The sequence below is a fragment of the Paenibacillus favisporus genome, from assembly GCF_040545415.1.
Lineage (GTDB): Bacteria > Bacillota > Bacilli > Paenibacillales > Paenibacillaceae > Paenibacillus_AQ > Paenibacillus_AQ favisporus.
In genome coordinates, this window is the sequence record NZ_JBEPLV010000001.1 from 1,436,786 (window position 1) to 1,494,456 (window position 57,671).

Below are 57,671 nucleotides of genomic sequence, written 5' to 3' on the forward strand. Positions count from 1 at the left end.
CTTTTTACGATGGTAGGGCATTGGAATAGCTGGTTTGATGGCATGCTCTATATGAATCATCCAGAAAATTACCCGCTGCAAACCTTTTTGCAAACCGTTATTATTAAGATGGATTTTCGATTTATTAAATCAGAAAATGTGGAACTCATGCTCCAGCTGTCTGACCGTACAAGCAGGGCGGCACAAATCTTCGTTGCGGCTTTCCCGATTCTTATTGTCTATCCATTCTTGCAGCGGTTTTTCATCAAAGGCATTGTAATGGGAAGTGTAAAAGAATAGGCAGGAAGGTCGTAGATCTCGGGCACAGGAGAACAAACGATGAAAAGTATATTCTTTTTACAGGATTCCTCTATATTCAAAAAAATAATGGCCGCCTTTTTGGCGGCCTTGCTGCCGCTTATGGCTATTACCTGGATGATGAATGAGCAAGGGGCCAATCATATCCGCAGTGAAATATCCGATTCAATTTTGAATACGACACGGTTTTATCTAGACTCTCTGGATCAGGAAGCAGACCGGATCAGCCGATATTTACCTAACTACGTCATGGACAGGGATTTAATGGAAGTAGCGGCGACAGGTGAGCAGATGAACTTCTATGAGCGGTCTTATAAAATATTGGATATTCAGCACCGCTTGGATTTAATGAAAAATTCCAGTCCGTTTATTCGCGAGTCGAAGGCGTACATTCCGCAGATCGAGCGCACGGTGCTGAGCAACAGCTATGAAACCAGGCTGAATGCGGAAGAATATGAAGCGATGCAGCCAGATAAGAAGCTTTATACGGGGCCTTTTATTTATTGGCAGGACCGGCTGTTTATTACGATGCAGTACCCTGCAGGCAAAAAAGATCCGCTCTATGTGGTAGGCGTAGAGCTCTCAACCGGCAAAATTAAAGAGACCTTAGCGCAAATCGGCAATAGCAGGGGAGGACAGACCGTATTGTTTAATCTGGAGCGCGACTGGGATATCAATAGCGGCTCCGACCTTGAATTGCATGATCTGATGAAGCGGCTGGCTTTTGAAAAGCAGGCAGCGAACGTGGATGAAGGCTATGATACGATCCATTATAAAAGTAAGCGATTTCTAACCGTATTCAAGTATTCCAGCCTCTGGAATTGTTACATGGTAACGAGCATACCGGAAGAGATGATTCTCGGTTCATTGCAGGTATATCAGGCTTTATTTTGGTGGGCCTGCTTGCTTGCCGTTTTTATTGTATTTTTCTTTACCTACTTTTTAATTCGGTTAATATACCGTCCATTGATCAAGCTGGTGCGTTCTTTTCGCCGCATGCAGCAAAACGAGCTGGAGCCGATCCTGATTGACCGCAGGAAGGATGAGTTCGGCTATTTATTCCAGGCCTTTAACGATACGGTGAAATCTTTGAAAACATTGATTGAGGAAAATTATGAGCAGCAAATTCGCACGCAGCGTTCGGAACTGAAAAGATTACAATCGCAAATTAATCCTCATTTTTTATATAATTGCTTTTTCGTGCTTTGCCGTTTGATTAAATCCGATAGCCAGAAGGAAAAAGCCTACCAGTTTTGTTTATACATCGGGCAATATTTTCAGTTCATTACTCGCCATCATGATGACAACATTCCGCTGGAGATGGAGCTTGAGCATTCCCGAACTTATGTGGAGATGCAGTCGATCTGTTACGGGGATCGAATACAAGTGCTATTTGACGTCGAAACCCAGCCGATTGAAGTGCCCCGATTGATTCTACAGCCTATTATTGAGAATGCTTATAAATACGCTCTCGGCAATATGCTGGGCACAGGCGAGCTATGGGTGCACAGCAAACTGCGAAATGATGCCTTTTACATTTATGTAGAAGATAACGGCGAGTTCATTACGGACGAGGAGATCGAAGCGCTTGACAAGAGGCTGCGTTATTCAATGAACCAGATTGAGGAGACAACCGGCCTGCTTAATGTTCATCGTAGAATTCAGCTTCGTTATGGGAAAGAGTTTGGGATTACCGTATCACGCTCTGAGCTTGGCGGGCTTCAAGCTATTATTAAACTGAGCATGAGCTAAGGAGGAATCGCCATGTACAGGCTTTTAATCGTTGATGATCTGCCGATTATTGTAGATGGTCTTCTGGAGTTGTTCGAGAAAACGGAGCATTTGGAGCTTGAAGTCATGAAGGCCTATTCCGGCGATGAGGCATTGGAGGTACTATCTCATCACCGAGTGGATATTGTGATTTCGGATATTAAAATGTCTGGCATAGAGGGAATTGAGCTGCTGCAGGAAATAAAATCTCAGTGGCCGAAAAGCAAAGTAATTTTATTGACAGGGTACAATGATTTTCACTATGCGAAGAGTGCCCTGACGTTTGGGGCTTTTGATTATTTGCTGAAAGTGGAGAGCGACGAGAAGATCATTCATACCGTTGAGCGGGCGATAGAGGAAATTGAAGAGGAACAGGATCAGGTGCAAATGATCTTGCGGGCCCAGTCCAAAATGAGAAAAGCGCTGCCCTCCTTGCAGAAGGAATATATTTGGGGTTTATTTCAAGGCAAGATGATGACGGAGCAGCAGCTTCGGGACGCTTTTGCGGAAATGGACATTCCGCTCGACGCATCGCTGCCGGTCTTTTTACTGCTTGGCAGGATCGATGCCTGGAAGGAAATGTTCACGGCGCCGGACAAGGCTTTGCTCGCTTACGCTCTTCAAAATATCGCCGATGAATATTTATCCGCCCATTTGCGCTGCTTCTCCGTCGTATTTGACATGAACAAAATGGTATGGATCTTTCAGCCCAAAGCCAGTCCGGAGCTAACGGCGGATACCGGTACGATGGTATGGACCCGGGCATACCGCTATGTGAGCGGCAATTTGGAGACGATACAGGCTACCAGCAAAAAGTTGCTGAGTCTCTCCGTATCTTTTTTCATTGGCAGCGAGGCCGTTCCATGGAATCGGCTGTCGGATCGTTTTCATGCGATGAAATACGGTCTTATGCAAGGCCGTGGCTTGTTTCATGAAATCATCATGACAGATCAGGATATTCAGAAGTCCGAAGAAAAAGAGAGGGCAAAAAGCTATCATAACGGCATGTTCCATGCTCGTGTACAACTGCTGATGAGCTGTCTTGAAAATAATCACCGGGAGCAGTTCAATAAACTGTTTGTTGAATTGACAGAAAGCTGGAAAGATCCTGATACTCCGGTTGGGCGAAAGGTTGAGCTGTACCATTCCCTATCTGCGGTATTTCTGGCGCACTTGCACAAAAATAAAGAGATGCGAGATTACATCAATACCCAGATGAATTTGGATCTGCTGTTCCGTCAGGAGAAAACCGCTTCATGGACGGAGCTCATTCCATACTATTGGCAAATTACAGACTGCTTTTTTGAATGGAATGCGATTAGAGGAACAGAGCTGCCCGCAGAGGTCGTCCATAAGGTGCATCGCTATATAGAGGAGCATATTGCGGATGATATATCCCTAACCGCGCTTGGAGATTATGTCAGTTTGAATCCATCCTATTTATCAAGGCTTTACAAGCAGATCACGGGCATCGGACTGTCTAAATACGTAAATGATTACCGCAATGTTATTGCCAAGGACATGCTGCTCAATACTTCCATGAAGGTCAATGAAATTGCCGCCAAGCTCGGCTACAATTCAGCGCTTGCCTTTATCCGCTTCTTTAAGAAGCAAAATGATATGACACCTCAGGATTTTCGTACGGCCCGCGCCGAAACAATGCAGCAAGGTCAATAAATGTATATGGAATGTAATCAATGATCTCTTTTGATGCGCGGAGTCACCCCTTACAATGAAATCATGATCGATGCCATTGTATATGCAGGGGGGAAGAACATTGAAAGCATTAACGGCTGTACTATTAGGCGCAGGCAGTAGAGGAAGATACATCTATGGACCGTATGCGGAAAAATTTCCGAACGAGCTGAAGTTTGTTGCAGTTGCCGAGCCGGATGATGAACGCAGACAACATTTTGCCGAGATTCATCAAATCGCTGAAGAGCATGTTTATCATTCATGGGAACAAGCATTCGAGCAGGGAAAAATAGCCGACGTGATGATCATCTGCACGCTTGATCGGATGCATTATATACCCGCATTGAAAGCGCTGGAGCTTGGCTACCATGTCATGCTGGAGAAACCGATGTCACCGAATGTGCAGGAATGCATCGAACTGGGGCAAGCTTCTCTTAAGAATAAGCGTTTGCTGGCGGTGACGCATGTGCTTCGCTATTCCCCGTTCTGGTCGGGCATCAAGAAATGCATCGAGGATGGGGAGCTGGGGGCAATCGGCACCATTCAGCTGACAGAGAACGTAGGCTATCACCATATGGTTCATAGCTACGTACGCGGCAATTGGCGTAACTCTGAGGAAACAAGCCCGATGATTTTGGCCAAATCCTGCCATGACCTGGACCTCATTTCCTGGTTGATGGATGAGCCGTGCACAGCGGTCAGCTCCTTTGGCTCATTGCTTCATTTTAAAGCCGAGAACGTGCCGGAGGGTGCAGCCGACCGCTGCATCGATGGTTGCGAAGCAGAGAGGGAATGTGCCTTTTCAGCGATTAAAATGTATTTGGAGCAGCCTGCCGATCATTGGGCGCGCTATATGACGCACGATTTATCACAGGAAGGCATTATCCGGGCGCTTAAGGAAGGACCGTTCGGCCGCTGCGTCTATCGCTGCGATAACAATGTTGTCGACCATCAGGTCGTCAATATGGAATTTGCCAGCGGTGCCAACGCTAGCTTTATTATGTCGGGATTAACCAAGAGCGCTACTCGCCGTGTGCAGATGATGGGTACGCAGGGTGAGATCATTGGTGATATGGATAAGGGCTCATTTACGCTGTACCGCTATACGACGGGAGAAGAGATTGAAATTAAATGCAGCGTTCAGGGAGACGGTCACGGCGGAGGGGATGAGCGCATGGTGAGCTCCTTCCTCCAAAATGTACATAAGTTTGATCGCAACATGACCCAAGGCCTTACATCGGCTACAGCTTCCTTGCAAAGCCATTTGATGGCCTTCGCTTCCGAACGATCTCGTCTGCAGCAGGGCAGAAGCATCAAGCTGACAGAGATGTTTCAGAAGGAAGAAGCGGGCGTTTGATTGTTGAAATCTGCGAGACGATGTGGGAAAGCCTAATATTCAACAGAATCACTCGCGGCGAAGTAATCATGGCGGATATCCGCGGCGTCCGGGCTTGGGAAGCGCGTGCCCCGGATGCTGCGTAAGTTCGCGAGTAAAGAAGGAAATAGGGAATGATGATTTTTGTTTATGAAAGCGATTTCATAATAACATTAAACCAAACCATGTATGGAGGGACAAATGAAGAAAACAAAAATGAAAGCCCTTTCAGTACTGCTAGCCGCTGCCGTTATGCTTACCCCTGTCGTTCAACCGACTGCCGCGCTCGCCATTCCCGAGGCTCAGGACATCATGCATGCTTCAGCTGTCGGGCCAAATGTCCTGCCACCCCAACTGCAAGAAGAAAATGGCGAAAAGCCCCCAAATGTCACCGATGCCGTTTACCGCCAGGATTCCGGTACGCCCCCACAGGGGCCCCAGGAGGAAGAAGCCGCTAGTCGGATGGCTGCATCCTCCACGTTCAGCGGAACCAATTTGGCTCTGAATAAACCGGTTTTCGCTTCCGGCAGCGAAGTAGACTATTTGAATCCGGAGCTTGCCGTGGACGGGAAAGGAAACACCAGATGGTCTTCCGCAATAGAAGATGACCAGTGGTTTTACGTTGATCTTGGCGAACCGCAGGATATCGACCGCGTCGTCATTCGCTGGCAAACCCCTGCCGACACTTACAAAATCCTTGTGTCGGCCGACGGTGAGAACTGGGAGAACGTCAGGGATAATGACGGCATTATACAATGCAAAGGTGGTGTCGAAACGATCGACTTCTCTGTGCGAGAGGCAAGGTACGTAAAATTCCAAGGTGTCAAACGGGCGCCTGTCGAAGGCACGCTGTACGGATACTCTTTTTATGAGTTCGAAGTGTACCAATTACATGATTTGCAAACGATTATCGACAATGTCTCTGCGTCATTGAAGGTCCAGCCTGGACAAACGAAACTCGATTGGTCGGATGTGGACGTGCCCGAGGGTTATCAAATCAGCCTGTATGGAAGCGACCGCCAGCCTGTTATCGACCAGGACGGCCAAATCCGTACACCGCTGGTGGATGCCAAAGTCAATCTCATCGTACAAGTGGAAGATGAGAAAGACCCGAACCGGAAGCTGATTTCATGGAACATTCCCGTTGTGGTGCCGGGACAGCATAAGCAAACTCCGGATCGGAACGTCGAACCGGACGTCATTCCTTCCCTGCAGGAATGGTACGGGGATACTGGCAAGTATACACTAAAAAACTCTTCGCGCATCGTCGTGAATCCGCAAGACGAATCCACTCTGCGGAATGCGGCCGAGCTGACACGCCAGGATTTGCTGGATTTGACCGGATATGATCTCAAGATTGTGACCGGCAAACCGAAGGCCGGCGATTTGTACTTGTCCATCGACCCATCCCTGACACGGCTCGGCGAAGAAGGCAACCGGTTCAAGGTCGGCGATTACGTTTCGATCGCTTCCGTGTCCGCCAAAGGAGCGTTTTACGGTACGAGAACCGCGCTGCAAATCATCAAGCAGCATCCGGACCGGACGATTCCGAGAGGCGAAGCCATGGATTATCCGAAATACGCCCAGCGCGGATTGATGATCGACGTCGCGCGCAAGTTTTACACGATCGATTTTCTCCGAAATTACGTGAAACTGTTGTCCTGGTACAAAATGAACACATTTCAAATCCATTTGAACGATGACGTCGGCACACCGTTTGCGGACGGCACGACGGCCGCTTTCCGTCTCGAAAGCACCACCTATCCAGGGCTGGCGAGTCCGAACGGCCATTATACGAAGCAGGAATTTAAGGATCTGCAGCTGCTGGGCAAGAAATACGGCATAAACATCATTCCGGAGATCGATACGCCGGGGCATTCCCGAGCATTCACTTCCTACAATCCGGCGCTTGGAAATGACCGGGGGCTCGATATAACCAAACCGGAAACTGTTCAGTTCGTTAAATCTTTATGGGATGAATATGTGGACGGGAATGATCCGACGTTCATCGGTCCGGACGTCAACATCGGCACAGACGAATACGGTGGAAATACCGAAGTGTTCCGCGGATATATGGATACCCTGATCAAGCATATCAACAGCAAAGGCAAACATCCGCATTTGTGGGGCGAACTTACACAACATAACGGCACGACGCCGATCAGCACCGAAGCTACCATGAACATTTGGCATGAACCTTATGGTTCTCCGCAGCAGGCAGTGGATCTCGGCTATGATGTCGTCAACACCCAAAACGTATTCATGTATATCGTCCCTACTCTATACGGCGACTATTTGAATTCCCAATTCATCTACAATGAGTGGGAGCCGGTGAAGTGGGAAACGACGACACTTCCTTACGGCCATCCGCGCGTCAAAGGCGGCATGTTCTGCTTATGGAATGACGTGTCCGAAGCCAACGGCCTGTCGATGGACGATTCGCATGAACGTCTGCTTCCGGGGATTCAAGCGGTCTCGGAAAAAATGTGGACCGGAACGAGGGATGACCGATCCTACGAGAAATTCGAGCAGCGGGCGAAGGCAATCGCCGATGCGCCAAACGCCGACATGTCCCATAAAATCACCGTAAGCAACAATGAAAACAAAGTCATTTCGTATCTTTTTGAAGACAAATTCAAGGACGAATCCGGCAACCGTTTTGACGGCAAGGGCGTGAACGTCACTATGACGGAAGGAAAATACGGCAATGGTGTTCGACTGAATGGCGGGAAGAGCTATATCCAAACGCCAATCGATGCCTTAGGTTTCGGCTGGACGGTTTCGATGTGGATCAAACCCGACAAAAACAACCCCGATAACGCTGTATTGATGGAATCACCGGCTGGAACGCTAAAATTGAAGCAAGGCAGCAGCGGCAAGCTTGGTTTCACGAAGGAGCATTACGACAGTACGTTTAACTACTCGGTTCCGGAAGGCAAGTGGACGCATATCACGTTGAAGGGCGACAAAAAAGGCGTGACACTGTTCGTTAATCTGGACGAATACGTGGAAAGGCTGGAGGAACAATATCCGAAATTAAATACGTTTGTACTCCCGACCCTCCGGATCGGTAGCGAAACGAATGCGTTTAAGGGCGTGTTGGATAGCGTCATGATCTACAACAAACCGATCGAACTGCTCAGCGGCGAGAATTTGGCGCTCCATCAGGTTACGGAGTCGTCCGAACTCGAATTCCCGTATTACTCTTCCGACAAGGCGGTTGACGGGGATATGTCTCCACTCTCCAGATGGTCTAGCGCTTACGTAGATGACGCTTGGTTTGTCGTCGATCTGGGCGCGCCAAAAGACGTCGGCAAAGTCATCATCAAGTGGCAAGGAGCCTACGCCGAAACATACCAGCTGCTCGTATCCACGGACAAAATGAATTGGACGAATGTGTCCGGCAGTGACGGAGTGATTACGTCTAAGGGTAATCTGCTGGATATCATTACGTTCGATCCGCAGCAGGCGCGTTACGTCAAATTCCAGGGAGTGAAACGCGCCACCGTATTCGGAAATTCCTTCTTTGAATTCGAGGTGTACGGACCCGATCATATTCAGGAGTACAAGCAGCTGATTGCGCAGATGGAAGATCTACTGAAGCAAACGGACGACGGAACGCTACGTAAACTGCTGCAAGTGCTGAATCGTTATCCGTACGACGCGACGGCCGACCTGGGGCCACTGCGAGATTTGGTGAACGGCATGCATTCCAAATGATTTATTGGTAGATCATTTGGAACAAAAAAGCTTGGTCATTTGACCTGGCTTTTTATTTATCTGGTATTTGATGACTTTTTTCTTCTTTTTGTGTATCTGTTAAAGCTCCATCTTTGAATCGGACTGTCCATAGATGTGATTTATCATCGAACTTTATATCTGTTGGAACAAATATTTTGATTTCTGCGGCTTCCTTGCTATCGATAGCTTCACGTATAACCTGCTCTTCAGACAATTTAGCCTTGTCTGGTTTTATGCTCGGTAATACAGTTACCTTCTTAGCTCCCGACAGACCAGGATAAGATGTTGCCATTTCTCCTTTAAAGAGAATCTTAACTTTTTGACCAACTTGTGCATCATCAGGGAAATTCGAAACCCATACAGCATCGTAAAATTCTCGATTCCCACTTGAACCCAAATCTTCTGGTATAGGATTGACCACAAGAACTCTTTGCGGTTCTCTTTTTATTACATACCATTCAATATTTTCAGATGGGTCATTCCCTTTTTTAACTGTTTCCTTAGGAGGGACTGCGGGTTTATTGAAACAGCCTGTCAAAGTAAATAGCATCACAAATATTAGTAGAATGAACCTCAGTTTCATTCGAATCACTCCTTTAGTCTATTCACCGTTTATTTTCCAGAATTAGTTGCAATATCCTTTCTGCCTCTTGAAACTGAAATAGAATAAGGCTAGGCTTTCCCAACGTTATCTAAAGTATATGATATCCTACAACGTAAACTGTCTGTAAAGCCGACGATAAAACGAATGAACGGAAAGGATAGATCGTCGTATGAGCCGGGCGACCCGAGCAAGTTCTACAACAATTCAAAGAGTCCATCCTGCTACTGGGAGTGCTGACCAATGAAAACCGTCAAGCTATTATTATGGTGCTGGCACAGAAGCGATATCAGGCTATATCAACCTCAATCTAACCAAGAGTGAAGACATGTTTGAACTAACGGAAACGATAGTTCAAAATTAAACGCGAAAAAACGACAGCCGGCATAAAGGCTGTCGTTTTTTCCATTTGCCCTACTTATTGCTATTGCGGTACCCGCAGCGGAGCCTGCCGTGCATTCCCGACGAACTCCTGTATGACCTCATTAAACTTGTCGCGTTCGTCGTAGAATGAGCCGTGGCCGCTGTACATGAACGGCACGAGCTGCGAATGAGGGATTAACCGCTGCATCTCCTCCGCCTGGCTGAATGGAATGACCTGGTCGTGAATGCCATGCACGATCAGTGTTGGAACCTGGATGTGTGACAGGTCGGCAGTTAAATCAAAGTCCCGCAGCATGACGATGATCGCGGCCGTCGACCACCCGGCAGCCTGCATGCCCATCTGAATAAACCAGTCCGCGAATGGCTTGCTGATGTACCGGAAGAAAAAAATGTCGGTCACGCCGAGCATCATGTTAGCCCGGTCGTTCAACGACTGCTTCAGCAGCTGCGCTGCTGTCTCTTTGGTGAAGCCGCGCGGCGCCGCCGCGTCGATCAGTACGAGTTTGGATACGCCGCCGCCATTGTAACGCACGACGTATTTGATCGCGATCGCCCCACCGGTCGAATGCCCGGCGAGCACGAAGTCTTTCAATTGCAGCGCATCAACGACGGCCCGAATATCGTCCGCAAGCCGTTCTAAATGATATCCACCGTAGGGTCGGTCCGACTTGCCGAAGCCACGCCAGTCGATGCCGATGCAGCGGTAACCCATACCTGGCAGCACGTTGAACTGATATTCGAACTGGTCATGATTGAGCGGCCAACCATGAAGAAACACAATTGTTTTGCTTCCTGCCGGGTTGATGTCCTCCACATAGAGTTGTACCCCCGGCTCAACTGTCACATAGTATCCCACTGTCAATGCCTCCGTAAATCAAAATCCTTTCCTGATAGGATACGCGCCCAGCGCCCAAACGTGAATGCCCTGTTGTGGCGTATCCGCGTCCCGAAAGACGGCTGGAGTGTGTGACGGTCCTTTTCGTTCAACTCATGACTGGATAGATCAATAGCGAGTAAGGGGCTGCCTCGCAGGAGACGGCCTTTTTTATGGGCAAAAAAAGAAGCCGCTGAGGGCTTCTTATTCTTTATGAAACGTATTCTTGATGAATTCCTGTTCCTCTTTCTCCGTAAGAACGCCTTTCGCTTTCCCAATCGACCCATTTTCGATCATCCAAAAAAAGTTGTGATCCTCATCGACGGTAGAAAAGTCGCCGGCCTCCCATTTCTTCGCGATATCGAGCATCCTTGCGTAATTAATCCAACTCGTCCCCTTGACTTGAATGATCTGTTCCAGCAGCTGCACCCGTTCCGGCGTCATTTCGATTGAGACCCACTTTTCCTTGGCCTTTACCTTTTGATGGGTCATATGGTGCATGATATTGACGACGTCACTCTCCGCAACAACGATCTCGGGTTTTAAAGCGTCTTTCAGCACCAGATCAACTTGGTCGTTGTCATCCGTGCGAAGGTTCCCAAGGTCGGTTCGGGTTTGCCCAGGCTTCGGAGCCGGTGCAGGAGTTAGATTCTCGGCTTGTTTACGATCCTCCGGGTCAGTCACTAAAGCATCTATGAAGTGTTTGACAAAAAGGCCAGTTCCAACAACGACGGCAATGGCTGCCACGACAACAACCGTGATAACCCATCTCTTTTTAGTGGACATTTAGAGATTCTCCCGTTAAGTTTGTGTACTTCGTCATTAAATACACTATAGATTTCGGACTATATTCCGTCAATAGTCTGGGAACTTAGAAAAGAACCTGATGATGTAGCTCTTAATGCCAATGGAGAGCGCTGTAAGAAGGCAGATTTGTTGGGTCAAGCAGGTCAGAATTGTGGGTGTCGTATCGGGCTCTCTAAACAGTATCACATTTTGACATGATTCATCGTTATGATTAACCCATCAAGAAAAACAAATGAATTGATCAAATCAAAAAAAGGAGCTGGGATGATGGCAGCATTTACTATTGAGGAGAAAGACAGCTTTATCGTTGTAGGGATTGGAACGGAACTGAAGAGCGAGTACACGGACTATGCGGGCATGAACAAGGAGAAGGAAAACTTCTCGCGAACCGTGGAGCAGGATGGAAGGCTTGACGCATTAAAGACTGTCGCTGCGAACGACTACATCTTCGCCGTAAACGAACTGGTAAACGGTAAGAGAATGTATTATGTCGGCGTCATGACAGAAGCATCGTTATCGGAAGAACACAGAGTGATCCAATTCCCTAAAGGACCATACCTCGTCATTAAAGGCGAAGGGAAGACGGCAGATGATTTAAGTCGTACGCTTACCGGCATTGCCTTTGGTCAAATTTTACCCGAAGCCGAAAACTTCGCCTATGTCGGCGGGCCCAATGCAACGGTCGAGATGGGCCACCGTGACAACCTTGTATATGGGGAAATGTGGATCCCGGTTGTGAAGAAGTAAATAAAACAAAACCTTAGGAGGAATGAAAATGAATACGATGACCAGTAATGAAAAAATAACGAAGGTTGAATCCCGTCGGATCGGAAAGACGGCCGCTTATTGGACTGTCACCATCATTCTCGCATTCTCTATTGCATTAAGCGGGATCGGGCAATTGATGCGATTGGGTGGCAATGTTGATTTAGTGACTCATATTGGTTACCCGTTATATATTACTTACATTCTCGGGACTTGGAAATTGCTTGGAATCCTTGCGATCGTCATGCCAGGTTTCCCCCGTCTTAAGGAATGGGCTTACAGCGGTATCTTTTTTCTAATGACGGGCGCCACCTTATCTCATGTGTTCGCTCACGATTACGGGGTTGGTGGGTTCAATGTAATTCTTCCGCTTTTCTATGCCGCGCTTGGCATAGCTTCCTGGGCACTGCGTCCAAAAAGCCGCAGACTCTAATTAAGGCGTGACATGACGCCACCTCATTCGTGATCCGATAGACTGCCCTTGCCTAAAATTAGGTAGGGGAGCTGCGGGGGAGGGCAATTGGTTGCCCTCTAAACAGTATCATGTTTTGACATGATTTATGGTTATGATAAGCCTATCAAGTGATCAAACCAATGAATTGATCCATTCAAAAAAAGGAGCTGGAATGATGGCAACGTATACCTTTGAGGAAAAAGACAGCTTTAGCGTTCTTGGTATTGGGACGGAGCTGAAGAGCGATTACACGGATTATGCCGGCATGAACAAGGAGAAGGAAAACTTTTGGCGGTCCGTGGAACAGGATGGAAGACTTGAAACGTTAAAGGCTATTGCTGCGAACGACTATATTTTTGCGGTAAACGAAGCGGTAAATCACAAGATGATGTATTATGCTGGCGTCATGACAGATTCGTCGATCCCGGAAGAACACAGAGTGATCCAATTCCCAAAGGGACAATACCTCGTCGTTAAAGGCGAAGGGAAGTCGGCAGATGAGTTGAGTAATACGCTTACTGGGATTGCCTTTGGTCAAGTCCTGCCAGCAGCCGAACATTACGCTTATGTTGGCGGACCCAATGCAACGGTTGAGATGGGGCAGCGAGACGGCTTTGTATATGGGGAAATGTGGATTCCGGTTGTCGAAAAGTAAACGAGATTAGCAAGAAGCATGAGGAGCTTTCTTATACGCTAAAAACCCCGTTTCTATGTAAAGAAGCGGGGTTAATTTATTTTTCACTTCTATAAATAATCGCACTAAAAGGTCGAGTAATCTGTTCTGTGCCGCTTATCAGTTATCGCCAGCTTCTTTACCGGCCTTGCCGTCGGCCAAATCGTCCTCTGACGTATCTTCCGAAATGGAACCACCCTCCGTGGAGGAGGATGAAGCATCCTGCGATGTCTCGTCATCCTTGACCGGCTTCAGCGTCAGCTGGACGGAACGCTTCCCATTCTTGTCCGTGACGAGCTGCTCACTGACGTATCCTTCCCCTTGGACGGTAACCGAGCATTTCAGCAGGGTCAAAATATCCAGCGCATCGCGCAGCGATTCGCCTTTTAGGTCCGGCACCGTCATTTTATCGGTCTCCTCCGTGAGCAGATAGATGCGCTGACCCGGACTCATCGGCGTCCCCGCTGCCGGGAACTGCCGGATGACCGAGGCCCCCTTGCCAATGGACTCAAAATCGACACCGGCGTTCAGCAGCTTTTGTTTGGCGTCCTTCACCGCCAGCTTCGTCAGCGTCGGAGCCGCAGGACGTTCCACCGTCGTTTTGCCATCGGACGTTTTTTTGGTGTTTGACTTCGGCACACCCATGTACGGCAGGGCCTGGGACACGATTTTTTTGAAAATCGGAGCCGCCACTTTGCCCCCACCGACATCCGGATCATTCGGCTGATCGACAATGACAATAAGGGCGATTTTCGGATCGTTCACCGGTGCAAAACCGATAAAGGAAACGACGGATTTCGAATAATCCGGTTTTTTGTCGGGACCGTATTTGACCGCGGTACCTGTTTTACCGGCCACACGGTAACCTTCGATATATGCGTATTTTCCGGTACCGATCGCCCGGTCTGCCACGACCTGCTCCAGATAGCTGCTCGTTTCCTTTGCGGCTTTCGGGGAAATAACCTGCCGGACGACGTCGGTCTTGGTAGATTTGATAACTTTACCATTATCCGGATCTGTGATTTCTTTTAAAATATGAGGTTTTAAAAGCTTTCCACCGTTTGCTACCGCGCTGATCGCCGCCAGCTGTTGAATCGGCGTCACGGACACGCCGTGGCCGTAAGAAGCAGTTGCCACTTCGACCGGACCCGGAAGGTTGATCGTCTTGGAAATTTCGCCGGGAAGCTCAATGTCTGTCTTCTGGCCGAAACCGAAGTCGTTGATATATTTCAGCAGCCGGTCTTTCCCGAGCATTTCCGATCCCAGCTTGACAAACGCAACGTTACTGGACCGTTTCACGCCTTCCAGGTACGTGATCTGCCCCCATCCCGAGCGGACAATGTCATGAAGGGGCGTATGAGTCCCTTTGACATAGATTTGTCCGGACTGGTAAGTGGCGTTCGGGTTAAACAACTTCTCCTGCACCGCACCGGCGAGCGTCACGATCTTGAACGTGGAACCCGGCTCGTATGTAGCCTTCACGGCATAGTTGAAAAAGTCCTTCTGATCCGTCGCGGGATCCCAATACGTATTCGGGTTGAACGTCGGTAGATTCGCCATCCCGAGAATTTCCATTGTCTTCGGATCGGCCGCAATGACCGTCATGCTGATTGGCTTGTACTGCTCATACGTTTCTTTCATCGCGTCTTCGATATAATACTGGATCGTATCGTCGATCGTCAGCTTTACATTTTTACCATTAACAGCCGGCTTGTACACCATATTTGCTTGGGGAAGCTGGTCTCCATGCCGGTCGCTCTCGTATTTCATTTCTCCGGGGGTACTTTTGAGGTAATCATCCAGACTTGCCTCAAGTCCGGCTACAGCCTCACCGTCCCGGTCGGTATAACCCAAAATATGAGCAGCAAGTGTTCCCTTTGGATAATACCGCTTCTGCTCCTTAAGCAAACCCAGCCCGGTCTCCATTCCTTTTTTTTCTTTCTCAAGCTGGTCCATTAACTTTTTGTTGAAATCAGCGATCTGAGACTTTTTCGTTTCGTTAATTTTCCACCCTTCATTCCGGACTTCACGGTTTTTATGGTATTTGCCTTTTTCGTCCTTGGCTGTTACAAGTGCCTTAAGCTCGCTTTCATCCTTGCCCAAAATGCTGTGCAGTCCCTCGACAATCTCGTCCTCCAGCCCGTTCTCGTGGATGACAGCGGGATTGACGATGACCGTATAAGCTGGCACATCGGATGCGAGAACATCGCCGTTCCGGTCCGTGATCATGCCGCGGGTTGCCGGAATCGGGACCTTTTTCGTCCACTGGAATACCGCCCGCTCGTGCCAGTCTTGTCCTTTGACAACCTGCAGCGTAAATATCCGAATCAACAGAACAACAAAAAGAAGGGTAATAAATCCTCCTATGAGCAGCGCGCGAAGCTTTATTCTTTTAATCATACTCAGCCCTCACAAGTTCTGTACCCTCAATGTAAATGTTAAATTTCTCTCCGTGTTTCTTACGGATATCCTTTTGTTCTTTGTAGCTCTGGCTTATGAAGTTGCTTTCAGTACGGTTTAATTTCGCCATAATATCACCCCAGGACAATTTTAATAGAAAAATCCCTAATTGGCTATACTTGGAAAACGCCTTTCGACAAAGACGGACGGAGATACAAAGTTAAACTGGCTTCAGGCATGAAGCTAATGGGCAGGTTAGTCACAATAATATGATATATTTGGGTAAGGATTAAAGGAAAATATGGCGCTCAATAAGGAGGGCAGAGCAGGGATGGCAACCACAATAGGGCTCATTCGACATGGGGTTACCGAGTGGAATCACCTTGGCAGGGCTCAAGGTATATCAGATATACCTCTAAACGAAACAGGAATACAACAAGCAACGGCATTGGCTAATAGACTCAAAAGTGAAACATGGGACATGATTTTCTCCAGTAATTTGAGCAGAGCTAGGCAAACTGCTGAAATAATACGGCAATTATTAGGAGCAGCCTCTGTGTTCACTGATGAACGTATTAGAGAGATAAATTGCGGGCTAATTGAAGGTACCACCGAGGAAGAACGTATTGCTCGGTGGGGAGTGAAGTGGCGTGAGCAAAAACTTGAGATGGAAGATTTCAAAATGGTTGCCAAGCGTGGGCTATCATTTCTCGAAGAAGTGAGTATCGGTCATGCTGGAAAGAAAATTTTAATTGTAAGTCATGGAGCATTGATTGGTTTGACATTGCAGCATCTTTTGCCGCAACTGTTCGAAAAAACATATATAGATAACGCTTCATTAACTGTTCTTACGCGTATAGAAAACGAGTGGGAATGTCAATTGTATAACTGCACCAAACACTTTTAGTAACTATGAGAATAATTTAACGGGGTTGTTAGGAACTGATCAAAATGACTGGTTTTGATAAATGAACGGACGGAGCCAGATTTGATTTTTAAAGATTGGGAGGGAAGAGCATGAAAGATCAGCGTTCAACCTACAATATCCAAAGTGCTGTCTTAGGGTTTCAAGAGGAAATCGAGCGGTTGAAAGTACAAGCAACGATGGGTTGGCAGAAAGAGTTACGAGCCTTAAAATGGTACGGATTGCAAAATGGTATGAGTGTATTGGAAGTTGGCAGCGGACCTGGATATATAACTGAGCAATTACTTAATAGCTTACCCGACAGTCATATTACCTCTCTCGAAATCGATAGTACTTTACTCGAACAAGCCAAAAAATTACTAAGTGACGTTCCACCTGAACGAATAAAATTTGTGGAGTCGTCGGTTTATCATACGGATCTACCCGATAATTCATTTGACTTTGTAGTAGCACGATTAATTTTTCTCCACTTAAACAATCCACTTGAAGCGGCACAAGAGATTTATCGAATAATAAAGCCTGGTGGGAAACTAGTAATCATTGATATTGACGATGGAGTGTTTGGTACGGTAAACCCGGAAATCCCTTCATTACATAATATATTAAAGAAAATCTCGGATTATATTGCACAGAAAGGTGGAAATCGATTCATAGGCAGAAGTCTACCACGTCTCTTATTAAAGAGTGGATTTATTGATATAGATATTGATTCAATAATTCAACATAGCGATGTACATGGTATAGATGGGTTTAAACGACAATTGGATATAAATCGGTTTGCACATTTTTATAAAAATGGTGTGATAAATTCAGATGAATTTGAACAAATGAAACAGGCTTCTGATGCGATTAATAATAATTCACCTGATGCATATGTGATGATGAATTTTATTACTGCATGTGGTACAAAGCAGCATTGATAAGATGTAAGAAGGGCTCCAATTTAGCTGACGGGTATCGATTAACGTAAGGGTCAGATCTAGCCCATTGGGCGTATAATGGAACTGGAAGGTTTATTAGAGTTAATAACAGGGCGAGGTTAATTATGACAATAACAAAGTGGACTACGAAAATATTTTCAGTATCGGTGATTGTTACTTTGCTGAATCAGTTAATTTTCTCAGATATCTACTTATCCGACCAATTATATAAATTCTCGTATCCATGGGGCGATGTTTATTGGATTGGTACAGGATTAATTGGAATGATATTTGGCGTAATCGGTGTGATTAGCCTCGGGAGTCGGATGCTATTCTCTATAATTTCAATACTTGAAATCCTTTGGGGATTTGTACTTTTAGTTTTACTTTTTTTGGCTTTAGGAATCACTTCAATGTAATTTATATCCTTTCCTTATGGTCGACATAATCTTAGAAATTATTGGGGGAAATTAAAAATGTGACTTTCAATGATCCTTATTTCCTTGGTCACTTCCCCGATTATCCCGTGATGCCTGGAGTGTTGAGTATCCGAAATGTGAAATCAACTCTTGGTCGTTTATATATTTTTTAAGGAGAACTCATGAATGGTGACATCTTTGGAGACCCAATTAGATCGTGTTATCTGTAAGCAAGATTTCCCCGTTGGTGGAGCTGTTGTCGTAGTCAAAGATGATCAAGTTTTATATGGCAAGGGGTTTGGAAAATCCCGATTGGGTAGGAATGAAAGAGACTTTACAACGGACACCATTGTTAGTATTCAGAGTATATCGAAGAGCTTTACAGCAGCAGCATTATTGCAACTTGTGGAAAAAGGGCTTCTTGAACTCGACACTCCCCTTGTAAAGTATCTTCCATATTTTCGAACAACTGATAAATTGATGAGTGACTCGATTACAGTCAAACAATTGTTATCACACACCGCTGGATTCTCGGGCGATCTAGGGATTGGTAATTTAATGTCTCCCAACGCATCCGAGTTTAATGTTTTTGAAAGTCTGAAGGCACATTTTGGGATTACCAATGCTGTCCTTCAAAGTATCAATAAGCGTGAGGACGTAACTAAATACTTCAATTCAGTTGCTTTATCTTATCCGCCGGGCTCCCACTGGAGTTATTGCACGGACGCTTATATTGTGGCAGCTGATCTATTTGAGAAGGTTAGCGGACTTATTTGGGATGACTATATGGAGAATGTCTTGTTTAAGAGTTTCAAGATGAACAGGACCACACTGTATGTTGAACGGGTGCAGCAAGAAGAAGATAGTGCTCAATATTACACAGCAACAGATAGCATTTTACATAACATTATCAAGCCAAATGCTAATATGGATGTGTTTGAGTCTCCGTTTCCAGTAAACCTTTTGGGTGCCCCGATGGGGTTCATATATTCAACTGCAAATAACTTAGGTGGATATTTATCATCATATATGAGTATGCATCCTTTCATGCCCCAGTCTATGATCGACCTCATGTATGAGCCGGTGTGGAAGTTTGATAGTGAAAATGGCTACGCTTTAGGTTGGGGGACAAGAGAGGTGGGGAGCCGTACTTTTATTGAGCATGGAGGCGGATTTCCGGGTGTTAGTGCCTACGTCAGTATGGCTCCATCTGACAGAATGGGTGTAGTCGTTGTATCCAATCATGATAAGACACCAACTCAAAAGATTTGTTATAAAGTTTTAGACACGATATTTTAAAATAGCTGAAAAGTACGGTCAATAAAGTTGAATATTTGATCGTTCTTTAACCATGAATTACCAGCTAAAAAAAGAAATGAGAATAAATATAGCAACGGAGTTCAGTAATGAAATACATATGGCAAAACAAACGGCAGCCGGCGAAAATGTTCGACAACCTTTTGAAATTAAGTAGGGCTTGTATTAATTATTATTTATATACAAAATAATTAACAAGGAGCTCAGCCTAATGTTTGAATTCGAACCCAAATGGTATTGGATTAGTTTGATTATGCTATTAATTATAGTTCTTGTTCTTTGGTTCTCAGGGCTATGGAAATACTCTATGTTAGTTGTTGCAATTATGAATGGTCTTACTTCAATCCGCTTTTGGAAGGAAAAAGAAGAAAATAGGCACATTGCTTTTCTTATCGCTGCTGTTTTATTTTTATTATCATTTTTTATATCTTTAAATAAGCCTTAATTTATAGAAGGTAATCTAATTAGGTAATTTTATTCATTAAATTTAGAATCAATCCGGACAATTCTACCGGCAGTTGAATAAAGCAGATGTGCCGATTCAACCAACGCTTGATAGGATGACGTTTTTGGAAATGTTATGCTGTTTTCGACAGGGCGCACTGTACATTTGTTTAATCGGAGGTAGGTAAACGATGCTCGACTTACGTAAAATTGGAGCTTATATTTCGAAGCTTCGCAAAGACCGGGATCTGACACAATTGGAACTTGCCGATCAACTGAATGTAAGCCATCAGGCGGTATCGAAATGGGAACGGGGCGACTCGCTACCGGATATCGGAACGCTTCCGCAGTTGGCTAGATTATTCGGCAAAACAGTAGATGACATTTTAAATGCAGGAGATCACACAGAAGTTCGGGAGCACCTGCACCTAGGAACGATCGTGGAGGAGTTCGCAGAGAACAAGCCGGAACAAGTTGCAGAGAGAGTTAATGCCGGTGAGGTGGAACTGGAAGAGCTTGTAGAAGTAGCGCCGTTTGTAAAAGCAAGCGCTTTGCATAAGGTGACTGAACGATTAGACAGCAGCGTCCTTAAGTTAGATGTGATCTTGAGTCTGGCACCGTTCCTCGGAACAGATACATTGGATGAACTGGTTCGTCAAGTAGAAGGAAGCGAAATTCTGTGGGACGCCATTACCGGACTTGCTCCATTCGTTAGCAGTGACACATTAAACCGACTGGTAGATCAATCGATTGACGGCTCTTTAGAAGTGGATCGTATTGTTGAAATTGCTCCGTTTCTTGGAAGAGAACAAGTAGATCGGTTAGTACAACATGTCGAAGAGGGTGGCTTGAGCTGGCATTTGGTTCAAGAGCTGGCACCTTTCATCAGCAAAGAGACATTAAATCGTTTGGTAGACCGGGTTGTAGACGGCACCATTGATGCGAACCGGATCGTAAGCCTCGCCCCTTTTCTGGGTAGGGAGCAGGTGGATCGGTTGATACTAGAAGCTGAAGAAGGCAGCGTGAGCTGGAATGTCGTGAATGAACTGGCACCCTTCATTAGCAGAGAGACATTAGGTCGTTTGGCAGATCGGGTTGTAGACGGCACCATCGATGCAAACCGGATCATTAGCCTCGCCCCTTTTCTGGGCAGGGAAAATCTCGAAAAGTTGATTGCTGGGGTCGAAGTTGAACATCTTAGCCCGGATCTGCTGGCGAGTCTTGCTCCTTTCATCGATCAAGGGACATTGAGCAGAATGGTAACAAACTTATTAAATAAAGTAAAATAGCCGCGGAGATCGGAGCTTGGTGATCCAGAGACCGCCGGCGATCCCTAGAGGTAACCGCTTGAAATCCGGTTTTTCATCGATTTTCGGATCATTGAACCAGCAAGGTGCTGGTTGGTCACCTAGGTAACCACCTTAAGTTAACGGGGGGGCAATACGACGGCATCCGGCCAAAATCATCGGCTGCCGTCGCAATGTTAAAAAGGCGTGATCGTACAACATTCGGTTGACGAAGATGTCACGCGCTGAATATAACAACTGGTGCTACAACCGCATAAACCAAGGCAGATCCTGCGTTTCAAACAGATCCTGAGCCGTTTAACTTTGCCTATTGTCGGCGGATGTAACTACTTGAATTCGGTACTTTATTTCCTTGATCGAATCTGGGGATATCGCGGGTTCCATTGCACTACGCAAACCATTTTGAATGGCACGATCCCATTCCACTTCATTCTCCTGTAAGTATTCATATACCGCATTCGGGAGATCTACGACTAACTGGACCTGTTTGGGATCTCTGGCGGGATTGATTTTGGCCAACCACTCAAGCTCGTTTTCAGATGCATTGATATGCACTGGTTTTTTACGGGATTTGGGCCGGGGTGAGACCCTTTTTGAACGGACCTTATCTTTTTTGTTCGCCATAAGCCTTTTCCTCCTTACTCACATTGGATAAATCAGTCTATGCATCCGATGGGATTTTGGGCCGGGCGAGAGGGCTCTTATGTAACCATGGCATGGACGGGGCATGAGGAATTTGCGGATGCAGATCACATCCAACGAAAGATAATGACATAAAGGCCTCCCCTTCAAGACATATGAAGTGGAGAGGCCTTCAAATTAAATTGAAATCGGATGGGTAACTCATTCAGATGAACCTTATCACATAGGACACAAAATTAAGGTATGTTTTTTACATAGGCTTGATTTTGTTAATAAACACTCTATAATTATGTTTAATAGATTAAACCAATGAACTTAAGAGGTGATTGGGATGAGCCAGCAAACGGAGGATATTCTACAACAATTTAAAGATTGTATCCCTCTATTGGAGGTGCTGACCGATGTAAACCGTCAAGCTATAATTATGCTGTTAGCACAGAACAAATCGGGACTTAATGTGAATACAATAGCAGGACATATCAATTTGTCCAGACCAGCCGTATCCCATCATTTAAAGGTATTGAAACAGTCTGGTTTTATTAAATCCGAAAAAAAAGGCGTAGAAAACTACTATGTGTTGACTGTCCGTAAACCACTTGAACAACTCAAGTCATTAATTACTGCCGTTGAAGACGAATGCGATGGGTCTCAATGATTAACCAAAGAGGTTAAGCTCTAGTGGCTTTTACTCAACATTTGGTTTAACTGTTTAAACCAATAATCATATTATTAGGAGTGATTTGAAATGAAAGCTATGATCATTAAAAAGTACGGGAAAAATGTTCCATTAGTCATGACTGAACAACCTATGCCGAATATCGGAGAACATGATGTACTGGTGGAAATTCATGCAGCTAGCTTAAATCCTATTGACTATAAGATTAAGGAAGGGAAAATGAAATTATTATTGAATTACAAGTTTCCTCTAATTTTGGGGAATGATTTCTCAGGAGTCGTAGTCAAGGTTGGCAGCCGGGTCAATACTTTTAAACCTGGGGATGAAGTTTACGGAAGACCACGTAAGAACCGGATTGGAACATTAGCTGAGTTTATTGCTGTTCATGAGGAAGATATTTGTCTGAAGCCGGAGAATCTCACCTTTGAAGAGGCGGCATCGATACCGCTGATTGGACTTACGACTTACCAAGCATTTGTTGATATTTTAAAACTTCAAAAAGGCCAAAAAATCTTGATTCACGCAGGTTCGGGAGGCGTAGGGACCTTCGCCATCCAACTGGCCAAGCTGATGGGTGCATTTGTTGCTACAACTGCAAGTGAAAAAGGCTACGAGTTGGTCAAATCGTTGGGGGCTGATCTAATGATTAATTATAAAAAAGAGAATTTTGAAGAAATTCTTAACGGATATGACGCTGTTTTTGATACTTTAGGTGGAGAAGCTTTGGACAAATCATTCCGCATACTGAAACCAGGCGGACAAATTGTATCCATTTCCGGCATGCCGAACGCCAGATTTGGAAGAGAGGCGAAATTGGGTTGGGTGAAAACATCCATTTTATCCATCGCGAGCCGTAAGATCAAAGCCAGAGAGAAAAAGAGCCAAACGAAGTATCACTTCCTTTTTATGAAACCGAGTGGAGAACAATTAAAGGTTATAAAGGGGTATATTGAAGGCGGACTCATTAAGCCGATTATTGATAAGGTGTATCTTTTGAAAGATGCCGAGCAAGCCTTTCATTACCTGGAAAGCGGAAGAGCTAAGGGAAAAGTAGTTATTAGAATTAAGTAAAGTAAGACGACAAGAACATAAGTTGGCTCATTCAGTTTAGTTATGAAATACACTTAAGGCACACAATGCCCATTTTGATGTAAGTAAAAAATTAATAGCTTAAATCAACGTTTTAGTAGAACAAGGATATTTTAACGGAGCCCGCCATGGGACTTTTTCGATTTTCGTGCGTTCTATCTTTAGACGATACAGTCTATAGAATTTCTATGGAGGAGTGGCCGATTCATGGCAAAGACGCAATTGGAGGATATCGCCGTACGTTTGCGCAACGCCCGTATTAACCGAAAACTAACGCAAATGGAAGTATACCGTTTGACGCAGATCAACAATAAAACCTTGAGCGCGTATGAAACCGCAAAAACCGAACCGGATCTGGTATCGCTGTCCAGGCTGGCCGACCTGTACAAGGTGTCCACCGATTGGATTATTACCGGATTTGAGTTCAAAGGAACAGGCAGGTCAGAAGATGCAGAGGCCGAAATTGACCGGCTCAAGGACAAGCTTAAGGCACGAGAGCAGATCATCCGGGGAATCCGGGAACTCGTCTCGGAGTGAAAAGGAAGAATTGGTTAGCCTTAATTGATATGAATTACGAATACAAGGTTGGCGCTTTTAACGTTGATAGGGCTTATAGATCTGTCCCTGGATTGGAAAGATAAAGAGGGGTTTGAGAAATGGAGACACGAGTTATCCTTATGGAGCCGTGTGTTTTTTTGCCTGGAAGGAACGAGCAGAATTATTAATTTGAGTATTAGAAAGACGACAAGAACAACATACATGTTCAATAGCCGCGTAGTTGCGGCTTTTTGTACTTTAACGATAATGCAACAATATCCTTATATTATCGTTCTATTAGTAGGTAATCAAAAAATGATAGAAAAGGAGTTTAGTTAATGAAGATGCGGAGTATTCTCACAGCTGTATTGTTTTCAATAGGCTTAATCGCACTTGACGTTCCCGTTACTGCAGCACCTTTTCCCGACTCTGTAAAAGTAGGGTATCCAAATGGAAGTGAAGCAACATTAAGCTATGGAGATTACACAATAGATAATGGAAATATCTTGGTGAATCCCACTTATGTAACGGGCGCACTCCCTTTTATTGTACCAGGTAAAGGGATCTGGTGGGACAATACGAAGAAAACTCTGATATTTGCATTTACCGATTCTGACGATTATATAAAGGAGCGAATTAAAATTAAAATCGGGGAAAAAGAATTTAAAGATAAAGGCAAGATCTTTGAGCTTCGTCAAGAAGCGATTTTGAAAAATGGGCGTGTATATTTGCCAATCAGAGGAATTGCAGAGGCATACGGAAAGAAAGTTCATTATACAAAGAGTAATGGATTAATCAACATTTTGATTCAATAATAAACTCTTTTTAGGGAGACAAGAAAGAGATGGAAATAAATAAGGCTGAAGATAACACTGCAGGTGAAAATGGAAATTAACATAAGTTATTCGCTTAATTACTATCCGTGAGTAGGAGGAAAATTTGAAAAAATTACTTTTTGTTACAGTATTGCTGACAATTGCCATGACAGCAAATGCCTGCAGTATAAGAACACCAAATGTGATATTAATTCCGGAAGGTTACGTGGGTTGGGTGCAGATTATTTATAGTCAGCCAGATGGAGAGAGATTTGAAAAGAGAGATGGTAAAAATATCATCCATATATCTAAAGATGGAATCTGTAAAGCATCTGATTCGGAACCAGAATATGGTACGGCCACAGATGAATATTATTATGTTGATGATAATGGGAATCGCAAGGAAATCGATATGGAGGAGCTTATCCATAATCACACTATAGGAGAAGGCAGTTATCATGATAATAACAGCAGTAAGCTATATCCTATCGTTGAAAAGTTCTTTGTTGGTACCGAGGAGGAAGCTAAAAAGATACCCGCTCCTGAATATCCGGGCGACTTGGAACCGATCAATTAATGAAGGTAAACGCGATTTCTCTGTCACAAGAATATAGCTCATAGAAGACATTTCAAGGTGGCCTGCTTTTTGGCCGACTGCCGTTTCCTAAGAATCCGGTCAAATAAGCAATGATAGCCCGGCGATGGATCTCGCCCAACCAATTAGGCAGACGCATGTGGAATCTTATCGTTATGACCCCCATTATGAAGTATACTCATGCTGGTAATGGACAACGCTTAAGGTTAAATAACTATTTTCTTGCGCGGGAGGTCATCGCTAATTGAAATTTGAACTTGGGCGTTGCTTGCTGAATGAACGATTGATGGAATCCGGAAAGTCAGCGGAATGGCTGGCAAAAGACTTGCTTTTTAAACCGGAACGGGTTTATGACTTTATTGAAAACAAAAGAGTGATGCCACTCAAAGTCGCCATATCGATCGCCGATTCCATCGGCTGTGATGTTCGTGACTTGTATGAATTAATCCCGAACGAATAAAAAGTAAAAGGAGATGGGAAGGGTCTAGCCATGGGCATTAGGAATTATCTGATTGAAGGGGTTTCCGGCACCGGCAAAACTTCGGTCTGCAAAGAATTGCAGCGGCGCGGCTACCATGCCATTCACGGTGACCGTGAATTGGCTTATCAAGGCGATCCGGAAACGGGGATACGGACGGATGGAGTCACGCATGAGAACCACATTTGGCATGTCGATAATGTAAAAGCTCTGGTCGCCAATCAGGATGAGGCGGTAACATTTTTCTGCGGTGGTTCTAGGAACTTTTCGAAATTCATAGATCTATTTGACGGCGTGTTTGTCCTTGACGTCGACCTTGACACATTGAACCGGCGGCTTGATGAGCGACCGGAGAATGAGTGGGGTGGAAAGCCATCAGAACGGAAACTCATTGCGCGTTTGCACCAAACGAAAGAAGACATTCCGAAAAACGGAATGATAATTGACGCCACCGCCCCGATCGAGCACGTCGTTGACGAGATCATCCGTCAAATCAAATAAAATAATCGCCGACGAGAGTAAATTACTGACACTTACGGATTGCCTTAGCCCAATACACCGCCAGTCCTGGATACGAATTGTCCCATCCACTGAGGTTACGGAGAATATTAGCATCATAAAGACGAACTGTTAGCTGGTCATAACGATTGCATAAGGCTGATGGTAGGTTCAACTATAGTTATTCTATTATTGACTGAATCGAGATTGATGGTTGCGCCAATTGGCAAAGCGGCTTTATAAAAACCATGACCTGTGGCAAGGTTCGTTATCATCGGCTTACCGAGAGGTACAACAAATTCGTTGATTATATCCTCATAGGATTTACCATAAGCCGCCTGGCAGCCTGAGCACTCTCCCATAATAATACCGATGCAGTCACGGAATTTTCCGGCAAGCTTCAAGTGATTCAAGTACCTGTATACGGTATTGGTAGGCTCATGAGTTTCTTCAAGGACAAGAATTTTACCCCTTGTATCGATTTCGAAAGGCGTGCCCAACGTATCGACAAAGGAGGTCAGATTACCGCCCACAAGCTGCCCAGTTACATTGCCCGGAACACGGCTGATCAGCGGCATCCCAGTCGGATTGAAGATGGTCCGGGTTGATGAATACACGGATGTCGCAGCGAAAAACTGATCGAAATTATAAGCGGGCGTATCGGGTTTGAAGTCAATAAGCAGCAGACTATGGAATGTTATTAAATCTACATATTGATGCATTACGTTTAATAGTACCGTTATATCGCTGTAACCTGTCACAATTTTTGGGTTATTGCGGATCACCGTATAATCAAGGTAAGGAAGAATCCCCGCCACTCCTGTACCGCCTCTGGTGGGTAGGATCATTTTAACCCGCTCGTCTTGAAACATCATCATCAAATCAGAAGCCCGCTGCTCGTCTGTGCCGGCAAGAAACCCGTTTTGTGCATATACATATTGACCCAATACAACGTTGAATCCCATTGCTCTCAAAATTTCGATCCGAGCATTAATTACGTCTGCAGCGAGCGGACTCCCCAAAGTAACGACTCCAACGGTATCGCCCCTCTGCAACATTGGCGGACTTATCGGCATGTGCTGATCTTCCTTCCTGAAAATAGAAGAAGCCATTGTCATATCATATCTTTAGAGTATATTGGCAAAATCCCAAGCACAGTACTAAAAAGGAACTTGAATGAACGAGAAACCCTCTTTCATCATTTCCGGCCATGCTTTCCCTTATAATTAGAATGATATGGAAGTTGAATTGCGATGAAGGTGGTGGGGAATTCGATGAAAATCGCGGTAGGGTTTGTGCACGGCATTGGTAAGCAAAAAGAACACTTTCATGAGGCGATGGCAGGGCTCATTAGCAAGCGGTTAGGTGAAATATGTCCAGCGGTGGAGCTGGTCAGCAAGGGGGTTTATTGGGCGGACATCACGGACCGGCTTGAAGATGAGCTCAAAGAAAAGCTTGCGCCTGACCATCTGCACTGGAACAAGTGGATCGATGCTCGGGGGTACGCGATCAGCTTTCTAGGTGACGCGATTGCCTATCAACCGCTGCCCCATAAAGCAGGTGACGATGATAGGAACTACATCTACACCGCAATTCACGAACGATTTTATGAAAAGCTGCAGGAGCTCGCGCAGTGCACAGGACCCAGCGCCCCGCTGTGCATCATAAGCCACAGTCTTGGCACGATCATCGCGAGTAACTTCATATACGACCTGCAAAACGGCAGGCTGCCAAGCGGCAAACTTGCATCAATCAGTGAGAATCCTTCTGCACTCGTTCGTGGCGATACGCTAACACATTTTTACACAATGGGCAGCCCGATCGCGATCTGGACGATGCGGTATAACGACTTTGGCAAGCCGATATCGTTTCCTTCGCCTGCTCTTTTGGCCGAAGGGCTCCCGTACGGCGAATGGGTTAATTTCTACGATAAAGATGATGTGATCGCCTATCCGCTCAAGCATCTAAGCGTGGAGTATGATGCGGCCGTGACAGAAGATGTGGAGGTCAGAAACCCGGGTTTTCTGGCCAGCACCCCACTTAATTCACACGGCGGGTATTACCGTTCTAAGACGGTCATCGAGCGGATTGCCAAATCGCTTGCGGACCTTTACGACCAAACAACCCGACAATCGATTCGTTAAGCCAGCGCCGGCAGCCGGTAATGATAAACGGCTAAGCTATTCCAACGATAGCCAAAGGCGCTATCCATCTCCGCCGGTCCGGCCGTGCATTCGGAATTCCGTCGGCGTGAGACCTGTCTCCTGCTTGAATTGATAACTGAAATAGTGAAGGCTCTTAAAACCGAATCTTTCCGCGATCAAATCCAGCTTCTCGCCCTGCAGAAGCGCGAGCTTCGCCCGTTTGATCCTTTCTCTGATAATAAAATGCTTCGGTGTCACCCCCATTTCATGTTTGAACAGCTTGGTGAAATGTACCGGATGATAGCCGCACAAGCTGGCAAGTGCGGCAACCGACCAGTTTATTCCAGGCTCATCCTGCATCGCTTGAATGGCCGGTTCGATCTTGTTCCTCGAACCCTGTACGTGGTCGTTCCCGAGCAGCTGCCGACAGATCAGGGTAATCGCCTGCATCATAAGCGAACGCAATATCAGCGTATATCCCGGTAGCTCGGATTCGTATTCATTAACCATTTTAGACAGGATCGGTTCAAGTCCGGCAATGGTTAGCAGGGTTGGAATCTTGACTTCTCCGTAAGACGGTATATGAAAACCGGACAGTTGCGGGGCACTGATCGAACCCGGATCGCCATATTTGATTTGGAGTCCGGGATGGACGGGCAAAGGAGAAGAGGCGTGCCAATGGAAATGAACGCTGATATAATCAGTCGTTCGAATCGCCGTCAGCTTCGTTTGGCATTCCGGACCGTAACAAACGCATTCTCCCGGCCGAATGGCTACTTTTTGTCCTCCAATCTCGAGCTCTGCGCAGCCGGACACGACATAGAAAAGCTGATTGTCGGGGATCTTCCGGTACCCCCAGTCCGTTCCCGCATCCGCCGTTGCCCTGGCAGAAAAATTGACCGTTGGCGTAATCATGTCTAATGTACCGGTATACATGACCAATCTCCTCCGTCTGAAGCTTAAACTTGCAAATACCCAAAAAGATGATGGATTTCGGAAAATACAATAATGAGCATACCATCTATGATAAATCTTATAGAAGGCGTTTACATCCATCATTATAAAACGGGCGGGAGCGTGAGGTAAGTTGCTGAATGCAAATCAATTGGCCGAATTCGAGAAAAACGGTTTTGTGAAGGGCGGCATTGTCTTAAACGACGAGGAAGTGGAGCGACTGCGCGAGGAGCTTGATTTAGTCATGGAGGGGAAGTCGGTGAAAAAACCGGTACTAAACCGAAACATGCTCGCGGAAAGCAGCGATTCCCTTCATGAGGGGATGAAAATGACGGTCAGTGAGAAAGTAGTGCAAATCGTCAACATTTGGATGGCCAGCGACGCTTTCTTTCAGCACGCCGCTCACCCGGTCATTTGTGAGGAGATCGCCCAGCTGTGCGGCACCGATACGCTGAGGATATGGCATGATCAAATCCAATACAAACCGCCCGTCTCCGGCGGTCCGACACACTGGCACCAGGACCACCCGCTTTGGCCGATCATTCAGCCCGCAGATTTGGTCAGCGCTTGGGTCGCGCTCGACGATGCGGTCATCGAGAACGGCTGCATGTGGATGGTGCCCGGCAGCCATAAGTGGGGGAATCATCAAACCTATTTGGCGAACACGCCCGATTTCATGCCTTACCACCGTCAGCCGGAGCTGCTGCCGAAGGAAGCAAAAGTGGAAGCGGTACCGTTTGAAATCAAGAAGGGGCAGGTTGGCTACCACCACTGCCTCACTTGGCACGGAAGCCCCCACAACCGTTCGGAGCGCAAACGGCGGGCAATCGCCGTTCACTACATGCCGGGACATACCCGTTACGAACCGGACGGCAGCCATCCGATGCTGTCATATGTCACGGTTAACAAAGGGGACATTCTGATGGGCGATCATTTCCCGGTCGTCTATTCATCGGCTGCCAACGGGTGATGAAGGCTTGGTGATAGAGGTTGAAGGGGCACTCGAAATCGGGTGCCTTTTTTTCTTGGAAGATCCGATCGGGCGGGAGTTATTTTACAATCCTTCTTGTATTTATTCTCTAGATAATGGTAAAATGTATGGGAACGTGTGTTTGTTTTGTGCGTTTTCCAGAGATAGGGGGAATAGGCGTGGTTGGAATCGTTGAAAAAGAGCCATTTTCGGTATTAGGAAAGAGGAGAGCAGACGAAGTTCCCGAATGGATTCCGCCATTATGGCAAGAAGTAAATAATGACTATATTGAGATAAGCAACCTCGCCATCCGTCATCTTGTGCAAGCGGCTCCCGAAGGTTTCGTTAAGGAGCCGATGCGTTCATGATCGAATTGACAAACCGCCAGGCAAGACAATTTTTGTTATTGAAGCACGGGCTCTTAGGTGAATATCAATTTGCTGGAAAGGAGGGAGTATTGGAGTTTGTGCGGCAGGTCGGCTGTATTCAATACGATCCCATCGATGTTTGCGGAAAAAACGCCGAATTGGTGCTGCAGTCGCGAATCAAAGGATTTACCAAGAACATGCTCGACGAGCTGCTGTATAAAGATAGATTCCTGATCGATTATCCTGACAAGAATCTGGCTATTATACCTCTCGAGGACTGGCCTTATTTCGAGCGGTACAGGCAGGCCGCCCGACAACATGCCAAGCGCTACCCCGGAATGGAAGAGTTGACTGAGCAAGTGCGGATTCACATCCACAATCACGGTGCGCTAAGCTCGGATGATCTACAATTGGATGGAAATTTCTCGTGGCAATCGGCCATCCACTGGAGCAGCGGAAACAATACTTCCCGGTCGGTGCTGGAACAGATGTACTCGACAGGCGAGTTGATTATCCATCACAAAAAAGGAACACGTAAATATTACGATATCGCCGAGAAATACATACCGCCAAATCTGCTGAATGCGTCGGAGCCGCTGAAGGCCGAGCTTGATCATCACAAGTGGCGGGTACTGCGCCGGATCGGTGCTGTTGGCCTGTTATGGAATCGGGCATCCGATGCTTGGCTGAACATATGGGGATTGAAAGCGGTGCAGCGTAACGAGGTTTTCCGCCAGTTATTGGACGAAGCTCGCATTGTTGCTATTGCCGTAGAGCAATTGAAGGATACGCTGTACTGCCGCGCAGAGGACTTGCCGCTCATTGAAGCCGTCCTGCAAAATCCGGAACCGAAATTTCGCTGCGAGCTGATTGCCCCGCTGGACAATTTGATTTGGGACAGAAAGCTGATCAGCGAATTGTTTGGCTTCGATTACACCTGGGAGATTTACACGCCTGCAATCAAACGGAAATTCGGTTATTATGTACTGCCTCTATTATACGGAGAAAGCCTAATCGGACGAGCCGAAGTCATCGCGGAGCGAAAAACCGGGACACTCGTCGTTAAAAATATATGGTACGAGAACGGCATACAGCCAACAAAGCAGTTGCGAACAGCAATGAACCATTGTTTTCAACATTTCGCATTATTCAACGGATGCGGGACGATTAGTGAGGTGGAAATATGAATAACGAAGTGATATTGCGAGACGTGAATAAAGATGACTTGCCGATATTTTTTGAGCAGCAATTGGACAAGACTGCCAACCATATGGCTGCCTTTACTGCCAAAGATCCAACGGACAACACCTCCTTTATGTCTCACTGGCACAAGATATTAGACGACGATCGGATTATAAAAAAGACCGTACTTTTTAACGATCAAGTGGCGGGGCATGTTTTGAGTTTTGAACAGTTCGGTGAACCAGAAGTCAGCTACTGGATCGGACGAGAGTACTGGGGAAGAGGTATTGCAACTAGATCACTTTCTCAACTTCTTGACTATGTAAACATTCGTCCCTTATTTGCTCGTGCAGCCAAAGATAATACAGCTTCTATTCGGGTATTGGAAAAATGCGGATTTAAGATTTGTGGTGAAGACAAGGGGTTTTCCAATGCACGTGCTGAGGAAGTCGAAGAATATGTATTTAAGCTGCCTTCTAAGGCAGAGTAGCAATCTCAATATTTCTCAGCTAACGGAGGACGTTAGCTCAATAAATATTGAAGGCAGCCGCATAGTTGCGGCTTTTTTTCGTTTTAAATGCTGGAAGGAGCTAGACTTTTGAGTAAAGATCCTTGTCTAAAGGTCAATTCAATACCGTAAAATGCTGTCTCTTATGAGGGGAAATACGCCTCTGTGTCGAAAAGCAAACAGTTTTTTTACTTTATTTGCAGTGAACAACATATACCTCCTATAGAAGAAAATTATTTCTAGAGGAGGTTTCCATGGATCAAAAGGACCAAAGTCATCAATTAGACCAAATAAAGCAAATGCAGCAAATGTTTAAAGAGAACATGATAACTCAACCTTATCCTATGTACCCTAACTATGGGAAAATCACACGTTACGAAGAAATTCCGATAAGTTTGCCTGAACAGCGCCAGCTCCGCCATCCCGGCGTGGAAAAATTAATGGTCCCCCTTCCAATTATCGAAAATCCGAATTATAAAGGGAGCGGAAAGTTAACAGGAAAAGTTGCACTTATTACAGGAGGTGACAGTGGTATTGGTGCAGCCGTTGCAATTGCGTTTGCTAAAGAAGGAGCAGATGTTGCTATTTCGTACTTAGATGAACATGAGGATGCAAATAGAACAAAAACGAGGATTGAACAACTCGGACAACGTTGTATTCTCATGCCTGGTGACTTACGAGACAAACAACAGTGTATCTCCATTGTAGAACAAACAGTAAATACGTTTGGACGTCTAGATATTCTTTGTAACCACGTGGGTATTCAATTCCAACAACTAAGTCTGCTTGACATTACGGATGAGCAATTTGATGACACCTTCAAAGTAAATATATACTCTCATTTTTACACAACAAGAGCAGCGCTTCCTCATTTAAAACCAGGCAGCTCAATCATAGGCACTTCTTCAGTAGTGACGTATGTGGGTGAACAGCAAATGATTGATTATACGTCCACAAAAGGCGCAATCGTTGGTTGGACACGTGCCTTGGCAAAAAATGTCGTGAAACAAGGCATCCGAGTCAACGCCGTCGCCCCCGGCCGAATTTGGACCCCACTTATTTCAGCAAGTTTCTCGTCAGACCAAGTCGCTGTATATGGAGCATTTAATCCCATGGAACGAGTTGCCCATCCATTTGAACTTGCGCCAACCTATGTCTATCTTGCTTCCGATGATTCTCGATTTGTTACTGGTCAAGTTCTTCATGTTGATGGGGGAGAATCCACACATTCTTAATGGAAGGGAGTTACCACTTTGAGATATGAATTTAATCCAGAAGTAAAGCTATTGCTAGTAAACCATTCAAATGAAAAAGTAAAGATGGTCTATATAGAGGATTCCTGGCCGATGTCTAAAATTGGACTTAGACCCCCGTACTATTGTTACCCAAGTTACAAGTTGAATTATCCAATCATCTAAATGGGTCGAACTCGTATAAATGATATTTCTGATTCAACCTAAAGGAAACACATTATATCCCAAATCATCAAGCCAAATCGTCATGAAGTCAGGCTGACCCTGAGGTGATTATGAACACTGACAGGGTCAGCTTTTTAATTTTTCACAGGAATTTGAGATATAATAAAGCTATAGCGGTAGGGATTTTCCTGATTTTTAACCATTCCAGGTTTTTTAGATAATGAAAATAAGATTGCGTTTGGAGAAATTTAAACCCAACATGAGGTGAAAAAGTGGCAAAAGTATTATCTGGCGTACATGCTGTTGTTACAGGTGGATCAAGCGGCTTAGGATATGCCATGGTAGAAGCACTTCTTGTTGAAGGAGCAACGGTTGCAGTGGCATCCCGTCCGGGAGCAAAAATGACGGAAGCTGTAAAAAAACTTCAAGAAAAGGGATATTCGAATGTTTTTGAACTTCCATTGGATGTCAGGTCAGAGGAATCGGTGCAAGATGCAGTGAACTGGGTAAAAGCGGAATGGGGGAAAATCGATGTCCTTGTGAACAATGCCGGGATAGGCATGAGGACTGTAAACCCAAAATTCCTTACAGAACCGCAGCCTTTCTATCGGGTCACTCCTGAAGGATTTCGAAATTTAATCGATACCAATGTGACCGGTTATTTCCTAACCTCCCGGGGATTCGCTCCCCTGATGGTCGAGCAGGGAAGAGGAAAAATCATCAACATATCGATGAATTATGAAACTATGAAACGAAAAGGATTTGTCCCATATGGCCCTTCTCGTGCCGCGACAGAGTCCCTGTCATTAATCATGGCTGAAGACCTGCGTGAATTTGGAGTGACGGTAAATATGCTTCTTCCTGGCGGGGCCACCGTAACCGGAATGATACCCGAGGAAGTGAAAAGGGAACTTGAAGGAAACTCTCAGCTTCTGAAGCCGGAAATCATGGCAAAACCTATCGTTTATCTTGCTTCCGAGCAATCTGAAGGACTAACAGGTGAACGCCTTGTTGCAACTGAATTTGACAGCTGGTTAAAAAATAGAAACAAATGAAATGAATTTAACAAGAACCAGGCACTACATCAAATTTTCATCATATATAGGTGATATCCGTTTAGATTTGATGAGGAGGATATCATGCAACCTATGTTACCTATGGAAAAGTATTTTGGGCAATTTGAGCTAGTGCATGCTTTTTATGGGGCTATGCCTACTGGTGTCAGCGTTTCGGAAACCGGTCGTATTTTTGTATGCTTTCCGAAATGGGGAGACGATGTCCAATTTACTGTGGCGGAAATTGTAAAGGGGCAGTTGCAGCCTTATCCCAATTTAGAAACCAATTTGGTTAATACGGCGAATATTACGATGTCTTTCGTCAGTGTCCAAAGCATCGTTGCTGACGGAAGAGGAACACTTTGGGTACTGGATACAGGGGCACCAAATTTTTCTGAACCTATTCAAGGGGGAGCAAAATTAGTTGCTGTTGATTTAAGCACGAACACACTAAGGAGAGTTTATACCTTTACTGAAGATGTTGTTTTGCCAACAACTTATCTGAATGACGTCCGTTTGGATTTTCGGGTAGGAAGAGCAGGCTATGCATATATAACAGATTCTTCTTCCAGAGGGCCAGGGGCTATTATCGTCGTGGATTTAGAAAATGGGAACGCGTTTAGACGGTTAAATGGGGCAGTATCAACTTCACCTGATTCTAATTTTTTACCCAAAGTAGAAGGTAGAATTTTGATGAATCGAAACCCGGACGGCTCCACTTCCCCTTTTAGAATGGCTTCCGATAGTTTAGCGATTTCTCTGGATGGCAAGGTTTTATTTTATGCTCCGCTAACCAGCCGTCAACTGTTCTCGATCTCAACAGAAGCCCTAAGAGACAGAAGGATACAGGACATGAATTTATCTCAATATGTGCAGTATTGGGGGGAAAAGGGTGCGTCTGACGGAATGATCACCGGCTCAAAAGGAACCGTCTATGCAGGAGACTACGAAAATAATAGCATCAGGAAAATATTTCCAAATGGCGTAATGGAAACCATCGCGCATGATCCGAGAATTTTATGGCCGGATACTTTTTCGATTGGCCCTGATCAATACTTATATGTCATTGTGAATCAATTACATCGGCAGGCGAGATTTCATTATGGGAGAGACCTGCGGGAAAAACCATATAGTTTACTTCGGTTGAGAATTGATGAATTTCCTGCTCCTACCTTTTCATAGTCATCGTAAACGAGCAAAAGACTGGCTTTACTCACAGCATAACCCCATTGTAAAATCATACCAATGTATGTGAGGAGTAAGGAGGGGTGGTACATATGTGGATGGGAATTGCATCTTCCCCCAAGAACTAGCAAATCATTCTTGGGGGGAATAAACAGGAATGTTGTACTCGAATAAAAACTTTTGGTTGCTAACATTAGCTGAAATCGTTTCACAAGCAGGCAACCATTTTAGAACCATCACTGTTGTGGTATTCACATTCAATTTAACAAACTTGATCTTTATAACTGCATTGCAATTTTTGTTCAATTCAATACCGGGATTTGTTTTTTCGAATTACGCCGGTCGTTGGGCCGAGAAGGTAAACCCTCGATTGGGTATGATAATAGTTCATGTGGTCTGCGGGATACTCACCCTGCTATACCCTGTCATGGAAGCAACGTGGGCTATATTTTTACTTAATTTGATGTTAGCGCTTGCAGGTGTATTTGGTAATGCGTTTAAAGGTGTATGGCTTCCACGTGTGGTAGGGACTGAGCTTGTAACCAAAGCAAACGGGATTCGCACCTCTCTCGGAGGCGTGATTGACCTAGTCTTTCCAATAGTCGGCGGACTAGTCATTCTATGGCTCGGTACGTTTGCCGGGTTTGTGCTTGATAGCTTAAGTTTTCTCCTAGCTGCCATCGGTTTTGCCTTTGTGCGTCCCATTGACCGTGTAACATCCGAATTAATCGATAGTACTTTTGTGGATGGAGCAAATGCACAACTGGTAACTGAAACTGCATGGAGCTTTATCAAATCCCGCAGCGACATTTTATTTCTGCTGATCGTGTACGGAGCAATTACGTTCTCAGGGCAAGGAATTTCAGTTGTCTTTTTACCGTTTCTGGAGTCCCAGTTTCATATCGGATCAGAAGGGTACGGAACGGTCATATCTGCGTTTCTGCTGGGTAACGTTCTGAGCGGCTTCACCCTTGCTAAGTGGGGAGACAGGGTCTCAATCGGCAGGTTTATGATCTTCGTATGCGTGGTTCCGTTTGCTTGGATAGGTTATATGCTGGTAAGCAATTTTGTCATAATGCTTGCCTTGGTCGTCGTAGACGGATGCATCTCGATTGGAGCATTTGCCTATGTTCAAAGTGTCATTCAATCAAAGACACCCGACCAATTGATCGCTAGAGTGTTTGCATTCTTTATGACATTACATTTTGGCTCTGAGGTACTTGGCACGATAGTCGGCGGCGGTATTGCTCAATTATTGGGTTTCACACCTATGTTCCTGATTCTTTTCGCGGTTACTGTTGTTATATTCATGTTAAGTGGTCTTATTTCTATAACTACAGTAAAATCCAGACATTATCATAAAGAATAATAGAAACAGCAGATATCAGTAATATTGGTAAAAATCACCTTATTGAAGAGTCTGAATTTCGACCCATATGATGGCCACTTTGAAAAAGGACCCTCTTGTGGGTCATTTTTGTTTAATCGAGCTATGAGATGAGTATTCACTGTTGTGATGAATATATCGAAGCTCGTCATCCGGAATTTTTGGTGGTGTGGCCTCGGTGAAGGTTACGCCCAGCAGTTAGCAAGAGAGGCAATAAAAGTTTCAGTGTGACGAGGAGGAGAACGCCTATGACGGTCGTTCTCCTTTGAACTGACTACGTATATGCCAATTGAATGTCAATAAACAGAACGACGATTTGGCAGATTTCACCTGCTTGATCGAATCCCCAATAAACCGGATAGGCGCCATCGCCAAATCCGGATTGGAACATGGGGATATGGTACTCGGTATCGGGAATTTTCCAGTTTATCCAATCGCCACCATTGCGCTGATACTGCGGATTTTCGCGATAACTCTCGGCAAACAGGGCTGCAAAATAATCATCGTAAAGATTGCCATCAGGATGTTCTTGATGCCACCGACTAGCAAAGTCGCAAAAAGCTTGATGCGCCTGCTTATCGCAAATGCATGCCAGACCGGCATCTACATTGAAGCCAAAAAACTCTCCGTCCCCCATCCCTAAAATATCTTCATGTCCAATCAGAGCTTCCTCGAACCGGACGGCAGGAACATCGGAAAATCGCAGACGAACGGCGGCATAGCGGGCACAGTCACCATCCTCGTCCGGCTTCACCACACAGGCTTCGGCTGAGTACGTTCCAACGGACGCCGTTTGGAAATAAGGCTGCTCCTTAATACTCCCCAAATAACACAGCGGGTCGCGGACAAGAATTTGGCCGGTAGGAATGGATGTGGGACCGAAATCTATAACTGCCAGCTGCTTGCCTGCCATTTCAGGCAAAATAAAATAATCATTCAAATCTACAGGGCATTTCAATTTGTCACGCTGCTGCTCCCACTGGGACAGCCATTCACTTGTTGGGATCATGGGCATTTACCTCCTGATATAGGATTGTAAAAGTAGTGCGTTTTGAGGGTATTGAGTTACAGGCACTAACACCAAAGTGGCATCCTCCCTATGTTAGAACAGCAGCTCGACTTGAATCAACTGCCTAATGAACTAAACGCTAAACATTCTCATGTTGAAGATCGAAGTTTAACAAGCTGGATGGAGATAACAAGCACATGTTAATAAACATAACAATCTTCACGTCCTATTTGCAGCAGTGCTGCTTAAAGACACGTTAATCTGGTGTTCTGGCAAAACGCATTGGAACCGGCTGCTGATTTGGGAAAGAAGAATTACTAAATAAGCTGTTATAAAGAAGGGCGTACCGAAACCGCAACGCAGTGCAGTGGTACGTCCTTTTACTGGTAGCTGAATACCTGACTAAAGTTTGTGCTCTAAAACTATTCCTTACTTTTGAACAATTTTAAGATAACGATAAATGGTGGCTTCTGATGTTTTTAATCAGCATTATTCGTTTCCTATCCTTGCGCTGTGGGACGGACCACGATTTCACTGACATCCACGTCATGGGGCTGCTCAATTGCGAACGCAATAGCTTTAGCGATAGAGTAGGGGGATAACCCAATATTCTGATAAGCTTCGAGTTTGGCTTTCATCTCTGGATCTTTTATGGCTTCCAGGGCATCCGAATGTGTGGATCCAGGCGTGTTTGTGAACCCGGGTGAAACAATCGTTACGCGAAGTTTATCACCGGCTTCTTGACGCAGACCCTCTGAAATCGCACGAACGGCAAGCTTTGTCCCTGCATAAACCGACATATTAGGCAAAATCCGATAGGCTGCCGTGGAAGCAATGTTAATAAAATGTCCTGAGCCCTGATTCCGAAAAGTGGGTAGTGCCGCTGCTATCCCATATAGAACTCCTTTAATATTGATGTCGATCATGTCTTCCCATTCCTCGACCCGCATATCGTCTAAGGGAGACATGGGCATGAAACCCGCATTATTAATTAGAACATCAAGCTTGCCGAATTTCTCGCTTGCCAATTGGACAAGGTTTGAAAGGTCTTCGGACCGCTTCACGTCAGTAACGAGATAAGCTGCCTTACCGCCAGACTTCTCAATCCGGTTAGCTATAGCTTCAAGCTGATCCGATCGCCGCGCCCCAAGTACAACTTGGGCACCTCTCTCAGCAAGCAGCATTGCAGTTGCTTCACCGATCCCGCCACTTGCGCCTGTTATTACAATAACTTTATCTTGTATTCCGGACACACTCACCACTTCTTTCTTCTATTATGGATGTCTCTTACATATTTCATTTTAAGTAAAGCGGGGGTTCAACCGGTAGACCATTCACGCCCGTTCCTTGCCTAATCCCGCCAGAGAAGTATAATGGGTTTAACTGATTTTTGAATAAAAGAGGTTGGTGCATAAACTTGAAAGAGCTCATTTCCGAGTTAGTCCGGTACATTGATCGTCATACACCGATGGACGGCGTGCACAGCATGTCAATTCCTGAGCTTTATTTCAGACGTCAATCTCAGCATTCAGGGCCAGTGTACAGTAACAGCCATCCTTCCCTTTACATCATTGTTCAAGGTTCTAAAACGGTGGACTTAGCCGAGGAAAGATATGATGTGGAACCAGGGAGCTATTTGGTCTCTCCGGTACATCTGCCTGTGATCGGACAAATTACTCAAGCATCGCCAAGCCATCCGTACCTAAGTTTACAACTGACCTTCGATCCGAATCTTCTTCTCGATATATCGAAAACATCCAGTCCTTCGAAGAAGATGACGACTGAACGAGGAATCCTACTCAATCCGTCTACCTCGGACTTGCTCAAAGCGGTTTTACGCCTTTTAGAACTTCTGGAGACCCCCTCTGATATTGAGGTACTGGCTCCCTTGATCATCAGGGAAATATTTTACAGGGTACTTCAAGGCGAGAAGGGAGAGCTGCTGAAGCAATATGCCGTGATCGGAAGCTATGCGCAATGTATATCTGAAGCCATACAATGGATCAGAAATCATTATTCCGAGCCTCTAATCATTGAAGAGCTGGCTAAGACGGTCAAGATGAGTCCGAGGAGCTTGCATAGACATTTCAAGAAAGTAACGGCCATGAGTCCGCTTCAATATCAAAAGATCATTCGCTTGCAAACAGCAAGACAACTGCTGCTAACGGAAAACCTGGATGCAGCTAATGCGGGATTTCGTGTTGGGTATGAAAGTCCTTCACAATTTAATCGAGAGTACGCCCGCTTATTTGGAAGTCCTCCGATAAGGGATATTCATGATTTGCGTGAATTTTCCTTGTAGAGGATACTTGCACATAACAAGAACATACACACTTAACAGCCGCATTGATGCGGCTTTTTTTGCGGCTCGGCGTTGTAGACGACCCCATAGTCGGCTTCGCTTCTGGAACAAATCCGTATTTAAGGGTTCATAGTATACTCGAGATCCCTGAAGCCGCGATTATTCGTCTTTCTCCCGGTTCGACATGCTAAAATAGAAAGCACGAATACGAAAACGAATCCTTCACTTGGGAAAGGACCAGACGATGACGAGCGATTGGAATAACAACAACCCTGAGATTCTTTTATCAAAATTACGAATTCCCCACCTTCCTGTCCAGTATGTGTCACGCCCACATTTGATCGAGCGATTGAATGAAGGCATGGCTGGGAAGGCGACATTTCTGACCGCACCGGCGGGGTATGGCAAGACGACCTTGGTCAGCGAATGGGCACGTCAATCGGACGTTCCCGTCGGCTGGCTGTCGCTGGACGAAAAGGATAACGATCTGGTCCGGTTTTGGCGATATGTCACGACTTCTATCGAGCAGGCGATCGGAGAGCTGCCGAGCTCAGTCCATGATGCGGCTGACGCGCTGAATCCCGGGCAGGCTGAACCGTTTCTCGTGAATTTACTGAACGAATTGAACCGCCTGCAGAATCCGCTCGCTTTGATCTGGGATGATTGGCACCTGATCGTGGAACCGGAAATCGTCGAATCCGTTTCATTCTTCCTGGAATATTTACCTCCTTCCGTATATCTTCTATTCGCAAGCCGTGCCTCAGCCAGTATTGTCAAGGCGAGATGGCGGAGCCGTGGCTGGATCCATGAAATCGATGCCGATCCGATGCGATTCGATTTGCGGGAGACAATGGATTTCTTCCGGATCTATTCCGGGCGGGAGCTGCGAAGGGAGCAGATCGAACGTTACCTCGCCGAGACGGAGGGATGGGTGACCGGCTTGAAGTTAATTTCGTTATCTTGGCGTTATGGAGGCCGATCAGATGCCGGGAAGAGGCGCCATTCTCCGGAAGGAGGGAGTTTGGAACAGTATTTGCTGGAGGAAGTGTTCGAAGCTTTGGACGAGCGGACCCAGCGATTCTTGCTGGATGTGTCGGTTCTGGAGCGCATGAACGGTCCTCTGTGCGAAAAGGTTGGCGGAGGTAACGGCTCGGTGAAGCTCGCTGAGTTGGTGGACGTCGGCCTGTTTCTGGTCCCGTTGGATGACCGTAGGGAGTGGTACCGGTTCCACCACTTGTTCGGAGAGTTTTTGCGGAATCGGCTGGAGCTCCAAGATCCCGTCAGAACGAACGCCTTGTTCCAAGCCGCCGCCGAATGGTGCGAGGGACAGGAGATGCTTGAGGAAGCTGTCGGATATTATTTGGCCGGGCAGCGGTATGAGGAAGCCATGCGCTTGCTGGAAAGGATGCGCAGTGTCATGATCCGCCGGGAGTTCCACGCAATCCGGTCCTGGTTGCAAGCGATTCCCGAGCAGATGTTGATCCAGCGCCCCTACCTGTTCTTTTCGTATATTTTCTCGCTGTTATGGTCCCACGATGTTGAGAAGGCGAACCGGTATTTGCTGCTGGCCGAGCAGTATTATGAGGAAACCTCGTGCATGTGGGAAGAGGAGGAAAAGAACCGTTATCTGGGTTACCTGTATTACGTTCGCAATTTCAAGGCGACCCAGTATGACATGGACATGATCCGAGCGCTGGAGTATATCCGTTTGTCGCTCCGACATAGTCCCGAAGGAACGGATTTAATTTTCGCGTCTCCCTATATGCCGCTGGCTCCATCGGTTTTCCGCTCGTATAACGGCAAACGGGGCAAGCATCTGCCCAGGGGCCTGTCGGACGACTTTTTCGCGAGCATGATCGAATTCATGGGACGGATAGGCTTGCAGGACTTGACGGTGATTTGCTATGGGGAACTGCTGTACGAACGGAACGAGTTGGAGCAGGCGGAGAACTATTTGAAGCAAGGACTCGCGGGCAGCAGCCATAAAGCCTATCAGCCGGAAAAAGCGTATGTCCCCGCAAGCCTATACCTGTCGCGGATCGGAAGAGCGAAGCAAGACGTTGCCCTGGCGGAGAAATGGCTGGAGGAGGCTTGCGCGAGAGCGCAAAAGGAGGAAGCCGATGCGGCGCCGATTCTCCTCGAAGCGGAGATGGCCGCTCTGCGGCTTGAGCAGGGGTACCTTACGGAGGCCGTCCGGTGGAAGGAACGGTACAAGCTCTCCGCGGACGATCCGGTGTCCGTGTATCAGCTGTTCGTTTACGTCTTCCTCGTCCGGGTGTTGATGGAGACGGGTGAGCGGCAAGAGGCGTGGGAGTTGTCGGAAAAGCTGTTTTCCATCGCGGTCAAGGGCCATCGTCCGATGGATGCACTGGATCTGCAGATTCTGCAAGCGATGATGCTCCAGCGCGGGGACAAGACGGAGGAGGCTCTGCTCAAGCTGGAAGAGGCGTTAGGGTACGCTGAGCCGGACGACTACGTCCGCGTGTTCGTCGACAAGGGCAAGCCTGTCGCGGAGCTGCTCGCGGAATACGTGCGGCAGCGCCAAAAAGGGAATATCCGAGACCGCAATGCGCCCTCTCTCACTTACGTCCGCAAAATTTTGGCCTGTTACGGCGGAACGGCCGATCCGCTGAATATCCCGCCAGCCGCTCTGGAGACGCTTCTGACGCCTAAGGAGTATGCGATTTTCCGCCACATGGAAGTGGGCATGGACAATGCGGCGATCGCAGCAACGCTCGAAATCAGCATGGGCACCCTTAAAGCGCATATTAACCGCATTTATAGTAAGCTGCAGGCGAAAAACCGCTTGGAGGCGATAAAGCGCGGACGAGAGCTGCGGGGTGACCGCTGATCCTTCCAAATTCGATCTAATCTTCTATAACCAAGGCTATAACCGCGGTTAGATTCAATAGCCAAAAGGATCTTTTATAATTTCTTTTGAAAGACTATTGATTGAGAGAAAGAAAGGATCGGATGGTATGAAGCGCGTTTTCTTATGGTTTATGGTTCTGCTGCTGGCATTTGATATTCTTCCAATGCCCATCTACGCGGAGTCGGAGGGAACCGACATGGCCGGCAACGGGTCTGCGGAGGATCCCTTTATTATCACGGGGCTGGATCAACTCAACGCCATGCGCAACAACTTGTCGGCACACTATCGGCTTGCCGCGGATATCGATGCGTCGGATACGGCGAATTGGGACGGCGGAGCGGGCTGGAAGCCGATCGGAGAGCGGGGTAACGGTGACAAATCCGAGCAGTTCACGGGGGAGTTCGATGGAGCGGGATACGTTATTCGAAATTTGACGATCAATCGCCCCTCCGAGCAGGGTGTCGGCCTGTTCGGGATGATCGGCACGGGAGGGGTGGTCCGGAATCTCGGTATTGAAGGCGGCTCCGTCATCGGCAGCAATTTTACCGGCGCGCTGGCGGGGAACAATAATGGGACGGTCGAGCGAGCTCATTCAAACGTCGATGTCACGGGATATGGAGTGGTTGGAGGGCTGGTCGGTTATGATTACGGCCATATCATCTCTTCCTACGCCACAGGCAATGTAAGCGGAACTAGTGCCGTTGGGGGATTGGCGGGTCGCAGCGACAGTACGATAACGGAGTCGTACGCGACTGGCAACGTAGTGGGGGATAATGACGTAGGCGGACTTGTCGGACTGCTGTTTGGAGGAAACTTGACTCGGTCCTATTTCTCCGGCAAAGTTATGGCCCGTGGCTATTACATAGGAGGGCTCGTTGGAAATCTGGACGGTGGAGACGTAAGTCAATCGTACAACATCGGTTCCGTCAGCGGAGACCGTGTCGCCGGCGGACTTGTTGGCATCTCGGTTTACGGACATATCGGTAAGACGTATACCTCCGGAACCGTTACCACTGCGTCAGGCGATGTCGGCGGAGTACTCGGTGCCAATAACGGCGCCATGATGGAAAATAACTACTGGGATTCGGAGACTTCTGGCCAGACCAGCGGTTGCAGCTATAACAACGATGATTACGGAGTCGAATGCGTGGTGACTAAGCTCACTACCGCACAAGCCCTCAGCCAAGCGAGCTATACAGGGTTCGACTTCGATGCGGACTGGTTCATGGTTGACGGTTCGACCCGGCCGTTCCTCCGCTCGGAATGGTCGCAGACGATCAGCAACGTTCACCAGCTTCAGTTGATGGCGATGGATCCGACGGCGAACTATACGCTTGCGGATAACATCGATTTCGGCAATCTCTTCAAGGACGATAACCGGGCGGATATGTGGGGGACAAGCGACGAAGCAGGAGCCGGATTCGCTCCGGTCGGCGCCTTCACCGGCAGGCTGGACGGCCAGGGGCATGCGGTCCGTGGCTTGATCATTAATCGCCCTGATACAGGACAGGTAGGTTTGATCGGTTACCTCGGCGATGGTGGCCTCGTCCGCAGCATAGGGGTGGACGGCGGCAGTGTCCGCGGAGGATATTCCAGCGGCGGATTAGTCGGGGACATTGGCGGAGGTACAGTCGAATTGTCCTATTCATCGGCGGATGTAAGCGGCATTGACAATGTCGGAGGGCTGGTCGGCAAGATGCTTCCCGGTGTCGTCAAGCAGTCCTACGCGACAGGCGCCGTCACTGGCACGTATGCTGTCGGTGGACTGGTGGGCCGCGCCGACCTGGGGAGCTTGGTCGAGGATACATACGCAACCGGCTCCGTCGAGGGAAAAGCGGAAGTCGGCGGGCTGGTCGGACGGCATGTCGGCACGATCAACCGTGCCTATGCCGCTGGACGCGTATCGGGCTCCGGTTCGGAGGTCGGAGGGTTAGTTGGGAGGGATTTCAGCCCGACTTCCATCGTAACCTCGGGATACTACGATGCCGCAGCGACAGGTCATGGAGGCGGTCAGACGACGGCGTCCTTGAAGCGGAAGTCGACCTTCGAGAGCTGGGATTTCAGTGGGAACTGGACGATTGAAGAAGGGAAAACGTATCCTTACTTACAAGGAATTAAGGCGAATATAGGCCGGGACGCAGCTCCTCCGGCGGTCGTGAATATTCGGATCGAACAGCCGGATAGCATCCTGCTGACGTTCGATGAAGAGGTGAACTTGCTGTCTGCAGGAGGCTTCTCCGTTCTAGCGGACGGGGTTGATGTCACAGTGGTCGATACCATAAAGGCCGGGGCAAAGACCATGAAGCTGACGGTGGGAGAACCATTGCGCAGCGGCCAGGATATCAGGCTGTCGTACGATTCACAAGCGGGAAGTATCATCGATCTGGCGAATAATCCTTTGCCCAGCGTGTCGGATCAACCCTGGCCGCCGAATATCGAGGTCACAATGACAACGGCTGACGGCAGCAATTACCAAGACGGAACGTGGACAAACCAACCCGTGTCGGTGAGCGCATCCGTTTATGAGAGGACAGCCGAGGTTAACGAGTTTGTCTACTCGTTGGATGGAGGCGAGACTTGGTCGCCTTATACGACTAGCATTGAATTGCAGGACGACGGTATCCATGTCCTCGATTTCAAGGCGGCAGATGCGGCGGGAATGGAAACGGCGGAACGGCGCACGGTTAAAATCGGTTCAAGCGGGTTGGCATTGACCCCGACGATGGTAAAATCGGACGGAGGCACTTATACGGAAGGGGAATGGACGAACCAGAGCGTGACCGTCAGCGTATATGCTGAGGGGGGAACCGGCGGGATTGCCTCGTTCACCTATACGTTGGACGACGGATCACCGCAAGCCTATACGAACAGTTCCCCGATCGAAATCACCGAGGATGGCGACCACGCGATCGTCTTCCAAGCGGAGGATGAGGCCGGTCATCAGTTGTCCGACGTGCTGAAGGTGAAGATTGATCGAACGCCTCCTGCCATCGCGTTCTCCCCGAACGGCAGGGATTCCGTGGCCCCATCGGCTTCATCCCGGACGACGGCGATGGATACCGGAAGCGGAATCGATCATTCAACGCTTCAATATGCTTGGACGACGGATCTCTCCGCGCCATCGGAAGGTTGGGCGCCGTTTGCCAGCGGCACCGATCTGACGAAGAGCGGGGCGACCGGCGATTGGTACTTGCACGTAAGAGCATCGGATCGGGTGGGGAACTCGACGGAATCTGTATCGAATCGGTTCCGACTGGGCGAGGGGAGCAGCATCTCGGCGCCATTGCCGGCAAACACAAACCCGGACGGATTGAATTGCGGTGCGGCAAGCGTGGTCGGATTGAAAGGCGGTGTGGTTAAGTTCGAAGGCGGCGAGATCTCGTTTCCCGCCTGTGCATTGGACCGCCCTTTCCAAGTGACGGTTAACCAAATAACCGATACGGATACTCTCCCGTTGTCCGATCATGAGCGTCTAACCAGCCGAGTATTTGAAATGAAGAAAGACGTGCCGGGGAATTTCCTTGTTAATGTGACCGTCAAGCTTCGCCTGAACACTGATGTGACCCGGCAGGATGGCGATCCAATTCTGCTCTGCTGGCTAAACGAGGATACCGGGCAATGGGTGCCGTTGGGGGATCCGCAAATCGACTTCGAGAACGGCATGGTCAGCGGCACGATCAACCACCTCGGTAAGTTCGCGGCTATCGCCCGAACGGTTGTTAACAACGAATCTGCAGCTGTATTTACGGATATCCAGGGCCATTGGGCTGAAGAAACGATCCAGCATCTGGCGGGAAGCGGGATTGTAAAAGGGTATCCGGGCGGCACATTCCGGCCGAACCGTCCGATTACACGGGCAGAGTTTGTTTCGATTCTGACCGCGGTCCTGCAATGGAAACCGAAGGCAGATAAAGTGTTCATCGATACTGAGAACCATTGGGCCCGGGCTGCGATCTCCACGGCTTATGCCAATGGAATGATCCGGGGTTACGACGGTAATACCTTCGTTCCGGATCAGCCCATCACAAGGGAGCAGATGGCGGTGATGGCGGCGAATGCCTTGCATTTGGAGAACACGAAGGGTACACCGTCCTTCACCGACGGGGATCGGATCTCGCAATGGGCGAAAAATGCAGTTGCGTCCGCGGTAGAACGAGGGATCCTCACGGGATACCCTGATCGCACAGTGAAGCCTCAAGCCCAAGCGACCCGGGCGGAAGCGGTCACGGTGATCAAGAAAATCATTAGTAATATAGAAGAAAAATAGAGGCGAATCAGAATAGGCCGTACTTACAGGTCAAAAAGACCTGAGGCACGGTCTGTTTTTTATTGCAATGTGGTCCATATTCATAAATTAATTAGTCATGGAGCTAATGAACTCGCGTCTGATTGAAACATTCATACTCGCTATAGCGTTGTTAAATATGAGGTGATCATTCATGATCAAACGGGTGTTAATATTAGCGGCTACATTAGTTTTGCTATCGGGCTGCAATGAGAAGTCGGACAGACCTAGCGATAATACGACCAGTTCTTTCACTGCTCCTGTACCGGGGGAGACGGTTTCACCGCCAGCAAAGCCGATAGAGTTCCCCGCTGTGTCTGACCCTTATGGTGCTGACCAAGCAGCCGCGAATGGAGATATCGTGAACGTTCACGGGAAGATGTACAATCTCGACAAGTGGAAGCTGTTTTTGGAGAATCTCGACAAGGGTGTGCCGAATCAGGTACGTATAACGCAATATACAATTGAAGGTGACCCGATCTTTTATGAGCTGGTCTATGATGGGGCTGAGGCGATTACGTATACGTATGACAACTCGAGGGACGGGTTTGGTAGCGATGCAGGTCGTCCGAGCACGGTGTGCCGGGGAATTGAGCTCGAGAAGAACAAAGAGTTAGGCTCCCATTACAAGCTAACTGGATGCGATAATGAAATCAGTAATACGTTCTGGTTCACGAACATAGAGGCTGAAGCCGAGGAGGGCAGCCAATAATCACATAACTACACCGGGTCGCCACAACATGATTAAGAACTTAGGAGGATGAAAATTTGAGAAAATTTGTCATCTTGCTTTCTCTAGTTAGCTTTACTTTTATGGGCTACACCCAGACTCATGCAGCAGCGGACTATAATAAACGGCCTGTGGAAATAAACGTTAATGGGAAATTCATTTCAATGGATGTACACCCGACTATGGATAATAATCGCTTGTTTATTCCGATCCGTTCATTAGCGTCTTTAGGGATACATTACAGCTGGAATCCTTCTTCAAAGGTAGTGACTTTACAGAATAAAAACGGAGAATACTTAAAGATTACTGTAGGCAGTAAGGTTGCATATAAGGGAAGTCAAAAGATACAAATGGATCAGGCCGCAAAAAATCAGGATGGACGCGTGCTTGTCCCTATTCGATTTGTGAGTGAAACCTTGGGCTATCATGTAGACTATGAAACCCTTCGCAAAATGGTTTTTGTGAACTCCGACAGTTATAAATTTGATATGAATCAGATGACTCAAGAGAATTTGCAAGCTGCACGTAAAGCCGCAATTTCTTTGCCTATAAAGTTTGATTTTAAACCGCTTGATTCCTCTGGGGTCTACCATGAGTATTCTTTCCCTGTAGGAAGAGCAGATGTATACATGTTACTGGACGGTCGCAATACGACTCTTGTTGAAATTAAAAACGGGAAAGCGATGGCTATTGGTCAATTTGCGGATGATGATCGATCCAAAACATCCGGGGCTATTCCCCCTAATTTTATTTTTGATACCGATCCCCTTTTTGAGGCCTATCACAATAGTAGCGTCCTGTTTATAGAAAATAGATATGAGGGATCAGCAATAGCTATATACAACGATGAGAATGGCAAAAGGGTGGAGTTAAATACAAAAGTCAACGTTTATTCCGATATCATTCAAAAGCTTCCTAAATAAAATAAGGAAGGGAAGTCACACTCTGGAGAGTATAGGGATTATTAAGGATCCTCCAGCAAATCATCTCAAAGTGAAATTTTCAATGACGTTGACATCATCCTAAATACTATTCCTGATATGCAAGTTTATCGATGCCTTTGATTGCTTCTTCTGTACGAAGCGCCTCCTAGATAAGCCATGTTTGTCTCTCAATTAGATGTGGTACTTTAATCATCTAGGAGCCCTTGGGATGAAAAATGCCTAGACATAAGATTGCCCAGAAACGTTGATGAATTAGACCGCTTCATTGCATATAATGAAGGTACTGCCCTTCGGGGAGATCGTTAAAGGAGGACACGATGAACGAGAAGGTATTTGACGAATCATTATTTGCAAGCTTGAAGCCGGGCTTAACCTCGTTCTGTTACCGAATGCTAGGCTCCATGGACGATGCGGATGATGCCGTTCAGGAGACGAGTATTCGGGTCTGGCAGAGCTGGAGCACGTTCAGACAGGATTCCTCGTTCAAAACTTGGGTCTATCGGATTGCCTCCAACCTGTGCTTGGACAAGCTGAGGCAATCCAAACGCCGCGCGCTGCCCGTTGACCTGTTCGACCCGGCCGTCGCCATCGTCGAGCCTCGCGACACGCTGCCGGACTCAGCCTGGATCTGGCCGTCTCCCGACTTTGGGGGCAATCCGGAGGATCGGCTCGTCCGCAGAGATACTCTTCAACTGTGCTTCATTGCCCTCCTGCAGACCTTGCCACCACGGCAGCGCGCGGTACTCATTTTGAAGGATGTATTTGAATGGTCCTCCAAGCAGATCGCGGAAACGTTGGCGATGTCACCGGCAGCGGTGAACAGCGCCTTGCAGAGAGCCCGAGAGACGATGGACCGGGCGCAGCTTCGCTCGGATGAGCTCAGCAGCATGGACGTTCAACCGGAGCAGGAGCTGTTGTCCCGGTATGTGGAGGCCTTCGAGCAATTCGATATTGCTGCGCTCGTAGCGCTGTTCCACGAGGAAGGCTGCATGTCGATGCCGCCCTTCGAGATGTGGATCCACGGCAAGGAAGACTTATCCTCCTTCTATTCGCTTACTCGCTGGCATTGCGAAGGTTCGCGTTTTGTGCCCATTACGGTGAATGGCGGTTATCCGGCGTTAGCCCAGTATATGCCGGACAAAGACGGCTCTGGCCTGGTACCCTGGGGCATCCACGTCATCGAAACCAAAGAAAATCAAATCCTGCACGTTCAAAACTTCATCAATACAAAATTATTTTCGCGATTTGGGCTGCCAGAGCGACTCGACCGATGAATTTCGTATTTGGCATTCGTCTATATCATTGAGATTAACCAAACGACGAATATTATGAGAGAGGTGTCCAATCCAATGGAAACGAATCAACCAACGAAAGTAACCGTACAAACCGTCATTCAAGCCCCCGTCGAGAAAGTATGGCGCTATTGGTCCGAGCCGGAGCACATCACGAAGTGGAATCAAGCGTCCGAGGACTGGCATGCGCCGAGAGCGGAAAACGATCTGCGGGTTGGCGGCAAGTTTTCGACACGGATGGAAGCGAAGGATGGCAGCATGGGCTTTGATTTTGGCGGCGTCTACGATGTTGTGAATCGGCATGAGGCGATCGGCTACACGATGGAAGACGGAAGAAGAGTAGATATTGCTTTCGTCGATCAAGGGAATGAGACGAAGGTCATTGAAACGTTCGACGCGGAAAGCTCCAATCCCGTCGAGTTCCAGCAAGCAGGCTGGCAAGCGATTATGGGCAATTTCAAAGCCTATACCGAACAAAACTAATTATCGCGAAGAAGACGCCGGGGAAGATGCCTGGCGTCTTTCTTTTTAAACCCTGGTATGAGCATGCTCCCCGTTAGTCTTAACCTTGTGCCGCATCCATGTTCATGTAGTTGATGGCCCACAGATGGCCGTCCAAGTCCACGAAGCCCCAATGATACATGGTCCCATGATCTTCAGGTTCAGCGTGCAATTTCCCGCCCAAGGAGACCGCAGTATTCACGATTTCATCGACCTTTTCCCGGCTCTCGAAGGCCAGCGCGATCGTCATTTGCGCATACTTGCTCGTATCGACGGTTTCCTTCTCCGTGAGCGTATTAAAAAATGCTTGATTGATCAGCATGACCTGCAGATTGTCGCCGATCACGATGGCTACCGAATTCTCGTTTTCGGGGAATTGTGGGTTGAGATCGAATCCGAGTCCGGTGAAGAACGCTTTCGATTGTGCTACGTTTTTTACAGGCAGGTTGAAGCTCGTGAATGCGGACATTAATGCCATTTTCAAAACACCTCTTCGTCAAATTAGTTTGTGTTCATTTATGCCTTCGTTTATATAGACGACAGCCGATCCGGGAATTCATCGGTCTGAAGACAGACTCATTTTTTAAAAAAGGGCGTAATCCCGCTTGAATACAGGTTCTCCACTAGCTTGAAAAATTGTTCTGACGATAAATCCTTTTGCCGCTGGATCCAAAGCCGAAATAGAGAAAGGGAAGTTGTTAGGTAAAACTCAATGAAGTATGGCGTTAAGGCATGGTTTTGCGGAACGTTTAATTCTAATTGCCCCAAAGTGATTTCTTTTTTTAAGCGTTTTATAAAACGGGCGCTTCCATAATCTCCTAAAAGGGCATTAAGAACAAGGAGATGTTCTCTTTTGTCCAGACAATAGAGCGTATCTTGAAACGTATGCATCGATAGCTCTTGATTCGCCAATTCTTTTTTCATGTCATTCAATAAGTCATTTTCAACAGAGTCTAACAATTCGTAAATGTCAGTAAAGTATTGATAAAAGGTGCTGCGGTTATATCCTGACTTTTTCGCAATTTCCTGAACCGAAATTTTCTCAATCGGCTTTTGGCTATATAACTCACAAAACACTTCTATAAACGTTTGTCTTGTTTTCTCCGTTATTTGAGGTTGCTTTTTCATGTTACCCTCCTACTAGCCAATAGAAATATTATCCGACAAATCCTAAAATACTGATGGTTGATCAAGGAATACTAAAGATTTATGATCACATCATACAACACGTTGTCTGATAATCCAAAGGAAATGTGAATAAGTAGGGGTGGTTTTCGCAAAACAAGACAGAATTTTAATTTTCGGTGCAGGTGTCATCGGGAGCATGTACGCAATGAAGCTTATTGAAGCAGGGTTTGACGTTACGCTGTATGCCCATTCTAATAGATTTAAATCATTAAGCGAAAATGGCCTGCAGTATAAAGAAAAAGGTTCCGTTCAATCGATACAAGTGAAGGTCATTGATACGCTCGAAAATGACGATATCTACGATTTTATTTTCGTCACCGTTCGTTATGACCGGTCCGAATCAGCGTTGTTAGCGCTAAAAGATAATCAAAGCAAAAATATCGTTACGATGACTAGTAATTCAATTGGGTTTTCTTCGTGGCTGGATATTGTAGGGGATCGGCTTTTACCCGCTTTTCCCGGCTTCGGCGGTCAGATGAAAGATGGAGTACTGCATGCCCGATTTCTACCAAAGATTATAACGGCAACTGCATTTGGAGAAGTGAATGGTGAAGTGACAGAACGCATCGAAAACCTCGCGAAATTATTTAAAACAGCAAAGCTTCCTTACGTTATTAAAAAGGATATGCAAGCGTATCTCATCACACATTCCGTATCCGACATTGCCATGCTGAGCGTTTTGCATTCTGAAGATAAAATAACTGACAAAAAAACAGCCAAAACCAGAACAACGGCACGCCAAATAACAGTCACTTTAAAAGCGTATCTAAGGGCCATACAAAAAGCTGGCGTTTCAATAGATCCACCCATGCTTAAAATGGTGCTTAAATTTCCAAACTTATTGTTGGATTTGTTCTTTATGACATGGCTACGAACTAAAATGGTTCGCGATATGATGTTACCGAACTATGCGATTCGTGCTAACAATGAGATTGTGCAGCTGAGTCATGATTTAAAGAAATTTTTAAGTCAAAATGATATCTAATCGGAAATACATGTTCAGTAAAACAACTACAGCGGCAGTCTAAGACTATAATACGCGCAAAACTGTATCACAATTAACCGAAATATGAACTGTAAAGTGTTAAATCCTACGGCTAAGGAATTCCTCCTTCACATCTTGACCCTAACCTATACGGAAGGGTTTATGCTATCAAGGAGGAGGGATCGTAATATATGAATATCATAATAAAAAAGGCCGAAGAGGTCACGCATCTTAGAAAAGGGTTATTGGTTGCATTGCTGAGTTGGGCATCCATGGTAATTGGGTTGTTTACAGCTACTTGGACTGTACATATCATAGAGAAAGTAGGGGGACCGGATTGGGCAGCAGCCATAACCAAATGCGCTCTTGTCTCTATAATTGTTATTACAGCAGTACATTGGATCCGAAGCCGGTACTCTATTGGGCAAGCGCTGCTTCCGTTGACTAAAGCTGGTATGGTTCAACTGTTGATTGGAGTTGGTTTTCGGGTAGTTCTAGCTGCTTGCGGTTTTTTATTGGCTATACAATTCGAATGGATCGACATCGTGGCGTGGCATTTTTCATTTCAATTTGTAATTGCGGTAGCTGGCAATACAGGTATGGCATTTTTGTATGAAGCATTGCCTGAGGAATTGACCATGCGTGGCTTGGTCTATAATGGATTGCGAACTAAGTTCCATTATGTTGGTGCTTATGTTGGGCAAGTTCTTCTGTTCATAGGTGTGCCAGTCACGGTCAACTTCTTACAACAAATGACAGGTATGGAGCCGGGTGTTGACATTAACACAGACTATGTCATCTTATTGTTTGCTTTTGGAACAGCATTACAATTACTGCGCAATATAACCGGTTCCTTATGGACTTCCATTGGATTTCATCTAGGTTACTTGGAAATTTCAAGATTCGTTGTCACTCAGAGTGACCCTCATTTGGTCACATACACTGAACGATATGAGGAAACAGGTAATCTTTTCATCTTATTTGGGATGGTTATTCTGGGTGGGATTTTCGTCGTAGGGTTATTCCATTTGCGGCAACGGATGAGTCGAGTAATACGAAAACAGTAAAAGGTAGGATCTGTTCAGAATTAGTTGTTCTGTAACAGGGGGCCTTATTAAGAACTTAATTCAATGCCTCTTAATAAGTTTTTTAATTTTTCTCAAGGTTAGTAGAGGTTATTAACTTTTAAAAAAAACCAAAAAATACTCAAAAGCAAGCCGTGTAAGAAATTGCAAGACGACAAGAAACATAAATCGTTTGCCGAAAAAGACAAGAACATGTATGGTTAACCGTGGTTGATAAGGATTCTCAATTACGAGAATGACATGCCGAACATGGAAGATAGCAATCCAAAAGAACTTAGAAATATTTGCTGTGATACTATTAAAAATACCAGTCGTCCGAAGGTCGAAACTTGAATGGACTATCGTACAAATACAACGCAAGGAGGCTTAAGCATGAGGGGAAAAAAATGTGGTTACAAGAAAGTAAATGGACTAAATATGTATTATGAAATCCATGGAAGTGGTAAACCACTAATTTTACTCCATGGCCAGTTTGCGACTGCCAGCATGTTCGATCCCATAATACCGGAGTTGGCTCTTCACCGCCAGGTAGTTTTAATTGAACAGCAAGGCCATGGTCATACCGCAGACATTAACCGCCCCTTAAGTTTTGCTCAAATGGGTCGTGACACCGCTGAACTTATGAGTCAATTAGGAATCACGGAAGCGGATGTGTTTGGATACAGTGCTGGTGGAACAGTCGCACTGCATCTGGTGAAGTCTAATCCTCACCTTGTTCGCAAGCTGGCACTAGCCTCGACTATTTATAGTATGGATGGCTATTTTCCCTATATCGTCGAAGGCATAAAACATGCATCTGCCGATGATTTTCCATTACAGATGAGGCAAGAATACGAACGTGTAGCCCCCCATCCTGATAACTGGTTCAAACTTATTGCCAAAGGTGCAGAAATGGCGAATAATCCGAATACAGAGGATTTTCTTGAACCGACGCAGCTGCAGCAAATTACCGCGCCGGTTTTGCTCGTCAATGGAGACAGAGATATTATTCGCCCAGAGTACGCCAATGAAATGGCAAAGCTGCTTCACACCAACCTCATCGTAGTGGCTGGAGATCATGTTTCGTATATTTCTACTCAACCTCAGATTTTGCTTGGTCATCTAAAGAAATTTTTCGAGTTATCCCATAACCAGCCATAACCAGTAAAACCTCTGGCATCACCGCAGCAGCTTCTGATGCTTCTGTCATTCTTTATTATTTAATCTGCCGATACTCTGAAGGGGAAACACCGGCGATGGATTTAAAGACAGAGGAGAAATAATGTTGATCGGCGAAATTCAGCTTGTTTGAAATTTCGTTAATGCTGAGATGGGTATTCAGTAAATATTGCTCGGCCAATTCAATTTTGTGTTTGCGAAAATAGGCGTAAGGCGTGATCCCGTACGTTTCCCGAAACATCTTGATCATATGATTTTTCGAATAGCCGAGTTGTTCACACAGATCGTCCAAATCCACTTTATTCTCGATATTGCCGTCCAGATACGACTTGATCTGCTCGGATACGGTTGGAGCTTTATGTTTTAAATGGTTCTTTAAGCGCAATACGATTTTAAGAAGAAGGACGGTTACTTCGTCTATAAAACTGGGATAGTCCATATGTGTGGCCGACGAAAGACTAATGATTTCATTCATATAGGAGAGAATGTTGCACTCCTTGATGAGATACGTATTTTCAGGGAGATATTGTTTGAATAAAGACTCGGCAAAATCACCATTAAAAATAATCCAAATTTTAATCCAGGGCTGATCTTCGCTGGAATAATAGATATGGTCGCTGTTTTTAGTCAATATGTAAACGTCGTTTTTCTGAGGGTACAGCGTTTGGGAATTGATCTCTAGAACGCCGCTGCCGTCGATGATATATTCAAACGAGTACAGGTTTTCTCCATGGCGTTCGATCCGGTAATTCTTATCACAGTAAGAGATGCCCGACATGAGCACATTGAGTGGAAGCTTGGAATCATTAAGATGCCAAAAATTGAAAATGGTTTCGTTCATCATGATATTCCTCACATTTACAATGATAAATCCTATTAAATTACGTTTTGGAACATGATAAATTATACACTAAGAAACGCATTAATGGGAGGAATCCAAATGAATCTTCGTGCACCAGCTGTTCCGCTGATTACGGTTGACCCTTATTTTTCCATCTGGTCGATGGCAGACAAGCTCAATGAATCGGACACCAAGCATTGGACGGGCAAGCCACACCGGATGACCGGCACTGCGCTGGTAGATGGAAAAGAATATGTTTTCATGGGCGTTAAGCCGGATAGCCTGCTTATGGAGCAGACAAAATTGGATATTCATGCATTGTCAAGCCAATACAAATTTGCATGTGATGAGATTCGGTTAACCGTTACGTTCACGACTCCATTGCTGTTGGATGATTTGAAGCTCATGTCCAGACCGGTATCTTATATTCATGTGAAAACCGAGTCGAACGACGGGAAAAAACATGACGTCACAGTTGCCATCACTGTAGATGGAGAGTTATGCCAAAACTTAAAATACGAGTTTCCGACCGTGTATACGGATCTGAGCGAACCTGGTTTTACTTGCGGCAAAGTGGGAAGCAGCATTCAGCATCCGTTAACCAGAAGCGGGGATGATCTTCGAATTAACTGGGGGTACGTCTATCTAGCATCCAATCATAGCGGCGCTTCAGTAAGCGCTTCCGAAGATACAAACCTCTACGGAACCGTAAATCATGCCATGGGGCTATCGATTGTTCTGGATACGGAGCAGAATGCAGAAGGGCTTTTTGCAGTCGGCTATGACGATATTAAATCGATCGAATATTTT

General features: G+C 46.4%; 53 protein-coding genes and 1 pseudogene (2 of these 54 running past the window's edge). 42 read left to right on the top strand and 12 right to left on the bottom strand.

The window, feature by feature from the left end:
- The 6 genes from ABID47_RS06725 to ABID47_RS06750 all read left to right on the top strand — a co-directional run.
- Positions 1 to 279, top strand: the 3' portion of a protein-coding gene (locus ABID47_RS06725; RefSeq protein ID WP_354495388.1) for a carbohydrate ABC transporter permease. The gene continues 600 nt to the left of window position 1, outside the view; only the last 279 of its 879 coding nucleotides appear in the window; the start codon falls outside the window, past its left edge; it ends in the stop codon at positions 277 to 279.
- Between the two features lie 39 nt (positions 280 to 318).
- Positions 319 to 2,049 carry a sensor histidine kinase gene (locus ABID47_RS06730; protein WP_354495389.1) on the top strand — a complete coding sequence of 577 codons (1,731 nt, stop codon included), beginning with the start codon at positions 319 to 321 and terminating at the stop codon, positions 2,047 to 2,049.
- 12 nt (positions 2,050 to 2,061) lie between these two features.
- Positions 2,062 to 3,744, top strand: coding sequence for a response regulator (locus tag ABID47_RS06735; RefSeq protein ID WP_354495390.1), 1,683 nt, complete (start codon positions 2,062 to 2,064; stop codon positions 3,742 to 3,744).
- Positions 3,745 to 3,844: 100 nt separating this feature from the next.
- On the top strand, positions 3,845 to 5,119 hold the full coding sequence (locus ABID47_RS06740; protein ID WP_354495391.1) for a Gfo/Idh/MocA family protein: 1,275 nt from the start codon (positions 3,845 to 3,847) through the stop codon (positions 5,117 to 5,119).
- The gene (locus ABID47_RS06745; protein WP_354495392.1) at positions 5,116 to 5,244 is read left to right on the top strand and encodes a hypothetical protein; all 129 of its coding nucleotides are present in this window, start codon (positions 5,116 to 5,118) and stop codon (positions 5,242 to 5,244) included. The genes ABID47_RS06740 and ABID47_RS06745 overlap by 4 nt, the downstream gene beginning before the upstream one ends.
- 94 nt (positions 5,245 to 5,338) lie before the next feature.
- A complete protein-coding gene (locus tag ABID47_RS06750) occupies positions 5,339 to 8,857 on the top strand; it encodes a discoidin domain-containing protein (RefSeq protein WP_354495393.1) in 3,519 nt (1,172 codons plus the stop codon).
- Between the two features lie 52 nt (positions 8,858 to 8,909).
- Here the strand turns inward: ABID47_RS06750 and ABID47_RS06755 are convergent, their stop codons facing one another.
- From ABID47_RS06755 to ABID47_RS06765, 3 genes are all read right to left on the bottom strand, one after another.
- Positions 8,910 to 9,461 carry a DUF3221 domain-containing protein gene (locus tag ABID47_RS06755; RefSeq protein WP_354495394.1) on the bottom strand — a complete coding sequence of 184 codons (552 nt, stop codon included), beginning with the start codon at positions 9,459 to 9,461 and terminating at the stop codon, positions 8,910 to 8,912.
- 442 nt (positions 9,462 to 9,903) lie between these two features.
- The gene (locus ABID47_RS06760; protein ID WP_354495395.1) at positions 9,904 to 10,719 is read right to left on the bottom strand and encodes an alpha/beta fold hydrolase; all 816 of its coding nucleotides are present in this window, start codon (positions 10,717 to 10,719) and stop codon (positions 9,904 to 9,906) included.
- Between the two features lie 222 nt (positions 10,720 to 10,941).
- Positions 10,942 to 11,523 (bottom strand): DUF6241 domain-containing protein, encoded by a 582-nt coding sequence (locus tag ABID47_RS06765; RefSeq protein ID WP_354495396.1) that lies wholly within the window; start codon positions 11,521 to 11,523, stop codon positions 10,942 to 10,944.
- A 288-nt stretch (positions 11,524 to 11,811) separates the two neighbouring features.
- Between ABID47_RS06765 and ABID47_RS06770 the strand changes: the two genes are divergently transcribed.
- The 3 genes from ABID47_RS06770 (at position 11,812) to ABID47_RS06780 (ending at position 13,418) form a co-directional block, all read left to right on the top strand.
- Positions 11,812 to 12,291 carry a GyrI-like domain-containing protein gene (locus ABID47_RS06770; RefSeq protein WP_354495397.1) on the top strand — a complete coding sequence of 160 codons (480 nt, stop codon included), beginning with the start codon at positions 11,812 to 11,814 and terminating at the stop codon, positions 12,289 to 12,291.
- Between the two features lie 28 nt (positions 12,292 to 12,319).
- On the top strand, positions 12,320 to 12,742 hold the full coding sequence (locus tag ABID47_RS06775; protein WP_354495398.1) for a DoxX family protein: 423 nt from the start codon (positions 12,320 to 12,322) through the stop codon (positions 12,740 to 12,742).
- Between the two features lie 196 nt (positions 12,743 to 12,938).
- Positions 12,939 to 13,418: a GyrI-like domain-containing protein gene (locus ABID47_RS06780; RefSeq protein ID WP_145133029.1), complete on the top strand. Its 480-nt coding sequence runs from the start codon at positions 12,939 to 12,941 to the stop codon at positions 13,416 to 13,418.
- 138 nt (positions 13,419 to 13,556) lie between these two features.
- Here ABID47_RS06780 and ABID47_RS06785 read toward each other — a convergent pair whose 3' ends face one another.
- A complete protein-coding gene (locus ABID47_RS06785) occupies positions 13,557 to 15,836 on the bottom strand; it encodes a penicillin-binding transpeptidase domain-containing protein (protein ID WP_354495399.1) in 2,280 nt (759 codons plus the stop codon).
- 331 nt (positions 15,837 to 16,167) lie between these two features.
- On the opposite strand from ABID47_RS06785, the gene ABID47_RS06790 reads away from it, so the two are divergent.
- From ABID47_RS06790 to ABID47_RS06815, 6 genes and pseudogenes are all read left to right on the top strand, one after another.
- Positions 16,168 to 16,743 (top strand): histidine phosphatase family protein, encoded by a 576-nt coding sequence (locus tag ABID47_RS06790; RefSeq protein ID WP_354495400.1) that lies wholly within the window; start codon positions 16,168 to 16,170, stop codon positions 16,741 to 16,743.
- A 110-nt stretch (positions 16,744 to 16,853) separates the two neighbouring features.
- Positions 16,854 to 17,681 carry a class I SAM-dependent methyltransferase gene (locus tag ABID47_RS06795; protein ID WP_354495401.1) on the top strand — a complete coding sequence of 276 codons (828 nt, stop codon included), beginning with the start codon at positions 16,854 to 16,856 and terminating at the stop codon, positions 17,679 to 17,681.
- A gap of 435 nt (positions 17,682 to 18,116) precedes the next feature.
- Positions 18,117 to 18,231, top strand: a pseudogene (locus tag ABID47_RS06800) (3-hydroxyacyl-ACP dehydratase FabZ); the annotation flags it as partial.
- Positions 18,232 to 18,286: 55 nt separating this feature from the next.
- Entirely contained in the window at positions 18,287 to 19,399 is a 1,113-nt protein-coding gene (locus tag ABID47_RS06805; protein ID WP_354495402.1) for a serine hydrolase domain-containing protein, read from the top strand.
- 229 nt (positions 19,400 to 19,628) lie between these two features.
- Positions 19,629 to 19,862, top strand: coding sequence for a hypothetical protein (locus ABID47_RS06810; RefSeq protein ID WP_354495403.1), 234 nt, complete (start codon positions 19,629 to 19,631; stop codon positions 19,860 to 19,862).
- 190 nt (positions 19,863 to 20,052) lie between these two features.
- The gene (locus tag ABID47_RS06815; protein WP_354495404.1) at positions 20,053 to 21,150 is read left to right on the top strand and encodes a helix-turn-helix transcriptional regulator; all 1,098 of its coding nucleotides are present in this window, start codon (positions 20,053 to 20,055) and stop codon (positions 21,148 to 21,150) included.
- Positions 21,151 to 21,465: 315 nt separating this feature from the next.
- On the opposite strand, the gene ABID47_RS06820 is transcribed toward ABID47_RS06815, so the two are convergent.
- Positions 21,466 to 21,792 (bottom strand): hypothetical protein, encoded by a 327-nt coding sequence (locus ABID47_RS06820; RefSeq protein WP_354495405.1) that lies wholly within the window; start codon positions 21,790 to 21,792, stop codon positions 21,466 to 21,468.
- 349 nt (positions 21,793 to 22,141) lie between these two features.
- Between ABID47_RS06820 and ABID47_RS06825 the strand changes: the two genes are divergently transcribed.
- The 7 genes from ABID47_RS06825 to ABID47_RS06855 all read left to right on the top strand — a co-directional run bounded on the left by ABID47_RS06825 (position 22,142) and on the right by ABID47_RS06855 (position 26,501).
- Positions 22,142 to 22,465 carry an ArsR/SmtB family transcription factor gene (locus ABID47_RS06825; RefSeq protein ID WP_354495406.1) on the top strand — a complete coding sequence of 108 codons (324 nt, stop codon included), beginning with the start codon at positions 22,142 to 22,144 and terminating at the stop codon, positions 22,463 to 22,465.
- Between the two features lie 90 nt (positions 22,466 to 22,555).
- Positions 22,556 to 23,557, top strand: coding sequence for an NADP-dependent oxidoreductase (locus tag ABID47_RS06830; RefSeq protein WP_354495407.1), 1,002 nt, complete (start codon positions 22,556 to 22,558; stop codon positions 23,555 to 23,557).
- Between the two features lie 225 nt (positions 23,558 to 23,782).
- Positions 23,783 to 24,112 carry a helix-turn-helix domain-containing protein gene (locus tag ABID47_RS06835; RefSeq protein ID WP_354495408.1) on the top strand — a complete coding sequence of 110 codons (330 nt, stop codon included), beginning with the start codon at positions 23,783 to 23,785 and terminating at the stop codon, positions 24,110 to 24,112.
- Between the two features lie 338 nt (positions 24,113 to 24,450).
- Positions 24,451 to 24,927 (top strand): stalk domain-containing protein, encoded by a 477-nt coding sequence (locus ABID47_RS06840; protein ID WP_354495409.1) that lies wholly within the window; start codon positions 24,451 to 24,453, stop codon positions 24,925 to 24,927.
- A 124-nt stretch (positions 24,928 to 25,051) separates the two neighbouring features.
- A complete protein-coding gene (locus tag ABID47_RS06845) occupies positions 25,052 to 25,504 on the top strand; it encodes a DUF6843 domain-containing protein (protein WP_354495410.1) in 453 nt (150 codons plus the stop codon).
- 262 nt (positions 25,505 to 25,766) lie between these two features.
- Positions 25,767 to 25,982 carry an XRE family transcriptional regulator gene (locus ABID47_RS06850; RefSeq protein ID WP_354495411.1) on the top strand — a complete coding sequence of 72 codons (216 nt, stop codon included), beginning with the start codon at positions 25,767 to 25,769 and terminating at the stop codon, positions 25,980 to 25,982.
- A 30-nt stretch (positions 25,983 to 26,012) separates the two neighbouring features.
- On the top strand, positions 26,013 to 26,501 hold the full coding sequence (locus ABID47_RS06855) for an AAA family ATPase (protein ID WP_354495412.1): 489 nt from the start codon (positions 26,013 to 26,015) through the stop codon (positions 26,499 to 26,501).
- Between the two features lie 137 nt (positions 26,502 to 26,638).
- On the opposite strand, the gene ABID47_RS06860 is transcribed toward ABID47_RS06855, so the two are convergent.
- Complete coding sequence (locus ABID47_RS06860; protein WP_354495413.1) at positions 26,639 to 27,574, bottom strand: S66 peptidase family protein; 936 nt, start codon at positions 27,572 to 27,574, stop codon at positions 26,639 to 26,641.
- A gap of 198 nt (positions 27,575 to 27,772) precedes the next feature.
- Here ABID47_RS06860 and ABID47_RS06865 point away from each other — a divergent pair, with 198 nt between their 5' ends.
- Positions 27,773 to 28,642, top strand: coding sequence for a chemotaxis protein (locus ABID47_RS06865; RefSeq protein WP_354495414.1), 870 nt, complete (start codon positions 27,773 to 27,775; stop codon positions 28,640 to 28,642).
- Positions 28,643 to 28,702: 60 nt separating this feature from the next.
- Here the strand turns inward: ABID47_RS06865 and ABID47_RS06870 are convergent, their stop codons facing one another.
- On the bottom strand, positions 28,703 to 29,578 hold the full coding sequence (locus ABID47_RS06870; protein ID WP_354495415.1) for an AraC family transcriptional regulator: 876 nt from the start codon (positions 29,576 to 29,578) through the stop codon (positions 28,703 to 28,705).
- A gap of 151 nt (positions 29,579 to 29,729) precedes the next feature.
- Here ABID47_RS06870 and ABID47_RS06875 point away from each other — a divergent pair, with 151 nt between their 5' ends.
- From ABID47_RS06875 to ABID47_RS06910, 8 genes are all read left to right on the top strand, one after another.
- Positions 29,730 to 30,566 carry a phytanoyl-CoA dioxygenase family protein gene (locus ABID47_RS06875; protein WP_354495416.1) on the top strand — a complete coding sequence of 279 codons (837 nt, stop codon included), beginning with the start codon at positions 29,730 to 29,732 and terminating at the stop codon, positions 30,564 to 30,566.
- Between the two features lie 179 nt (positions 30,567 to 30,745).
- A complete protein-coding gene (locus ABID47_RS06880; RefSeq protein WP_354495417.1) occupies positions 30,746 to 30,934 on the top strand; it encodes a hypothetical protein in 189 nt (62 codons plus the stop codon).
- Positions 30,931 to 32,121 (top strand): winged helix-turn-helix domain-containing protein, encoded by a 1,191-nt coding sequence (locus ABID47_RS06885; protein ID WP_354495418.1) that lies wholly within the window; start codon positions 30,931 to 30,933, stop codon positions 32,119 to 32,121. Before ABID47_RS06880 ends, ABID47_RS06885 begins: the two co-directional genes overlap by 4 nt.
- Positions 32,118 to 32,606, top strand: coding sequence for a GNAT family N-acetyltransferase (locus ABID47_RS06890; RefSeq protein ID WP_354495419.1), 489 nt, complete (start codon positions 32,118 to 32,120; stop codon positions 32,604 to 32,606). The genes ABID47_RS06885 and ABID47_RS06890 overlap by 4 nt, the downstream gene beginning before the upstream one ends.
- Positions 32,607 to 32,878: 272 nt before the next feature.
- Positions 32,879 to 33,859: an SDR family oxidoreductase gene (locus ABID47_RS06895; RefSeq protein ID WP_354495420.1), complete on the top strand. Its 981-nt coding sequence runs from the start codon at positions 32,879 to 32,881 to the stop codon at positions 33,857 to 33,859.
- A 455-nt stretch (positions 33,860 to 34,314) separates the two neighbouring features.
- Entirely contained in the window at positions 34,315 to 35,097 is a 783-nt protein-coding gene (locus ABID47_RS06900; protein ID WP_354495421.1) for an SDR family NAD(P)-dependent oxidoreductase, read from the top strand.
- 84 nt (positions 35,098 to 35,181) lie between these two features.
- Positions 35,182 to 36,279 (top strand): L-dopachrome tautomerase-related protein, encoded by a 1,098-nt coding sequence (locus tag ABID47_RS06905; RefSeq protein WP_354495422.1) that lies wholly within the window; start codon positions 35,182 to 35,184, stop codon positions 36,277 to 36,279.
- A gap of 160 nt (positions 36,280 to 36,439) precedes the next feature.
- Positions 36,440 to 37,651 (top strand): MFS transporter, encoded by a 1,212-nt coding sequence (locus ABID47_RS06910; protein ID WP_354495423.1) that lies wholly within the window; start codon positions 36,440 to 36,442, stop codon positions 37,649 to 37,651.
- A gap of 292 nt (positions 37,652 to 37,943) precedes the next feature.
- Here the strand turns inward: ABID47_RS06910 and ABID47_RS06915 are convergent, their stop codons facing one another.
- Positions 37,944 to 38,678: a DUF4241 domain-containing protein gene (locus ABID47_RS06915; RefSeq protein WP_354495424.1), complete on the bottom strand. Its 735-nt coding sequence runs from the start codon at positions 38,676 to 38,678 to the stop codon at positions 37,944 to 37,946.
- Positions 38,679 to 39,178: 500 nt separating this feature from the next.
- Entirely contained in the window at positions 39,179 to 39,931 is a 753-nt protein-coding gene (locus ABID47_RS06920) for an SDR family oxidoreductase (protein WP_354495749.1), read from the bottom strand.
- A 164-nt stretch (positions 39,932 to 40,095) separates the two neighbouring features.
- Here ABID47_RS06920 and ABID47_RS06925 point away from each other — a divergent pair, with 164 nt between their 5' ends.
- The 7 genes from ABID47_RS06925 (at position 40,096) to ABID47_RS06955 (ending at position 51,586) form a co-directional block, all read left to right on the top strand.
- The gene (locus ABID47_RS06925) at positions 40,096 to 40,980 is read left to right on the top strand and encodes an AraC family transcriptional regulator (protein WP_354495425.1); all 885 of its coding nucleotides are present in this window, start codon (positions 40,096 to 40,098) and stop codon (positions 40,978 to 40,980) included.
- Positions 40,981 to 41,317: 337 nt separating this feature from the next.
- Complete coding sequence (locus ABID47_RS06930) at positions 41,318 to 43,831, top strand: LuxR C-terminal-related transcriptional regulator (RefSeq protein ID WP_354495426.1); 2,514 nt, start codon at positions 41,318 to 41,320, stop codon at positions 43,829 to 43,831.
- Positions 43,832 to 43,958: 127 nt separating this feature from the next.
- Positions 43,959 to 48,119, top strand: coding sequence for an S-layer homology domain-containing protein (locus ABID47_RS06935; RefSeq protein WP_354495427.1), 4,161 nt, complete (start codon positions 43,959 to 43,961; stop codon positions 48,117 to 48,119).
- Positions 48,120 to 48,450: 331 nt separating this feature from the next.
- A complete protein-coding gene (locus tag ABID47_RS06940) occupies positions 48,451 to 48,849 on the top strand; it encodes a DUF4362 domain-containing protein (protein WP_251676111.1) in 399 nt (132 codons plus the stop codon).
- A gap of 56 nt (positions 48,850 to 48,905) precedes the next feature.
- Entirely contained in the window at positions 48,906 to 49,790 is an 885-nt protein-coding gene (locus ABID47_RS06945) for a copper amine oxidase N-terminal domain-containing protein (RefSeq protein WP_354495428.1), read from the top strand.
- A gap of 338 nt (positions 49,791 to 50,128) precedes the next feature.
- Positions 50,129 to 51,085 (top strand): sigma-70 family RNA polymerase sigma factor, encoded by a 957-nt coding sequence (locus ABID47_RS06950; protein ID WP_354495429.1) that lies wholly within the window; start codon positions 50,129 to 50,131, stop codon positions 51,083 to 51,085.
- A gap of 75 nt (positions 51,086 to 51,160) precedes the next feature.
- On the top strand, positions 51,161 to 51,586 hold the full coding sequence (locus ABID47_RS06955; RefSeq protein ID WP_354495430.1) for an SRPBCC family protein: 426 nt from the start codon (positions 51,161 to 51,163) through the stop codon (positions 51,584 to 51,586).
- A 79-nt stretch (positions 51,587 to 51,665) separates the two neighbouring features.
- Here the strand turns inward: ABID47_RS06955 and ABID47_RS06960 are convergent, their stop codons facing one another.
- Both ABID47_RS06960 and ABID47_RS06965 read right to left on the bottom strand, forming a co-directional pair.
- Complete coding sequence (locus ABID47_RS06960; RefSeq protein ID WP_354495431.1) at positions 51,666 to 52,082, bottom strand: VOC family protein; 417 nt, start codon at positions 52,080 to 52,082, stop codon at positions 51,666 to 51,668.
- A 98-nt stretch (positions 52,083 to 52,180) separates the two neighbouring features.
- On the bottom strand, positions 52,181 to 52,732 hold the full coding sequence (locus ABID47_RS06965) for a TetR/AcrR family transcriptional regulator (protein ID WP_354495432.1): 552 nt from the start codon (positions 52,730 to 52,732) through the stop codon (positions 52,181 to 52,183).
- A 139-nt stretch (positions 52,733 to 52,871) separates the two neighbouring features.
- Between ABID47_RS06965 and ABID47_RS06970 the strand changes: the two genes are divergently transcribed.
- The 3 genes from ABID47_RS06970 (at position 52,872) to ABID47_RS06980 (ending at position 56,002) form a co-directional block, all read left to right on the top strand.
- The gene (locus ABID47_RS06970) at positions 52,872 to 53,777 is read left to right on the top strand and encodes a ketopantoate reductase family protein (protein WP_354495433.1); all 906 of its coding nucleotides are present in this window, start codon (positions 52,872 to 52,874) and stop codon (positions 53,775 to 53,777) included.
- Positions 53,778 to 53,968: 191 nt separating this feature from the next.
- Positions 53,969 to 54,844, top strand: a complete 876-nt coding sequence (locus ABID47_RS06975; protein ID WP_354495434.1) for a CPBP family glutamic-type intramembrane protease — start codon at positions 53,969 to 53,971, stop codon at positions 54,842 to 54,844.
- Between the two features lie 390 nt (positions 54,845 to 55,234).
- Positions 55,235 to 56,002, top strand: coding sequence for an alpha/beta fold hydrolase (locus tag ABID47_RS06980; RefSeq protein WP_354495435.1), 768 nt, complete (start codon positions 55,235 to 55,237; stop codon positions 56,000 to 56,002).
- A 55-nt stretch (positions 56,003 to 56,057) separates the two neighbouring features.
- On the opposite strand, the gene ABID47_RS06985 is transcribed toward ABID47_RS06980, so the two are convergent.
- Entirely contained in the window at positions 56,058 to 56,864 is an 807-nt protein-coding gene (locus tag ABID47_RS06985; protein WP_354495436.1) for an AraC family transcriptional regulator, read from the bottom strand.
- Between the two features lie 96 nt (positions 56,865 to 56,960).
- Here ABID47_RS06985 and ABID47_RS06990 point away from each other — a divergent pair, with 96 nt between their 5' ends.
- On the top strand, positions 56,961 to 57,671 hold the beginning of the coding sequence (locus ABID47_RS06990) for a glutaminase domain-containing protein (RefSeq protein ID WP_354495437.1). 1,218 nt of this gene lie beyond the right edge of the window; 711 of the gene's 1,929 nt are visible here — the first part of the coding sequence; its start codon is at positions 56,961 to 56,963; its stop codon lies beyond the right edge, outside the window.

Excerpts from the sequence above, each read along its gene's own strand:
- ABID47_RS06815 (WP_354495404.1), top strand. The coding sequence starts at position 20,053 with ATGCTCGACTTACGTAAAATTGGAGCTTATATTTCGAAGCTTCGCAAA.
- ABID47_RS06885 (WP_354495418.1), top strand. The coding sequence starts at position 30,931 with ATGATCGAATTGACAAACCGCCAGGCAAGACAATTTTTGTTATTGAAG.
- ABID47_RS06985 (WP_354495436.1), bottom strand. The coding sequence starts at position 56,864 with ATGATGAACGAAACCATTTTCAATTTTTGGCATCTTAATGATTCCAAG.
- ABID47_RS06905 (WP_354495422.1), top strand. The coding sequence starts at position 35,182 with ATGCAACCTATGTTACCTATGGAAAAGTATTTTGGGCAATTTGAGCTA.
- ABID47_RS06835 (WP_354495408.1), top strand. The coding sequence starts at position 23,783 with ATGGCAAAGACGCAATTGGAGGATATCGCCGTACGTTTGCGCAACGCC.
- ABID47_RS06750 (WP_354495393.1), top strand. The coding sequence starts at position 5,339 with ATGAAGAAAACAAAAATGAAAGCCCTTTCAGTACTGCTAGCCGCTGCC.
- ABID47_RS06785 (WP_354495399.1), bottom strand. The coding sequence starts at position 15,836 with ATGATTAAAAGAATAAAGCTTCGCGCGCTGCTCATAGGAGGATTTATT.
- ABID47_RS06855 (WP_354495412.1), top strand. The coding sequence starts at position 26,013 with ATGGGCATTAGGAATTATCTGATTGAAGGGGTTTCCGGCACCGGCAAA.
- ABID47_RS06960 (WP_354495431.1), bottom strand. The coding sequence starts at position 52,082 with ATGGCATTAATGTCCGCATTCACGAGCTTCAACCTGCCTGTAAAAAAC.
- ABID47_RS06955 (WP_354495430.1), top strand. The coding sequence starts at position 51,161 with ATGGAAACGAATCAACCAACGAAAGTAACCGTACAAACCGTCATTCAA.
- ABID47_RS06765 (WP_354495396.1), bottom strand. The coding sequence starts at position 11,523 with ATGTCCACTAAAAAGAGATGGGTTATCACGGTTGTTGTCGTGGCAGCC.
- ABID47_RS06950 (WP_354495429.1), top strand. The coding sequence starts at position 50,129 with ATGAACGAGAAGGTATTTGACGAATCATTATTTGCAAGCTTGAAGCCG.
- ABID47_RS06975 (WP_354495434.1), top strand. The coding sequence starts at position 53,969 with ATGAATATCATAATAAAAAAGGCCGAAGAGGTCACGCATCTTAGAAAA.
- ABID47_RS06935 (WP_354495427.1), top strand. The coding sequence starts at position 43,959 with ATGAAGCGCGTTTTCTTATGGTTTATGGTTCTGCTGCTGGCATTTGAT.
- ABID47_RS06790 (WP_354495400.1), top strand. The coding sequence starts at position 16,168 with ATGGCAACCACAATAGGGCTCATTCGACATGGGGTTACCGAGTGGAAT.
- ABID47_RS06830 (WP_354495407.1), top strand. The coding sequence starts at position 22,556 with ATGAAAGCTATGATCATTAAAAAGTACGGGAAAAATGTTCCATTAGTC.
- ABID47_RS06825 (WP_354495406.1), top strand. The coding sequence starts at position 22,142 with ATGAGCCAGCAAACGGAGGATATTCTACAACAATTTAAAGATTGTATC.
- ABID47_RS06820 (WP_354495405.1), bottom strand. The coding sequence starts at position 21,792 with ATGGCGAACAAAAAAGATAAGGTCCGTTCAAAAAGGGTCTCACCCCGG.
- ABID47_RS06890 (WP_354495419.1), top strand. The coding sequence starts at position 32,118 with ATGAATAACGAAGTGATATTGCGAGACGTGAATAAAGATGACTTGCCG.
- ABID47_RS06730 (WP_354495389.1), top strand. The coding sequence starts at position 319 with ATGAAAAGTATATTCTTTTTACAGGATTCCTCTATATTCAAAAAAATA.
- ABID47_RS06735 (WP_354495390.1), top strand. The coding sequence starts at position 2,062 with ATGTACAGGCTTTTAATCGTTGATGATCTGCCGATTATTGTAGATGGT.
- ABID47_RS06980 (WP_354495435.1), top strand. The coding sequence starts at position 55,235 with ATGAGGGGAAAAAAATGTGGTTACAAGAAAGTAAATGGACTAAATATG.
- ABID47_RS06860 (WP_354495413.1), bottom strand. The coding sequence starts at position 27,574 with ATGCCGATAAGTCCGCCAATGTTGCAGAGGGGCGATACCGTTGGAGTC.
- ABID47_RS06810 (WP_354495403.1), top strand. The coding sequence starts at position 19,629 with ATGTTTGAATTCGAACCCAAATGGTATTGGATTAGTTTGATTATGCTA.
- ABID47_RS06865 (WP_354495414.1), top strand. The coding sequence starts at position 27,773 with ATGAAAATCGCGGTAGGGTTTGTGCACGGCATTGGTAAGCAAAAAGAA.
- ABID47_RS06870 (WP_354495415.1), bottom strand. The coding sequence starts at position 29,578 with ATGTATACCGGTACATTAGACATGATTACGCCAACGGTCAATTTTTCT.
- ABID47_RS06775 (WP_354495398.1), top strand. The coding sequence starts at position 12,320 with ATGAATACGATGACCAGTAATGAAAAAATAACGAAGGTTGAATCCCGT.
- ABID47_RS06805 (WP_354495402.1), top strand. The coding sequence starts at position 18,287 with ATGGTGACATCTTTGGAGACCCAATTAGATCGTGTTATCTGTAAGCAA.
- ABID47_RS06895 (WP_354495420.1), top strand. The coding sequence starts at position 32,879 with ATGGATCAAAAGGACCAAAGTCATCAATTAGACCAAATAAAGCAAATG.
- ABID47_RS06965 (WP_354495432.1), bottom strand. The coding sequence starts at position 52,732 with ATGAAAAAGCAACCTCAAATAACGGAGAAAACAAGACAAACGTTTATA.
- ABID47_RS06840 (WP_354495409.1), top strand. The coding sequence starts at position 24,451 with ATGAAGATGCGGAGTATTCTCACAGCTGTATTGTTTTCAATAGGCTTA.
- ABID47_RS06795 (WP_354495401.1), top strand. The coding sequence starts at position 16,854 with ATGAAAGATCAGCGTTCAACCTACAATATCCAAAGTGCTGTCTTAGGG.
- ABID47_RS06915 (WP_354495424.1), bottom strand. The coding sequence starts at position 38,678 with ATGATCCCAACAAGTGAATGGCTGTCCCAGTGGGAGCAGCAGCGTGAC.
- ABID47_RS06755 (WP_354495394.1), bottom strand. The coding sequence starts at position 9,461 with ATGAAACTGAGGTTCATTCTACTAATATTTGTGATGCTATTTACTTTG.
- ABID47_RS06770 (WP_354495397.1), top strand. The coding sequence starts at position 11,812 with ATGGCAGCATTTACTATTGAGGAGAAAGACAGCTTTATCGTTGTAGGG.
- ABID47_RS06780 (WP_145133029.1), top strand. The coding sequence starts at position 12,939 with ATGGCAACGTATACCTTTGAGGAAAAAGACAGCTTTAGCGTTCTTGGT.
- ABID47_RS06910 (WP_354495423.1), top strand. The coding sequence starts at position 36,440 with ATGTTGTACTCGAATAAAAACTTTTGGTTGCTAACATTAGCTGAAATC.